The organism is Curtobacterium sp. MCBA15_007 (genome assembly GCF_001864905.1).
GTDB classification, from domain to species: Bacteria; Actinomycetota; Actinomycetes; order Actinomycetales; family Microbacteriaceae; genus Curtobacterium; species Curtobacterium poinsettiae.
Map to the genome: position 1 here is coordinate 1 of NZ_MJGM01000024.1, position 45,289 is coordinate 45,289.

At 70.6% G+C, this 45,289-nt stretch carries 35 protein-coding genes and 1 pseudogene; 22 read left to right on the top strand and 14 right to left on the bottom strand.

Going from position 1 to position 45,289, the window contains the following annotated elements; all coding sequences use genetic code 11:
• The first annotated feature begins 312 nt into the window (after positions 1-312).
• Positions 313-6,639, top strand: a complete 6,327-nt coding sequence (locus tag BIU95_RS11610) for an RHS repeat-associated core domain-containing protein (protein ID WP_071251732.1) — start codon at positions 313-315, stop codon at positions 6,637-6,639.
• A gap of 4 nt (positions 6,640-6,643) precedes the next feature.
• Positions 6,644-7,108, top strand: coding sequence for a DUF4265 domain-containing protein (locus tag BIU95_RS11615; protein ID WP_175470763.1), 465 nt, complete (start codon positions 6,644-6,646; stop codon positions 7,106-7,108).
• Positions 7,109-7,179: 71 nt separating this feature from the next.
• Here BIU95_RS11615 and BIU95_RS11620 read toward each other — a convergent pair whose 3' ends face one another.
• The 3 genes from BIU95_RS11620 to BIU95_RS11630 are packed head-to-tail and all read right to left on the bottom strand — an operon-like array spanning position 7,180 to position 8,957.
• Positions 7,180-8,001: an aldo/keto reductase gene (locus tag BIU95_RS11620; protein WP_071251734.1), complete on the bottom strand. Its 822-nt coding sequence runs from the start codon at positions 7,999-8,001 to the stop codon at positions 7,180-7,182.
• Between the two features lie 35 nt (positions 8,002-8,036).
• On the bottom strand, positions 8,037-8,435 hold the full coding sequence (locus tag BIU95_RS11625; protein WP_056073315.1) for a hypothetical protein: 399 nt from the start codon (positions 8,433-8,435) through the stop codon (positions 8,037-8,039).
• A gap of 3 nt (positions 8,436-8,438) precedes the next feature.
• The gene (locus tag BIU95_RS11630) at positions 8,439-8,957 is read right to left on the bottom strand and encodes a hypothetical protein (protein WP_071251735.1); all 519 of its coding nucleotides are present in this window, start codon (positions 8,955-8,957) and stop codon (positions 8,439-8,441) included.
• 139 nt (positions 8,958-9,096) lie between these two features.
• Here BIU95_RS11630 and BIU95_RS11635 point away from each other — a divergent pair, with 139 nt between their 5' ends.
• Positions 9,097-9,363, top strand: coding sequence for a DUF1264 domain-containing protein (locus tag BIU95_RS11635; protein ID WP_082509816.1), 267 nt, complete (start codon positions 9,097-9,099; stop codon positions 9,361-9,363).
• A 123-nt stretch (positions 9,364-9,486) separates the two neighbouring features.
• Here the strand turns inward: BIU95_RS11635 and BIU95_RS11640 are convergent, their stop codons facing one another.
• Positions 9,487-9,948 (bottom strand): DUF4383 domain-containing protein, encoded by a 462-nt coding sequence (locus BIU95_RS11640; RefSeq protein ID WP_017887611.1) that lies wholly within the window; start codon positions 9,946-9,948, stop codon positions 9,487-9,489.
• A gap of 232 nt (positions 9,949-10,180) precedes the next feature.
• Here BIU95_RS11640 and BIU95_RS11645 point away from each other — a divergent pair, with 232 nt between their 5' ends.
• Together BIU95_RS11645 and BIU95_RS11650 are read left to right on the top strand one after the other, a co-directional pair.
• A complete protein-coding gene (locus tag BIU95_RS11645; protein ID WP_017887610.1) occupies positions 10,181-10,795 on the top strand; it encodes a GNAT family N-acetyltransferase in 615 nt (204 codons plus the stop codon).
• A gap of 85 nt (positions 10,796-10,880) precedes the next feature.
• Positions 10,881-11,237, top strand: a complete 357-nt coding sequence (locus BIU95_RS11650; protein WP_031260007.1) for a VOC family protein — start codon at positions 10,881-10,883, stop codon at positions 11,235-11,237.
• Positions 11,238-11,322: 85 nt separating this feature from the next.
• On the opposite strand, the gene BIU95_RS11655 is transcribed toward BIU95_RS11650, so the two are convergent.
• Entirely contained in the window at positions 11,323-12,345 is a 1,023-nt protein-coding gene (locus tag BIU95_RS11655; RefSeq protein ID WP_071251736.1) for a LacI family DNA-binding transcriptional regulator, read from the bottom strand.
• A 213-nt stretch (positions 12,346-12,558) separates the two neighbouring features.
• Here BIU95_RS11655 and BIU95_RS11660 point away from each other — a divergent pair, with 213 nt between their 5' ends.
• From BIU95_RS11660 to BIU95_RS11675, 4 genes are all read left to right on the top strand, one after another.
• Positions 12,559-14,592: a beta-galactosidase gene (locus tag BIU95_RS11660; protein WP_083389351.1), complete on the top strand. Its 2,034-nt coding sequence runs from the start codon at positions 12,559-12,561 to the stop codon at positions 14,590-14,592.
• On the top strand, positions 14,589-15,503 hold the full coding sequence (locus BIU95_RS11665; protein ID WP_017887606.1) for a carbohydrate ABC transporter permease: 915 nt from the start codon (positions 14,589-14,591) through the stop codon (positions 15,501-15,503). Before BIU95_RS11660 ends, BIU95_RS11665 begins: the two co-directional genes overlap by 4 nt.
• The gene (locus tag BIU95_RS11670; protein ID WP_254783349.1) at positions 15,500-16,450 is read left to right on the top strand and encodes a carbohydrate ABC transporter permease; all 951 of its coding nucleotides are present in this window, start codon (positions 15,500-15,502) and stop codon (positions 16,448-16,450) included. The genes BIU95_RS11665 and BIU95_RS11670 overlap by 4 nt, the downstream gene beginning before the upstream one ends.
• 61 nt (positions 16,451-16,511) lie before the next feature.
• Positions 16,512-17,849, top strand: a complete 1,338-nt coding sequence (locus BIU95_RS11675; RefSeq protein WP_017887604.1) for an ABC transporter substrate-binding protein — start codon at positions 16,512-16,514, stop codon at positions 17,847-17,849.
• A 127-nt stretch (positions 17,850-17,976) separates the two neighbouring features.
• Here the strand turns inward: BIU95_RS11675 and BIU95_RS11680 are convergent, their stop codons facing one another.
• From BIU95_RS11680 to aztB, 4 genes are read right to left on the bottom strand one after another with little or no spacing between them, the layout of a single operon-like run.
• Positions 17,977-19,155, bottom strand: a complete 1,179-nt coding sequence (locus tag BIU95_RS11680; protein WP_071251786.1) for a hypothetical protein — start codon at positions 19,153-19,155, stop codon at positions 17,977-17,979.
• A 26-nt stretch (positions 19,156-19,181) separates the two neighbouring features.
• Positions 19,182-20,084: a metal ABC transporter substrate-binding protein gene (locus BIU95_RS11685; protein WP_254783350.1), complete on the bottom strand. Its 903-nt coding sequence runs from the start codon at positions 20,082-20,084 to the stop codon at positions 19,182-19,184.
• Complete coding sequence (locus BIU95_RS11690; RefSeq protein ID WP_071251737.1) at positions 20,081-21,283, bottom strand: hypothetical protein; 1,203 nt, start codon at positions 21,281-21,283, stop codon at positions 20,081-20,083. The genes BIU95_RS11685 and BIU95_RS11690 overlap by 4 nt, the downstream gene beginning before the upstream one ends.
• A complete protein-coding gene (gene aztB, locus BIU95_RS11695; RefSeq protein WP_071251738.1) occupies positions 21,280-22,173 on the bottom strand; it encodes a zinc ABC transporter permease AztB in 894 nt (297 codons plus the stop codon). Before aztB ends, BIU95_RS11690 begins: the two co-directional genes overlap by 4 nt.
• 50 nt (positions 22,174-22,223) lie before the next feature.
• Here aztB and BIU95_RS11700 point away from each other — a divergent pair, with 50 nt between their 5' ends.
• Together BIU95_RS11700 and BIU95_RS11705 are read left to right on the top strand one after the other, a co-directional pair.
• The gene (locus BIU95_RS11700; RefSeq protein WP_254783351.1) at positions 22,224-22,868 is read left to right on the top strand and encodes an ATP-binding cassette domain-containing protein; all 645 of its coding nucleotides are present in this window, start codon (positions 22,224-22,226) and stop codon (positions 22,866-22,868) included.
• A 204-nt stretch (positions 22,869-23,072) separates the two neighbouring features.
• Positions 23,073-24,254 carry a Fic family protein gene (locus BIU95_RS11705; protein ID WP_254783352.1) on the top strand — a complete coding sequence of 394 codons (1,182 nt, stop codon included), beginning with the start codon at positions 23,073-23,075 and terminating at the stop codon, positions 24,252-24,254.
• 108 nt (positions 24,255-24,362) lie between these two features.
• On the opposite strand, the gene BIU95_RS11710 is transcribed toward BIU95_RS11705, so the two are convergent.
• From BIU95_RS11710 to BIU95_RS11720, 3 genes are read right to left on the bottom strand one after another with little or no spacing between them, the layout of a single operon-like run.
• The gene (locus BIU95_RS11710) at positions 24,363-25,100 is read right to left on the bottom strand and encodes a copper homeostasis protein CutC (RefSeq protein WP_071251740.1); all 738 of its coding nucleotides are present in this window, start codon (positions 25,098-25,100) and stop codon (positions 24,363-24,365) included.
• On the bottom strand, positions 25,097-26,653 hold the full coding sequence (locus BIU95_RS11715; RefSeq protein ID WP_071251741.1) for a M81 family metallopeptidase: 1,557 nt from the start codon (positions 26,651-26,653) through the stop codon (positions 25,097-25,099). Before BIU95_RS11715 ends, BIU95_RS11710 begins: the two co-directional genes overlap by 4 nt.
• The gene (locus BIU95_RS11720; protein WP_017887594.1) at positions 26,646-27,830 is read right to left on the bottom strand and encodes an ROK family protein; all 1,185 of its coding nucleotides are present in this window, start codon (positions 27,828-27,830) and stop codon (positions 26,646-26,648) included. The genes BIU95_RS11715 and BIU95_RS11720 overlap by 8 nt, the downstream gene beginning before the upstream one ends.
• Before the next feature lie 248 nt (positions 27,831-28,078).
• On the opposite strand from BIU95_RS11720, the gene BIU95_RS11725 reads away from it, so the two are divergent.
• The 5 genes from BIU95_RS11725 to BIU95_RS11745 all read left to right on the top strand — a co-directional run bounded on the left by BIU95_RS11725 (position 28,079) and on the right by BIU95_RS11745 (position 34,480).
• On the top strand, positions 28,079-29,872 hold the full coding sequence (locus tag BIU95_RS11725) for a peptide ABC transporter substrate-binding protein (RefSeq protein WP_017887593.1): 1,794 nt from the start codon (positions 28,079-28,081) through the stop codon (positions 29,870-29,872).
• A 96-nt stretch (positions 29,873-29,968) separates the two neighbouring features.
• Entirely contained in the window at positions 29,969-30,928 is a 960-nt protein-coding gene (locus BIU95_RS11730) for an ABC transporter permease (RefSeq protein WP_017887592.1), read from the top strand.
• Positions 30,925-31,818: an ABC transporter permease gene (locus BIU95_RS11735; RefSeq protein WP_017887591.1), complete on the top strand. Its 894-nt coding sequence runs from the start codon at positions 30,925-30,927 to the stop codon at positions 31,816-31,818. Before BIU95_RS11730 ends, BIU95_RS11735 begins: the two co-directional genes overlap by 4 nt.
• A complete protein-coding gene (locus BIU95_RS11740; RefSeq protein WP_017887590.1) occupies positions 31,818-33,560 on the top strand; it encodes an ABC transporter ATP-binding protein in 1,743 nt (580 codons plus the stop codon). Before BIU95_RS11735 ends, BIU95_RS11740 begins: the two co-directional genes overlap by 1 nt.
• Positions 33,557-34,480 (top strand): ROK family protein, encoded by a 924-nt coding sequence (locus BIU95_RS11745; protein ID WP_071251742.1) that lies wholly within the window; start codon positions 33,557-33,559, stop codon positions 34,478-34,480. Before BIU95_RS11740 ends, BIU95_RS11745 begins: the two co-directional genes overlap by 4 nt.
• Before the next feature lie 15 nt (positions 34,481-34,495).
• Here the strand turns inward: BIU95_RS11745 and BIU95_RS18720 are convergent, their stop codons facing one another.
• On the bottom strand, positions 34,496-35,230 hold the full coding sequence (locus BIU95_RS18720) for a hypothetical protein (RefSeq protein ID WP_071251743.1): 735 nt from the start codon (positions 35,228-35,230) through the stop codon (positions 34,496-34,498).
• A 122-nt stretch (positions 35,231-35,352) separates the two neighbouring features.
• Here BIU95_RS18720 and BIU95_RS11755 point away from each other — a divergent pair, with 122 nt between their 5' ends.
• The 5 genes from BIU95_RS11755 (at position 35,353) to BIU95_RS18290 (ending at position 44,121) form a co-directional block, all read left to right on the top strand.
• Entirely contained in the window at positions 35,353-36,648 is a 1,296-nt protein-coding gene (locus tag BIU95_RS11755; protein ID WP_175470764.1) for a HupE/UreJ family protein, read from the top strand.
• A gap of 138 nt (positions 36,649-36,786) precedes the next feature.
• Positions 36,787-38,922, top strand: coding sequence for an Ig-like domain repeat protein (locus BIU95_RS11760; RefSeq protein WP_071251744.1), 2,136 nt, complete (start codon positions 36,787-36,789; stop codon positions 38,920-38,922).
• Positions 38,923-39,263: 341 nt separating this feature from the next.
• Complete coding sequence (locus tag BIU95_RS11765) at positions 39,264-40,511, top strand: ice-binding family protein (protein WP_056073284.1); 1,248 nt, start codon at positions 39,264-39,266, stop codon at positions 40,509-40,511.
• A gap of 302 nt (positions 40,512-40,813) precedes the next feature.
• On the top strand, positions 40,814-43,615 hold the full coding sequence (locus BIU95_RS18285) for a hypothetical protein (protein WP_071251745.1): 2,802 nt from the start codon (positions 40,814-40,816) through the stop codon (positions 43,613-43,615).
• A 2-nt stretch (positions 43,616-43,617) separates the two neighbouring features.
• The gene (locus BIU95_RS18290) at positions 43,618-44,121 is read left to right on the top strand and encodes a GNAT family N-acetyltransferase (RefSeq protein ID WP_017887583.1); all 504 of its coding nucleotides are present in this window, start codon (positions 43,618-43,620) and stop codon (positions 44,119-44,121) included.
• 13 nt (positions 44,122-44,134) lie between these two features.
• Here BIU95_RS18290 and BIU95_RS11780 read toward each other — a convergent pair whose 3' ends face one another.
• Entirely contained in the window at positions 44,135-44,872 is a 738-nt protein-coding gene (locus BIU95_RS11780; RefSeq protein WP_017887582.1) for a GAF and ANTAR domain-containing protein, read from the bottom strand.
• Between the two features lie 166 nt (positions 44,873-45,038).
• Between BIU95_RS11780 and BIU95_RS11785 the strand changes: the two are divergent.
• Positions 45,039-45,289 (top strand): annotated as a pseudogene (locus tag BIU95_RS11785) (acyl-CoA desaturase); the annotation flags it as partial.

Here is a 45,289-nt window from a genome sequence, read left to right on the forward strand (position 1 = left end):
GCGAGACCCCGAACCCGGCGGAGACCCCCGAACACGGCACAGCGCACAGCCACGAGGCGGAGTTCGCCCGGACCGGCGGGCATGGCCGGGAGGGTGATAGTCCTCACAGCTGCCGAGGCGCGAGGCCCGGATCTCCGCGGATCGAGCCCGGGTCACCCGCGTTCGGGGGGCACCTGTCTATGTGTTCCTGATCGATACGATCCGGAAGCCATGTGAGCCGGGGTGCTCGGTGGTCGATCATCATCGAGCAGGGGGACAGGTGCGCAGAGCATCCGCTTTCATCGTCGCGACCACGTTGCAGGAGCGTGACGCGTGAGCCGGCATCGCGCACGTCGGCGAACGAAGCAGCAGGCGATCCTCCGAACCGGAGTCGCAACCGTCGCTGCCGGAGCGCTCATCGTCACCGCGCTGGTGTTCATCCGCACGGGTGAACTGCCGGTCGTCGCAGACCTCGGTAAGCCGGTCACCGGCCACTCGGCTCCGAAGGTCGAAGCAGAAGCGAAGTCCGCGTCGTGGAACTCGCAGACGACGAAGACCAGGCATCTGCCGAAGCGCACCTGGAACCTCGAACTCGATCGCTCCGGAGCGGACGATGACGCCTCCTCCGCTGCCGTGGGAGCAACCTCCGCGCGACGTGCCGGGGCGTGGACTGCCGTCGGTGACACGTCGATCTCCGTCGCGTCCGCGACCTCGAGCGGCGCCTCGTCGAAGGGTGCGATCCGCGATGTCACGGTAGCGGTTCGTTCGCAAGCCGCTGCGAAGAAGCAGCACCTGCAGGGGGTCGTGCTGACCCTGCGCCGATCGGACGGTTCCTCGAAGCGGGCACCCGTCGCTGTGCGCATCCCCAAGAAGCTGCTGGCCCAGCAGTTCGGAGCGGACTACGCAGCACGCACCCGCTGGGTGCAGATCGACGGCAAGCGGAAGTACTCGCAGACCACAGCGACACCGGTCGCGACCAAGACGACCGCCTCGGCCATCACACTGACGCCCTTCGTCTCGTCGCGGATGATGACGCTCGCTGCGACGACGGCGGCGACGTCATCGTCGGGGACAGGGTCGTTCTCGGCATCGTCGCTGAAGGAGTCGGGCAAGTGGGACGTCTCCGCGCAGACCGGTGACTTCTCGTGGGAGTACCCGATCACGGTTCCTCCCGCTCCGGGGGGACCGTCGCCGTCGCTCGCGCTCACCTACGACTCCCAGTCCATCGACGGTGAGACCGGATCGACGAACAACCAGCCTTCGGCCATCGGCGACGGCTGGGAGCTCGGCGGCGGTGGATTCATCGAACGGCAGTACGTCTCTTGCTCGCTCGACGACGGTGCGAGCGGCCCGGTCAAGACCTCCGGTGACGAGTGTTGGAAGGCCGACAACGCCACCCTCTCGCTCGGCGGACACAGCGCGCAGCTCGTGCGCGACTCCGCGAGTGGGGTCTGGAAGATGTCGTCCGACGACGGCTCACGGATCGAACACCTCGTCGGCACTGCAGCCGGGTGCTCGGCGAACGGGACGCACGACGCCGATTGCTGGCGGGTGACCACCACCGACGGAACGCAGTACTACTTCGGCAAGAACCAGCTCCCCGGCTGGGCGAGCGGAAAGCCCACGACGAACTCGACCTGGACCGTTCCGGTGTTCGGCAACGACGCGGGCGAACCCTGCCACGCCTCGACGTTCGCGGCCTCGTCCTGCATGCAGGGGTGGCGCTGGAACCTCGACTACGTCGTCGACGTGCACGGCAACGCTGAGGCGCTGTACTACGACGCCGAGACGAACAGCTACGCGAAGAACGGTGCCACGACGACGTCGTACACGCGCGGTGGTCAGCTGGACCACATCGACTACGGCCTGACACCGTCCACCGTCTACGCGGCCAGTGCGGCCGTGGGCAGAGTCGCCTTCGGCTACGACGCGTACGGGCGATGCAGTGACACCACCCACGCCAACTGCACGAAGGAGGACCTCTCCGCAGCCGCGACCAAGCCCGCGAAACCCGCTTCGTACCCTGACGTCCCCTGGGACCAGTTCTGCACGTCCGCGTGCACCGCGAACAAGGCGCCGACCTTCTGGACGGACGGCATGCTCAACACCATCACGGCGTCGGTGAAGTCGGGTTCGAGCTACGCGGCCGTCGACAAGTGGACCCTCTCGCACTCGTTCCCCGCGCCCGGCGACGGCACGACGGCTGCCCTCTGGATGACGCAGGTGCAGCACACGGGCTACCAGGGCAGCGCATCCGCTTCGACCCCTCCGGTGAAGTTCAACGGTGTGCGTATGCAGAACCGTGTCTGGGCGGTCGACGGGCTCGCACCCCTCGACAAGCTCCGGATCTCGTCCATCACTGCCGAGACGGGCGCGGTCACCTCGGTGAACTACTCGGCACAGGACTGCACGGCGGCAGAAGCCGACGCCATCGAGAAGGGCGCCGCGACGAACTCCCGGCGGTGCTACCCGCAGTGGTGGTCGCCGGACATCACGCCGCCACAGGAGCCGAAACTCGACCTCTTCCACAAGTACGTCGTCATGAGCGTCGTCGACGACCCGAGGACCGGCGGCGGCGCGGATCGGCCGGTCGAGACGTCCTACGTCTACACGGGCACCCCGGCGTGGCGGTACAACTCGTCGCCGACCGTGCCCGTGAAGAAGCGGACGTGGTCGCTCTACGCCGGCTACGACACCGTCGAGGTCCACACCGGCAGCGCTTCCGATCCCGCTGCTCAGGGCGACACGGAGTACACGTTCTACCGAGGGCTCGACGGCGATCGCGCCGGGACCTCCGGAGGGCAGAAGTCCGTCGACGTCAGCGGAGCTCCGGGGGTCACCGACTCCGCATGGCTCGCAGGCCAGACCCGTCGCACGGTGGTGCGCAACGGTGTCGGTGGCGCGGTCGTGTCGGACACGGAGTCCACGCCGTGGGTCGGGGATGTCGAGGCAGACGACGGATCGGACACCGCGCGCATGGTGCGTGACGGCTCGGAACGGATGTCCGAACCGCTCGCGAACGGCGGCACCCGCACGAGGACGACGGTGACGACGTCGAACGATGACGGCAACCCGACGCAGGTGGCAGTGTCTTCGTCGGACGCCGGATCGACCTGCACCACGACGTCGTACGTGCCGAACAACACCTCGGCTTGGATCATCGGGCTGCCGCTCGAGCAGAAGAGCGTCGGCACAGCATGCGGCGGTGGCGTTCCCGCTCCGAGAGATGTCGTCTCGGACCAACGCACCAGCTACGACGGCGCGGCCATCGGGGCGACCCCCACCAAGGGTGATCCGACCCAGGTCCAGCAGGTGACGGGTTTCTCGGGGAGCGATCCCGTTTGGACGACGACGGCGACGAAGAGCTACGACGCGATCGGCCGTGAGCTCTCCAGCAAGGACGCGCTCGGGCGTGCGACGACGACGTCCTACTCGCCGTCGACGGGTGGCCCGGTGACGTCGACCACGAGCGTGAACCCGAAGGGGTGGAAATCCACGGCGGTCACCGACCCCGGGCGCGGGTCAGTGACGTCCTTCACCGACTTCGACGGCAGCGTCACGACGGCGGACTACGACGCGCTCGGGCGGCGTGCCAAGGTGTGGCTCCCGGGTCACGCCAAGGCGGACAACCCCGCCGCGCCGAACTACGCCTTCGCGTACACGGAGACGCCGACCGCTCCGCTCGCGGTGGCGACCACGACGCTGAACTCCACGGGGACGACGACCGGCTACGTCCTCTCTGACGGGCTCGGCCGGCAGGTCCAGAGCCAGGACCCGTCCGGTGCAGGCGGCAGCATCGTGACCGACGTCGGGTACGACGACCAAGGCCGGTCGGTGAGCCAGAACAACGCCTACTGGGCGAGCGGCACCACGCCGTCGGCCACCCTGTTCGTACCGGTCAGTCAGCAGCAGGTCCAGTCGAGCGAGGACACGTCGTACGACGCGGTCGGACGTCCCACCGCGGTCATCGCGAGGAGCTACGCCAAGGAGCGGTTCCGTGCGACGACGCGGTACCTCGGTGCCGACGAGGTCGATGTCGTGCCGCCCTCCGGAGGCACCCCTTCGAGCACGTTCTCCAACTCGATCGGGCAGAAGACCGTCCTCCGGCAGTACCTCGGAGGTGTCATCGGCGCATCGGCTCCGCACCAGGACACGACCTACGGGTACGACGCCCGCGGTGACCTCACGTCGATGATCGACCCCGCGGGGAACAAGTGGTCGTGGACGTACGACGTGACCGGCAAGGCGGTGGCCAAGACCGATCCTGATGCCGGGACGACCACCTCCGTCTTCGACGCCGTCGGCAACGAGACCAGCACGACGGACGCCCGAGGAGTGACACTCGCCACGAGCTACGACGAGCTCAACCGCGCGACAGCGCTCCGGACCGGCTCATCCACGGGACCGCTGGTGTCGTCGTGGTCCTTCGACACGGTCAAGGTGGGCCAGCTCAGTTCCGCGACACGCTACGTCGGTTCGACTGCGAGCACCCCCGGCATCGCCTACACGACCTCCGTCACGGGGTACGACGGCGGCAACCGGCCGACCGGGCAGACCCTCTCCATCCCGGACGGCGCTCCGGCGTTCGCGGGGACGAGCTACACCACGAAGACCGCGTACACCGCGGACGGGAGCGTCGGCTCGTACACGACGCCTGCCATCGGAGGCCTCGCCGCCGAACGCCTGTCCTACACCTACAACGCGCTCGGTGAGGTCTCGAGCCTGAGCGGTATCAAGAGCTACGCGGGACTCACCTACGACGCGCTGAACCGTCTGACCCAGACGACCCGGGACGGCACCGTGCCGAACACCTCGTCGTACACGCGCGATCCGCTGACCGGTGACGTCATCGGCATCCAAGACCAGACCGGGACCGGCTCCTCGACCGTGACCCAGGCGAAGCGGACCTACACGCGGAACGACGTCGGTGCGGTCACGTCCGCTTCGACCGTCGGTGCCGCCGGGGCCGAGACGCAGTGCTACAAGTACGACTCGCTCCTCGAGTTGACCAGTGCATGGACGCCGAGTGGTTCGGACTGTGCAGCGTCGCCGACGGCGCAGGCCCTCGGCGGTCCGTCCCCGTACTGGGTCGACTACTCCTACGACAAGGCGACCGGCAACCGCACCAGTGCGACAACCCACGGGGTCGGTGGCACGGCCGATGAAGTCGACACGTACCACTACGGCGCTCCGGGGAGCGCGAGGCCGCACGCCGTGCAGTCGGTGGACAAGCAGGTCGGGGGTGAGACGACGTCGGAAGGGTTCGAGTACGACGCCGCGGGCGACACGACCGCTCGCGGGACCGCTGCCCTCGAGTACGACGCGACCGCGAAGGTGACGAGTATCTCCGACGGGGCGCAGTCGCAGTCGACCGTGTACGACGCCTCGGGCAGCCAGCTGCTGCAGGTCGACCCGAAGGACGGCGCGACGCTCTTCCTGGGCGACATCGAACTGCATCAGGCGAACGGGTCGAGCACCACGACCGCAACGCGCACGTACTCCATCGCGGGAACAGCGGTTGCCGAGCGCGACGCGACCGCTCTGACCAACACGGTGTACGCACTTGACACCGACGTGGACGGCACCGTCGACCTCGAGACGAACGTGCTGACCGGCGAAGTGACCCGTCGGTGGTTCACACCGTTCGGTGAGCAGCGAGGAGGTGCGAGCAGCTGGACGTCGAACCACGGCTTCCTCAATCAGTCGGCATCGAGTTTCACGGACCTGACCCACCTCGGTGCCCGTGCGTACGACCCGTCCCTCGGGAGGTTCCTGTCCGTCGACTCGGTCCTGAACCCGGACCAACCGCAGCAGAACAACGGGTACAGCTACAGCGGCAACAATCCGGTCTCGAACCCCGATGTCAGCGGCATGTGCCCGGCGTGGCTCTGCGCGCTCACGAAGGCGATCAACAAGATCGTGAAGGCCGTGCGAACGATCGTCTCGGCGATCAACAACTGGCTGCGTCCGTCGACACGGCCGGCGCCGGTGCACGCTGCGTCGTACGGGCCCTGGTCCGGCCACTACGCCACCGCCGCGTCGTCACGTGCTCCGACCTGCACGTGGGGTGCGACGTGTGGCATCGGGATCTCGCCACCCCCGCCGAAGAAGTCCAATGCGACGACACCCGAGAAGTGGGTGATCTTCGGGTCTGCAGCCGCCCTCGGAGTGGTGTTCCTCGCTTGCTTGCTCATCACCGAGGGACTGTGCGGGTTCGCCGCTCCTGAGTTCGGTGCAGCTGAAGCCGGCGTCCTGGCGGGCGATGTCGCTGCGGCGAGCACCGTCGAAGGAGGCGCGGCTGCCGGTGCCGGAGCAGCGGAGGCCGGCGCTGCAGAAGCCGGGGAAGGGTGGGTGCTGCCGAAGGTCGGCTCCAGCGGCGGTCCCACGGCGGGCAAGGTCTTCCCGAAGTCGGTGAAGCAAGCCGCGAAGGCGGAGAACCCCGATTCGACCTGTGTCTTCTGTCGCATGAAGACCGACAAACCGCAGATCGACCACGCGCAGCCGCGGGCCAAGGGTGGGAACGCCACGCTCGACAACGCTCAGCTGTCCTGTGGGTTCTGCAACGCCTCCAAGGGAGCGCGTGAATGGCCCGTCAACGCACCTCCTGGATACAGTGGGGCGTGGCCGCCGCCGTGGCGGTACACGGGAGGCTCTCATTAGCGAAGTGATCGACCCGAACGAATGGGTGTTGCATCCGAAGAGTGCGTGGAGCGAGCGCGCCGACTTCGTCGCGAACGTCACGATCGGTGACGAGACCGATGAGCTCAAGTACGAGCAACTCGCGTTCGAGCAACTCGGCGGTGACAGGTACCGGTTGTGCTCCGTGCCGTTCTTCGCCTACGGGCTGCACTTGGGTGATGAGGTGGAACTCGAGCGTCGACCCGTAGTCGGACTGACCCCCAGCCGGGTCGTCACACGGAGCGACTACTGGGTCCTCCGCGCGTTCGTCGAGCCGGGCGAGTCCGCTCAGCGGCTGGAGCGACTTCTGCGGGAACATGACGCGGCGGTGGAGGTCCGCGGTCGTCTCGTCGCGTTCGCAGTCCGCCTGTCGAGCCTCGAGGCGGTGCGCCGACAGTTGGACGAGATCGAGCAAGCTCCGGACTTCTCCTACGAAACCGGTTGGAACTGAAGCCCGCCGTCTGACGGACCGGAGGCGCGGTGCCAGCCGGCACCGCGCCTCCCGTCCGGGGTGGGGCCGCGTCAGCTCGCGGTGTCCTCGAGCGCGTCGAGCTCGGCCACGTCCTCGGCGGCCAGCACGAAGTCGACGTCGGCGTTCTCGGCGATGCGCGACGGGGTCGTGGACTTCGGGAGCGGCAGGACGTCCTTCTCGAGCAGGTAGCGGATGGCGACCTGGGCGACGGTCTTGTCGTACTTCGCCGCGATCTCGGCGATCTGCTCGTTCTCGAGCAGGCCGCCGGTGGCGAGCGGCGAGTAGCCCTCGGTCAGGATGTCGTGCTCGCGGTCGAAGGCGGTCGTCTCGTCCTGGGTGTTGCCGATGAACCAGCGGATCTGGTTGGCGTGCGGGACGACGTCCGTGCGGCCGAGCAGGTCCTCGAGGTCGGCGACGGCGAAGTTCGAGACACCGATGCTCTTGGTGCGGCCGGCGTCGTAGAGCTCCTCGAAGACCTTCCAGACCTCGACGTTGCCGTCGCGGTGGTCGGAGCCCATGTCGCTCCAGGGCCACGGCGCGTGGATCAGGTACAGGTCGACGTGTCCGAGGTCGAGGTTGTTGCTCGACTCCTCGAAGGCGTCGCGGGCGTCCGAGGCCGTCTTGATCTCGGCCGGCAGCTTCGTGGTGATGAAGAGTTCGTCGCGGGGGATGCCGCTGTCGCGGACGGCCTCGCCGACGCTCGCCTCGTTGCCGTACGCCAGGGCGGTGTCGATGTGGCGGTAGCCGAGCTCGAGGGCGGTCTTCGTGGCGTCGTACGCGTCGGTGCCGGACGGGATCTGCCACGTGCCGAAGCCGATCTTCGGGATGTGCAGACCGTTGGACAGGGTGAACGTGTCGATGAGTGCGGGCATGCAGCGGACAGTACGCCGGTCGGGTTCAGCCACGGTCACGGTGCGGAACGCGGGTGTCCTCGGGCTTGCGCGCACTCGGGGAGGAAGTGCCGGTACTCCTCCTTGCGGGCAGCGGTGCTCACTGCGCCGTCGAAGTCGGTCTCCGGAACAACCCCGACCGCGACGTCCCCGTGGCCAATCCCATCGCAGACGGCGACGATGACGCCGTCCGCTCCGTCGGCCTGAGACAGTGTCGCTGGGCGATGGAGCACCTGTGGAGACAGGTCGTACCAGACGAACGCGTCACCGTCCGGGACGAGGGCACCGGCTTCGGTGACCGTCATCCCGACCGTGACGTCCGCGTGGGCCGGGTGACCTGCTGTGGAACATCCCGCCAGCAGCAAGGCGGCGACGGCAATGCTGGTCACTCTGATGCTCAGGCGCAGGGCGAACATCGGTCAGCGGTACCGGATGATGTCGCACGTCACGCGTGCACTGCCCGGGTTGAAGGCGTACAACCAGCCGGAACGACCGGTGACGTAGTCCTTCCCAGCGCCGGTCATGTGCTTCTCGATCTTGTACTTGTAGCGGTTCCCGACCGGGTAGGCGACGAGCATCCTTCCCTTGGGGACACGCTGCCTGCTGCAGGTCACCGAGACGCTCTGTGTGCGGGAAGCGCTGAAGTTGAGCTTGCCCGCGGCCCACTTCCTCGTCGCACCGAACTCCAGACCGATCGTTCGTGTTGCTGCGCGGCCCTTCGTGAGGCCGCAGTTCATCGAGGACGTGCGGGACCCGCAGGATGCGAGGATCTGCGAACCGGTGTGGTGGGACTTCTTCGACTTGTTGACCACCTTGTTGTAGTACCCCCACGCGGCTCGAGGCTCGCGCGGTTGCGTCGCTTCGGCTGCGGTGCCGCTGGCGAGCAACAGAGAGATGGTGGCGGCAGCTACGAGGGCGCTCTTGACGGAGGTCTTCATGAACGTCGAGCCTGGCGGAGAACCAATGAAATATGTAGAACATCAAACTTCGATGCGAAGTCGTTACCTGGCCTCCGACGCCAGCAAGGGCGTTCCGGGTTGCATGGCGCGCACCTCGAACGGACGGAAGGACGCCCGCATGCCCCTGAGCCCCACCGTGCACGACCGGAAGACCGGTGTCACCCCACACGGAGAGCCCGGCGGCTTCGAGCTCGCCCTGCTCGACCGCGGTGCCGCCGTGCTGCAGACCTCGGCACCGCTGCGGGGCTTCGACGTCTACGTGGTCGGGTTCCACTGCGTGAAGGGCGAGCCCGACGTGCAGATGGAGGCGCACCACTTCTGCAAGGTGGTGAACGCCGAGATGCTGCAGTGCGTGCTCTTCGACGCGGACGACGGGCGCTCCTGACGGCAGCCGACGCTTGAATAGGCATACCTTTCAAGCCCCCGGCAGGTCGGTTGCGGACCACACGACGGACGGGAGGCCCGTGGCAGTGTCGCCACGGGCCTCCCGTCCGGTGTGTGCTGCGGTTCAGCGCGCGGTGCGCGTGCCGATCCGCGGCAGGACGAAACCGAGCACGATCATCGCGACGGCGAGGAAGGCGTGCAGCACGTTGTCTGCGCTGTTCAGCGGCACGAAGTTCGCGCCACCGGCCATGCCCGCGGTGAAGAGCCCGTAGACGAAGAGCACCGCGTAGACGATGCCGCCGGCGACGAGGTACAGGCGCGCCGAGGCTGCACGGCGGGCGGCGAGCAGCCCGACGATGCCGAAGAGCAGGTGCACGATGTTGTGCAGGACGGACACCTGGAACAGGCCCAGGAGCAGGGCCATGGAGCCGTGGCCGGCCACGGACATCGAGCCCATGTCCATGGTGAGTCCGGGGATGAACCCGGCGATGCCGACGATCAGGAAGACGACACCGAAGACGAACGCGCCCCGCTGGGTCCACGTCGAGCCGGAGCCGGTGCGTGCGGTTGCTGCGCTGCTGGTCATGATCAGCCCTCTTTTCTGTACGCGCCGCAGTGTGCGGCACACATGACATTCGGAGCGCTTCTACGGTCGGTTTGCAGGTCAGGGGTGCGAAAGGCTGCGATAGCCGATTCACGCACCGGCAGCGCCCGCGATCTGCCCTCCATCCTCTCGGGAAGTGCCCGGTGCGCGTGCAGGAAGGCGCGCCAAGATGAAGTCGGCCAAGTGGCCAAGTCGTTCGACCCGAGGAGTCACCATGGAGACCGTCGTCCGAGCAGCAGGACCCGCCGAACTCGAGGCGGCCGCAGCCGTCCTGGCCGAGGCCTTCGCCGACGACCCGGTGCTCGCCGAGTTCCGGCCGCCCCGATCCGGCGAGGACCGTCCCGCCGTGCTGGCCCGCCTCTTCGCGGCCCTCATCCGCTCGGTGCCGACGACCGGTCGTCGGGTGGACGTCGCCACGATCGGTGACCGCGTGGTCGGCGCCGCGTTCTGGCAGGCGCCCGGTCGGCACACCGGCGGCTTCGGCGCCTTCGTTCGACAGGTGCCCGAGTTTCTCCGGACGCTCGGGATCCGCGGTGCGCTCCGCGCCGTGACGCACCTGCGCCGCATGGAGCGCGCCCGCCCGATGACCCCGCACTGGTACCTCACCGAGATCGGGGTGTCGGCCGCCGCGCGGGGTCGTGGCGTCGGTGGCCTGCTGCTCGGGCACGCACTCGAACGCGCCGACCGGTCGTCCCGGGGCGCCTACCTGGAGTCGTCCACCCCGGTGAACCGCCGGCTGTACCGACGGCACGGGTTCGCCGACGGCGCGCCGATCGCGGGGTTCCGCGCGGCGACCCCGATCAGCATGTGGCGTCCGGCCGCCGGCTGACCCGACGCCGGGGGACACCGACCCTGTACCGGCGTGCACGAGCCCTGCCTACCGTCCACGGCACACCACGACGAGAGGAAACACCATGGCAAGTGGAGTCGCAGCAGTCTGGGTCCCGGTCAGCGACATGGAGCGCGCCGTCGCGTTCTACCGCGACACGCTCGGTCTCACCGTCAAGGACCAGTCCGACGACTGGAGCGAGATCGACGCCGGTGGTCTGATGATCGGCCTGAACGGACGCGAGTCCGCCAGCCAGGCGAGCGACGGCGGCGCCGTCGTGTCGTTCCAGCCGGACGGCAGCATCGAGGACGAGGTCGCCTCGCTCAAGGAGCGCGGCGCGGACATCCAGGGCGAGATCAGCGAGCACCCGTGGGGCAAGATCATCCCCTTCAAGGACAGCGAAGGCAACGACCTGCAGCTCTACTCGCCGCCGCAGGGCTGACCCAGCCGGGTGCGGAACGCACCCGAGGACGGACGGGAGGCCCGTGGCGACGCCGCCACGGGCCTCCCGTCCGCTTCGTGGCCGACTACGCGGACCCGCGCCAGACGACCTCCGTCGGCAACAGCAGACCGCGTGGGCCGTCGTCGGTGCCGCCGATCTGCTCGAGGACCTGGTGTGCCGCCTGCTCGCCGAGCAGGCGCGCTGGCTGCCGCACCGTCGACAGCTGCGGGTCGCACCGCAGCGCCCAGGCGCTGTCGTCGAACCCGACCACACCGACGTCCGACGGCACGCTCCGGCCGCTGCGCTGCAGGACGTCCATCGCACCGGCGGCGACGGCGTCGGACGCAGCGAACACCCCGTCGATGTCCGGGGCTCGCTCGAGCAGCTCGCGCATGCCCTCGGCGCCGGCGGTGTAGCTGAACAGGGGGTTCCGGGCGACGAGGTCGGGGTCGAAGCGCTCGCCGAGTGCCGCGGTGAACCCCGCCAGGCGGTCCTGGCCGGAGTCGCGGTCGAGCCCGGACGCGAGCATCCCGATCCGGCGTCGACCGGTGTCGACAAGGCGCCGGGTGATCTGCTCGGCTGCGGCGCGGTTGTCGATGCCGATGTACGAGATGTTCGCGGCGTCGGACGGGTGCCCGACGAAGCACGCGGGCATGCCGATCTCCTCGATCGCGCCGGTGATCGGGTCGCCGTCGCGGGCGGACAGCACGATGGCGCCGTCGACGAACCCGCCGCGCAGGTACTCGACCACGCGCTCGCTGTCGCGGGCGGAGTCGACCATGATCGTGACGAGCTGCTGGTCGGCGTCGGACAGCACGGCGTTCGTGCCGATCAGGATGTTGCCGATGTTGGGGTCGTCGAGCACCACGACCGAGGGTTCGTGGACGATGAGCGCGATCGCCCCGGAACGCCGGGTGACCAGGCTGCGGGCGGCGGCGCTGCGCACGTAGCCGACGCGTCGGACGGCGTCCTGCACGGCCTCGCGCGCCTTCGGTGACACGTACGGCTCGTCGTTGAGCACCCGTGAGACGGTGCCGCGCGACATCCCCGCTTCGTCGGCGACGTCCTGGATCGTGGCGCGCTGACGAGCGGATCGGACCTCGGACATGGGGCAACCATATCCGGCGCTGAGGAGCCCTCGGAACGCCTCGCAGTTGACAGGGTGCAGCCGCTGGTGTTTGATCTGGGAGCGCTCCCAGAAACCTCCGGCCCTGATCCCCGGTGCGGCCTGGGAGCGCTCCCAGAACACTGGGTGGCCTTCGCCGTCGAAGGGGTCGCACGCGACCGAGGCGGCGGGTCGCCCCGATCAGCGAGGATCCCCGTGACGACCACCACCCTGCCGACGACCGCCACCGGCGCGCTCGGCCTCGGCTCGACGGGCCTCGCGTTCGGGTGCGACTACAACCCCGAGCAGTGGGACCCCGAGGTGTGGGTCGAGGACGTCCGGCTCATGCGCGAGGCCGGCGTGAACCTCGTCGCGATCAACGTCTTCGGCTGGTCGCACGTCGAACCCCGGCAGGGTGAGTACGACTTCGCCGCGCTCGACACCGTCATCGAACTGCTGCACGGCGCGGGCATCGGGGTCGACCTGGGCACCGGCACCGCCTCGACGCCGCCGTGGCTCACCACCCGCCACCCCGAGGTCCTGCCCGTCGTCGCCGACGGCACGACCCGCTGGCCCGGTGGCCGCCAGGCGTTCTGCCCGAGCTCCCCGGTCTACCGTGAGCACGCCCTCGCCCTGGTCCGCGCCACCGCCGAGCGCTACGGCGACCACCCCGCCGTGCGGCTCTGGCACGTGTCGAACGAGCTCGGCTGCCACAACGCGCACTGCTACTGCGACGTCTCCGCCCAGGCGTTCCGCGGCTGGCTGCAGGCTCGGTACGGCACGGTCGACGCGCTGAACGCAGCCTGGGGCACCTCGTTCTGGAGCCAGCGCTACTCGGCGTGGGAGCAGGTGCTGCCGCCCCGCGCGACGCTGTCGTTCACGAACCCGGCACAGACCATCGACTTCGACCGGTTCTCGTCCGACGAGCTCCTCGGCCACCACCGCGCCGAGGCCGCCGTCCTGCGCGAGCTGAGCGACAAGCCCGTCACGACGAACTTCATGGTCGCCGCGCACATCACGGCGCTCGACTACTGGTCGTGGGCCGGCGACATGGACGTCATCGCGAACGACCACTACCTGGACCACCGCCTGCCCCGGCCGCACGTCGAGCTCGCCTTCGCCGCCGACACCACCCGTGGCCTGGCCGGCGGCGCCCCGTGGCTGCTCATGGAGCACTCGACCGGTGCCGTGAACTGGCAGCCGCACAACGTCGCGAAGGCCCCGGGGGAGATGCTCCGGAACACCGCGGCGCACATCGCCCGCGGTGCCGACGGGGTCTGCTTCTTCCAGTGGCGCGCGTCCGTGCAGGGCAGCGAGAAGTTCCACTCGGCGCTGCTGCCGCACGCCGGCACCGAGTCGACGACGTGGCACGACGTGGTCGCGCTCGGCGCCCTGGTCGAGCGGCTCGGCGAACTGCGGGGGTCGCGCGTGGTCGCCGACGTGGCGCTCGTCTTCAGCTGGGAGAACCAGTGGGCCGCCGACCTGGAGGCCCACCCCAGCACCGCGCTCCGCTACCTGGAGCAGGTCCACGCGTTCCACGCCGCGCTGTGGGACCTCGGCGTGACCGTCGACGTCGTCGCCCCCGGAGCACCCCTCGACGGGTACGCGCTCGTCGTCGTCCCCGAGCTGTACCTGGTGCGCGACGAGCACGCGGCCGTCATCGCCGACCACGTCGCCGCTGGCGGGCACGCCGTCGTCAGCTGCTTCAGCGGCATCGTCGACGAGCGCGACCGGGTCCGCACCGGCGGCTACCCGGGCGCCTTCCGCGACCTGCTCGGCGTGCGGGTGGACGAGTTCCTGCCGCTCGCCGCCGACGCCACGATCGCGCTGTCCGACGGCACGACCGGCAGCGTCTGGTCCGAGCCGGTCGAGCTGCGCGGCGCGACGAGCGTCGTCGACTACGCCGAGGGCTCCCTCGCCGGGCGCCCCGCCGTGACCCGTAACGAGCACGGCGCCGGCACCGCCTGGTACACGTCCACGGTCCTCGACGCCGCAGCGCTGGGCGGGTTCGTCCACCGCGTGCTCGACGAGGCCGGGGTGCACGCCGACCCCGCCGTCCGCCCAGGGCTCGAGGTCGTCCGTCGCCGCGACGACACCCACGAGTGGGTGTTCCTGCTGAACCACTCCGACCGCACCGTCGAGCACCACGAGGCCGGCCACGAACTCGTCGCCGACCGCCCCGTCACCGGCACCACCGCCATCGCCCCAGGCGGGACCCAGATCATCCGCACCGACAGGAACCGCTCATGACCACCACCGCACAGTCGCCCAGCGCGACCCGACGACGCCGGGGCGGCGGGTTCCGCTACCGCCGCGCGATCGCGATCTTCGTCCTGCCGTTCGCCGTCCTGTTCACGGCGTTCTACCTGGTCCCCATCCTCTACGCCGTGTGGGAGTCGCTGCAGAAGATCGAGCGGCAGGGCACGTTCGGCGCCCCGACGCAGGTCTTCGGCGGCCTGAGCCAGTACGCCCTGGTGTTCCAGGACGGCGAGTTCTGGAGCTCGGTGCTCCGCGTGCTGCTGTTCGGTGTTGTGCAGGTGCCGGTGATGCTCGGGCTCGCGCTCCTGTTCGCCCTGCTGCTCGACTCCCCGCTGCTGCGCGGCAAGCGGTTCTTCCGCCTGGCGTTCTTCGCGCCGTACGCGGTGCCCGGCGTCATCGCCGCGATCATGTGGGGCTACCTCTACGCCCCCGACCTGTCGCCGTTCTCCGCGGTGACCTCGCGGGTCGACCTGCTCGGCGGCAGCACCGTGCTGTGGGCGGTCGCCAACGTCGTGACCTGGGTCTACGTCGGCTACAACATGCTCATCATCTACTCGTCGCTCCTCGCGATCCCCGCCGAGGTGTACGAGGCGGCGAAGCTCGACGGTGCGTCCCAGCTCCGGATCGCCCTGTCGATCAAGATCCCGCTCGTCGTGCCGGCGATCGTCCTCACCGCGGTGTTCTCCGTCATCGGCACCCTGCAGCTGCTGACCGAGCCGACCGTCTTCCGGCAGTTCACCTCGACCATCTCGTCGACGTTCACGCCGAACATGCTCGTCTACTCGACGTCCTCGGTGCCGAACTTCAACCTCGCCGCGGCGTTCTCGGTCGTCCTCGCCGTCGCCACGTTCGTCCTGTCGATCGGGTTCCTCCGACTGACCCAGCGGAAGGCCGCCCAGTGACCGTCAACGCCTCGTCCCCAGGTGACCTCGTCCGCGACGTCGGCCGACCGCTCGAGCCGAACCGGGCCTCCCGTCCGCGCCAGCGCGGAGCGCGCGGTCCCCGTGAGAGCGTCATCTCGCGCAGCGCCGCGATGATCGTGATGGGGGTCTTCACCCTCTACTTCCTGCTGCCGATCTTCTGGCTGCTGGTCTCGTCCACCAAGACCGCCGCGAACTTCAACTCGACGTTCTCGCTGTGGTTCAGCGCCACCTCGGTGCAGGACTTCTTCGGCAACCTCGTCGAGCTGTTCACGCGGCAGGACGGCATCTACCTGCGCTGGCTGCTGAACAGCATCGCCTACGCCGGGGTCGCCGGGCTGCTCGGCACCGTGCTCTCCGCGATGTGCGGGTACGCCCTGGCGAAGTACCGGTTCCGTGGCCGCGAGGTCCTGTTCAACGTGTTCCTCGGCGGCGTGCTCGTGCCGGCGACCGCGCTGGCCCTGCCGCTGTTCCTCATCTTCAGCCAGGTCGACCTGACCGACACGTTCTGGTCGGTGTTCCTGCCGAGCATCGTCAGCCCGTTCGGCGTCTACCTGTCACGGTTGTTCGCGGCGTCGAGCGTGCCCGACGAGATCATCGAGGCCGCCCGCATCGACGGTTCCGGCGAGGTCCGCACGTTCTTCACCGTGGCCGTGCGGCTCATGTCGCCCGCGCTCGTGACGATCTTCCTGTTCCAGTTCGTCGCCGTCTGGAACAACTTCTTCCTGCCGCTCGTGATGCTCCGCGACTCGTCGCTGTTCCCCGTCACCCTCGGCCTCTACACGTGGAACTCGAGCGTGAACCAGTACCCGGACCTGCGCACCCTCGTGCTCATCGGGTCGTTCGTCTCGATCATCCCGCTGCTCGTCGCCTTCCTGAGCCTGCAGCGCTTCTGGCGCTCCGGCCTGGGCTCCGGCGGCCTGAAGTAGCCCCCGACCCGCACCCCTTCCCGCACCAGCTCTCCCCACACCACATCCGAACGGAAACAGCATGAAGACAACGAAGTTCCTCAGCGTCGCCGCGATCGCCGTGGCCGCCACCGTGGCCCTCGCCGGCTGCAGCACCGGCGGCAGCAGCAACGGCGGCGGGTCCGGCACCGCGGCCGCCAGCTGCAAGCCCTCGGGCGGCAAGGTCACCCTCGACTTCACGACCTGGGTGCCGAACATGGACAAGGTCGTCGCGATCTGGAACAAGGCCAACCCGGACATCCAGGTCAAGGTCTCGATCGTCGCGAACGGCAACAGCGGCACCTACCAGAACTTCTTCAACCAGCTGAAGGCCAAGCAGGCGCCGGACATCGGGCAGGTCGAGTACGACACCCTGCCGGCGTTCCGCGTGCAGGGCGGCCTGGAGGACATCGGCGCGTGCTCCGGCATCAGCGACGCGAAGAAGGACTTCTCCGACGGCCTGTGGAACCAGGTCACCTTCGGCGAGGGGAAGTCGGTCTACGCCGTGCCGCAGGACTCCGGTCCGATGGCCCTGTACTACCGCAAGGACCTGTTCGAGAAGGCCGGCCTCGACGCCCCGAAGACGTGGGAGGAGTACGCCGAGGACGCCGTGAAGATCAAGAAGCTCGGCGGCAACATCACCAACTTCGCCAAGGGCGACGTCAACCAGTTCGCCGGGCTCGTCTCGCAGGCCGGAGGCCAGTGGTTCGAGAACTCGGGCCAGGACTGGAAGGTCAACCTGGACGACGCCGCGTCGAAGAAGGTCGCCGACTACTGGCAGGACCTGATCGACAAGAAGCTCGTGAACACCCTGCCGAGCTTCACCGACCAGTGGAACAACGCCTACGACAGCGGCAAGGACTGGACCTGGGTCTCCGCGGTCTGGGGTGCGAACACCATCTCGAGCGGTGCCCCGTCGACCTCGGGCAAGTGGGCCGTCGCCCCGATGCCGCAGTGGAAGTCCGGCGAGACCAAGTCGGCCGCCTGGGGCGGTTCGTCGAACGTCGTCTTCGCGGGCAGCAAGCACCCGGCCGAGGCATCGAAGTTCCTGGTCTGGCTGAACACCTCGACCGAGGCGCTCTCCGCACTGAACAAGGAGGCCAACCTGTACCCGGCCTCGACCACCGGCGCCGAGCTGCCGGCCCTGACCCAGGGGCTCGACTTCTACGGTGGCCAGAAGATCTACGAGGAGTTCGCCACCGCTGCGAAGGACATCCAGCCCTTCACCTGGGGTCCGACGATGACGCAGACCTACTCGGACGTCTCCGACGGCTTCGGGCAGGCCGCGTCCGGCTCGGGCACGCTGAGCGAGGCGCTCGAGTCCGGGCAGTCCAAGACCATCGCGGCACTCAAGGCGCAGTCGATCCCGGTCAAGGGCTGACACAAGGCGGCTGACGTCGCGCGGTCCACGCGCTGACGGCGGACAGGAGGCCCGTGGCGGGATCGCCACGGGCCTCCTGTTGCGTCTCGGGGTCGTGTTCCGGACCCCGTCGCTCGTTCGCTCGTCGCTACGCGACCGCGATCTCGTTGGGCACGCCCGGCAGCTCGTCGCTCGAGGCGATCACCTTGCCGGTGGTCAGGTCGACCGCGTGGATCCTCTGCTCGGCGGGGTCGGTGACGTAGGCGACGTCACCGGCGACCTTCAGGGCGGGGTGGGCGTCCTGCCACTCGGCCGGGCCGTCCCACGCGTCGATCACCGGGTACGACTCGAGCGGCTCGCCGGTCGTCTCGTCGAAGGTGTGCAGGGCACCGTCGTCGCCGAGCACGACCGCCTCGTCGCCGGGGCCGCGGGCCAGGTCGCGGAAGGTGAAGCCGACGCCGTCGGGCATGTCCGCGACGGTGTACTTCCCCGAGGCCGCGTCGATCAGGGCGATCTGGTCGAGCAGGTAGCCCTCGCTGTCGGGGTCGTCGTTGTAGTCGCCGACGGCGACGGACGAGTCCTCGGTGGTGAACAGGTTGCCGGTGCGGCCGTACTCGGTCGGGGCGTCGATCTTCTCGAACGTGCCGTCGTCGTAGACCAGGGCGCCGTCGGTGCAGCCGAACACCGCGACCTCACCCTTGACGGCACCCTCACCGTGGACGTCGGGGCACTGCTCGGACCGGGCGATCTCCTCGCCGTCGGCGTCCAGGGCGCGCACGCCGGAGCGGCTCTCCTCGGTGCCGATGGTGGTCAGGAGCGTGCCGTCCTCGAGCTCGATCGCGACGCCGTGGTGGGCGGCCTCGGACTTCGTCGTCTCGACCTCGGGCAGGTCGGCGCCGTCGAGCTCGGTGTGGTCGAACGTCGTCACGTCCCCGGTGCCGTCGGCGAACAGGGCGGTGCGGTCGCCGTGGACGACCGCGTGGCCGCCGGTGTCGGCGGGGAACACCGCGTCGGTCAGGGCCGGCTCGGCCTGGGTGTCGAGGACCCGGAAGCCCTCGGGCACGGTGACGAGCACGTGGCGTCCGTCACCGGCCGGGTTGACCCGGGTGAAGCCGTCGATCGGGTCGTCGGCCACCACCTGCAGGTCCTGGTCGAGGACGAGCAGTCCTCCGTCGTAGGTCAGGGTGATGCGGGTCCCGTCGGCCTTCGGGGTGTCCGTGGTGTCGGACCCGGCGTCGGTGTCCGTGGCGCACCCGGTCAGGGCCAGGGCGGCCGCACCGAGCAGGGCGGCGGGCCACACGGCCCGGAGCGTCTTCGTGTTCGTCATGTCGCTCACTGTATTGATTCTCATTCTCATTTACCAGTCGACAGGCCGTCGACGATGGCCTCGGTGTTCGAGCGCATCATGCCGAGGTAGGTGGAGGCGTCGCCGTCCTCGGTGAGGGACTCCGTCGCGAGCGGGCGGATCTCGACGTGCAGGTCGACCTCTTCCGCGAGCACCTCGGCCAGCCGTGCGGGTTGCGAGGCGTCGGCGAAGATCGTCCGGACGCCCGCTTCGTCGATGGCGTCGGCCAGGTCGCGCAGGTCGGCGGCGCTCGGGGAGGCCAGGGTCGTCCCGCTCGGGATCACCGCCCCGACGACCCGGAAGCCGTAGTGGTCGGCCAGGTACCCGAACACGTGGTGGTTCGTGACGAGCGCCCGGCGTTCCTCGGGCACGGTGCGGAACGCGGTCGTCATCGTGTCGTCCAGGTCGCGGAGCTCGTCCAGGTAGGCGTCCGTGCCGGCCGGTTCGATCCCGGCGTCGCGGAGGTCCTGGTCGAGGGCCTCGACGACGTCGACCATCCGGGCCGGGTCGGTCCAGAAGTGCGGGTCGGGGCCGCTGTCGTCCTCGGTGGTCCACTCGAGCGGGTCGAACGCGTCCCCGGCGGTGGAGACCGGCACGCCGTCCTCGGCCGCCGCCCTGACGTGCCGGGCGACCCCTTCTTCGAGCCCGAGCCCGTTCTCGACCACCAGGTCGGCGCTCCGGAGCCGTGCGGCCTGCTGCGCGGAGACCTCGAACGAGTGCGGGTCGGCGCCCGGCGGCATGAGGACCATGACGTCGGCCCGGTCCCCGACCACTTCGCTGACGACGTCGCCGAGGATGTTCGTCGTCACCGCGACGAGGGGGCGGTCGGAGCCGACGGTGGTGCACCCCGTGGCGACGAGGGCGAGCGCTGCGGCGACGAGGCCCGCGGTCAGGGCCCTGGTGCGCGTCACAGTCCGGCCTCGGCGAAGGCGACTGGGGCGACGGGGAGCTCGATCGTGCGGGCGACCCGGGCCCCGTCTGCGAAGTCGATCTCGTGCACGGTGCCGTCCGCGGGGTCGGCCAGGTAGGCGCGCTGGGCATCGAGCTGCAGCAGCGGGGCGTCGTCGTCGGGGCTGGCGTCGACCAGTGCCTTCGTCGTGGCGACCTTCCCCGTCGAGGCGGTCACGACCACCACCCGGCCGGAGTCGTCGACGCCGACCACGTGCTCGTCCTCGTCGTCCACCGCGACCACGGCGCGCAGGGGCCGCTCGGTCGGCACGAGGCGCCAGGAACCCTGTCGCGCGTCGAGCAGCCAGAACCCGGTGGTGCCCGCCAGCCCGGCGACGGTGGGTCGGCCGGCACGTGCGGCGAAGGCCGTCGGCCGCTCGGCACCGTCGGGCAGGTCGACGAACGACGTCTCGCCGGCGTCGTCCACCACGACCGCCCCGTCGGCACAGCCCACGACTGCGCCGGCGCGGGTGACGATCCCGCCGGCGGGGTCGGTGCAGGCCTGGGTGTCGGTGTCGGTGGCGTTCGTCGCCTCGCCGTCGGCGTCGAGCACGCGGACCCGGTCGCCGTCGGCCGCCACGAGATGCTCGCCCATCGGCAGCAGGACGCGCGCGTCGATCCGTGCGGTCTCGTCGACCTCGCCCTGTCCCAGTGCCTCGCGGTCGAGCACGACCGCCTCGGCTCGGTCCGGCCAGGTGATCGTCGTCATGGTCTCGGACGAGTGCACCGCGACCCGGCCGCCGCCGTCGATCGTGCCCACCACCCGCGGCTCGGCGGCGTAGTAGTGCGTGTGGTCGCCGTGGTCGACGGTCCAGGACCCGCCGTCGACGATCGTCGTGCGGTCGGCGTCGCTCGTCACGAGGAAACGGCCGTCGGTCGCCGAGTGCTCCGGTGCGTCCACGGTGTCGAGCTCGGTGGTCTCCTCGGTGAGCAGGTCGTGCAGCGCGGTCGCGCCGGATGCCGACACGGCCAGGAGGCGCACCTGGGGTTCCTGGGACTCGCTCGCGCCCGCCACGTAGCCGTGGGGACGGGCGGTGCCGGTCGAGCCATCGGCCGACGGGGCGCCCGTGGAACAGGCGGTGACGGTGAGGGCCAGGCCGGTGGCGAGGCCGATGGTGGACAGGATGCGCGCGGGGGCGCGGTTGGTGGTCGAGTGCTTCATGCTCCCTCTCGAGACGGTACGGCGGATCGTGGTGCTGCCGGCGCGGCCGCGCGCGCCGGTGTCGGGATCGGGGTGCGCCGCAGGACGACGGCGGCCAGGGCGCGCGAGACCACGACGCCGCCGACGGCGACCGCGGCGATGCTCGCGCCGGCGGCGGTGCCGGCGTGCCAGGAGACGAGGAGTCCGACGAGCACGGCGGCCGCACCGATGCCGGCGCCGAGGAGCATCGTCGAGGCCACGTGCCGGGTCCACGCGCGGGCAGCGGCGGCGGGCGCGAGCAGCAGGCCCACGACGAGCAGGGTGCCGACCGCCCGGTACGAGGCGACGACCGCCAGGGTGACGAGCCCGATGAGCACGACCTCGGCCAGGCGCGGGTGCAGGCCGAGCGTCGTGGCCTTGCGGGTGTCGAACGCCAGCGCGGTGAACGGCCGGTGGAACGCCACGGCGACGGCCAGGGCGACGGCCGCGGCGATCGCGAGGCCGCCGACGTCCGCCCGGGTGACGGCGAGGACGTCCCCGAACAGGATCGCGGTGACGTCGGTGGCGAACGACCGCGACGACGACACGATGATCACGCCGAGTGCGAGCATCCCGACGAAGAGCAGGCCGATCGAGGTGTCGTACGACAGTCGGGCGCGACGACGCAGCGCTCCGACACCGAGCACCATGACGCCCGCGCTCACCGCGGCGCCGAGCACCGGCGGGACCCCGGTCAGGGTGGCGATCGCGACGCCGGGCAGCATGCCGTGCGAGAGCGCCTCGCCCAGGAACGCCATGCCGCGCACCAGCACCCACGTGCCGACGACGGCGCACAGGACCGCCGCCAGGGAGCCGCCGACCAGGGCGCGCACCATGAAGTCGACGGAGAACGGATCGGTCAGCCAGGTCACGGTCCGAGACGCTACATGAAAACGAGTATCGATACTGATAGCGTGCTCAGGTGCCTGCGACCGAGCCGACCGACCCCGCCGATCCCCGATCTGCCGTCCACCTGGACCGGGTGACGGCCGTCCTCGGCGACCGGACCGTCCTCGACGGTGTGGACGCGGTCTTCCCCGCCGGGGTCGTCACCGCGCTCACCGGGCCGAACGGATCCGGCAAGTCGACGCTGCTCGACGTGGTCGCGGACGTCGTGCGGCCGACCGCCGGGCGGGTGACGGGCCTCCCGTCCGACGGTGTCGCCTACGTGACCCAGTCCGTGCCGCCGACCACGCTCCCGCTCACCGTCCGCGCGGCCGTCACGATGGGGCGGTGGCGGCACCGCGCGTGGTGGCGGCCGCTCGGACGCGCTGACCGAGCGGTCGTCGACGCGCAGCTCGAGCGGATGGCGATCACGGACCTTGCCGACCGGCCGGTCGAGGAGCTCTCCGGCGGGCAGCGGCAGCGGACGCTCGTCGCGCTCGGGCTGGCGCAGCGGGCGGGGGTGCTGCTGGTCGACGAACCGACCGCCGGGGTCGATGCTGAGTCGGCGGCGCTCGTGGTGGCGGCGCTCGCCGACGAGGCCGCAGCCGGTGTCGTGGTCGTGCACGCGGCCCACGACCCGGCGGTGATCGCCGCAGCCGACCGCATCGTCGCGCTGACCTGACCCTGCCCGTGGGGGCGATTCCGCAAAACACCGGTGTTCGCCTGTCGAACCGCTGTCTGCGCGTGTTCAGCGCGCGAACACCGGTGTCTTGCGGACGCCGGAGCAGGTGACGGTGTCGATCTCAGAATACGGGCACCAGATTTTCTGAGATGATGGCTTATGTCAGAAAATCTGACGGACCGAGTCTGGTTTCAGGGAGTGATCGTGACCACGTGGCCCGCGCTGCAGTACGAGGAACTCGACTGGGAGCGCCGCGACGCCGACTACGGTCCGCGGGCGGCTCGACGCGGCACGGTTCGGGAATCGTACGCTGCAGCGGTTCCGCCCGCGATCGCGGGACTCCCGATCGAGCTGAGCGACGACGTGGCGACCCTCGTTGACGAAGCCTCGACCGCGCTCGTGCGGTTCGACAGTGAACTCGGTGGTGAGGTGGCTTCGTTCGCCTCGCTCCTGCTGCGCTCGGAAGCAGCAGCATCGTCGCAGATCGAGCACCTCACGGCGAGCGCTCGGCAGGTGTTCGCCGCTGAGATCGGTGCCCCCGGCAAGCGCAACGCCACCGCGATCGTCTCGAACACGCGCGCGATGCGGACCGCGATCGAACTGTCCGATCAATTGACTTCCGACACCGTGCTCGCGATGCACGAGGTCCTGCTCGAACACGACCCCCATCACGATGCTGGAGCGTTCCGGCGTGAACCCGTGTGGATCGGCACCGACGGTCGCAGCCCGGTCGGAGCCGACTTCGTCGCCCCGGCATGGGAACGGGTTCCGGGACTGGTCGACGACGTCATGGCCTTCGCGCGGCGACTGGACCTGCCCCGGCTGGCGCAGGTCGCCGTGGCCCACGCGCAGTTCGAGACCATCCACCCGTTCACCGACGGCAACGGTCGCACCGGGCGTGCACTGTTGCAGGCCATGCTGCGGTCGAACGAGTTGACGCGCAACGTGACGGTCCCGGTCTCGGCAGGCCTCCTGATCGACACTGCGGGCTACGTCGATGCGCTGACGGCGTACCGCCGTGGCGACGTCGAGCCGATCATCCGGCGGGTGGCCGAAGCCGCGTTCGCCGCGATCGGGAACGCGACGGAGCTCGTCGAGGACATCCGACGGATCCGGAGGAGCTGGCAGGACCGGATCGAGGCTCGACGAGACTCCGGCGTCTGGGACGCGCTCGACGTGGTCGCACGGCAGCCCGTGTTGAACGCGACGGTGCTCGCCGCCGAGATGGGTGTCGTGACGAGGAACGTGTACCCGCACCTCCAGAAGCTCGTCGACGCCGGCATCCTGCTGTCGAAGAACGAGTACCGGCACGGCGTCCTGTACCGCAACGACGAAGTGCTCTCGGCGCTCGACGCGTTCGCCGCGCGGTCCGGTCGCCGGGGGTGACGCGGGCTCAGGCGGTCAGGGGCCGCTGAACACCGGTGTTCGTCGTTCGAACCGCGGTCTGCGGGTGTGCAACCGGCGAACACCGGTGTCTTGCGGGCCCAGAACGGGTCAGGCGTCGAGCGCGCGCCGTGCGGCGGTGACGACTTCGGCGTCGGTGACGAAGTGCGCGGAACCGTCGTCGCCGGCGCCCATCGGCACCCCGGCGTGCGTGCTGCCGGCGGCTGGGCGCTTGGCCGACAGGTGCACCGCGGCGGCTCCGGTGGCGAGCAGCGCACGGACGTCGGCGGGGGTGACGCCGGCGCCGGCCATCACCTGCACGGGCCCGGCTGCCACGACCATGCGCGCGATCGTCTCGGCACCGGCGACCGCGGTGGGGGCGGCGCCCGAGGTCAGGACGCGGGTGAACCCGAGCGCGGCGAGCGATCCGGCGGCGGCAACGGGGTCGATCGCGTGGTCGATCGCCCGGTGCAGGGTGATCTCGGCGGTGGTGCTGACCGAGCGGGCGGCGTCCACGAAGCGGCGGAGGGCGTCCTCGTCCAGGGTCCGGTCGGGGCGCAGGGCTCCGACCACGACGCCGGCGGCCCCGGAGCGCAGGACCGTGCGGACCTCGCGCACCATGAGCTCGACCTCGTCGGGGGAGTGCACGAACCCGCCCGGGCGGCAGCGGACCAGCGCGTGCGCCGGGATCCCGGTCTCGTGGGTCGTCTCGACCAGGGCCTGGGACGGGGTGAGCCCGCCGAGCTCGAGACCGACGCAGAGTTCGACGCGGTCGGCGCCGCCGTCCCGCGCGGTGATCGCGCCGGCCGGTGAGGTGACGGCGATCTCGAGTGCGGCGGTGGTGCTCATGCAGGGGCTCCGAGCGGTTCGTTGGAGGCGGGGACGATGCGGGCGCGGAGGTCCGGTGCCGTCGGGAACACTCGATCGTAGGGGAACATCGGGCGCTCGATCCTGTGGTGCCCGAGGCGCAGCAGGTCCTGGTCGACGCCGCCCGGGGTGAGCGCGAGCATCCAGTCGGCGGACATGTCGAACAGCTCCGGCTCGAGGTACCCGATCTTCACGATGACGACGTCCGCCTGCCGCGGCGCCAGGTCGAGGTCGGTGAAGTCGTGCTCGTGGTGGTACGGCTTCCGCAGCTTCGTCAGGATCGCGAACACGCTGCCGACCTGCAGCACGACCTCGGTCTCGGCGTCCCGGTCGCCCTGCTTGATCGCGTGCACCCGACCGGTCATCGTGATCGGACCCGCGTGCACGTGGTCGACCGTCGCACCGGCGGTCACGGTGATCGTCGCACCGACGCCGGCTTCCACCGCGGCGGCGACGGCGGCCGCGCCGGGCACGCTCGCGTAGATGACGGTGGGGCCCGACGGGTCCTGGAACTCCGGACGGGCGAGCACCTGCGTCAGCCCCCACGTCATGTCCCCGGAGCCGCCCGCCGTGGGGTTGTCGCCCGAGTCCGAGACGAAGTACGGCTTCGCGGCGCCAGGGGCGAGCGCGGCGTCGAGGCACTCCTCGAACGTGCCGGTGGGTGCGACGAAGACGAAGTCCTCGCGGGCATCCCAGAACGCCGCTGCGAGCCGCTCGGCGCCGGCGGCGACGGCTGCCTCGTCCCACCCGGTGACGACGGTCACGGCCTGGTCGCGGGGCTGGTCGGCCCAGGCGTACCCGACCCAGATCGCGGCGTCGAGCACCCCCTCGGTCTGCTCGACGAGCGGGACCTGCGCGTACAGGGACTTCGCCGGCTCGAGCCGGGTCGAGGTCTGCTCGCCGGGCAGCAGGACGGGGATCGGGATCCAGGCCTTCACGGGGCGCTGCGCACCGACGGGCCGTTCGGTCAGCACGTCGACGAGGTTCCGGACGGCGCGCTCCTTCGTCTCGAGGGTGTCCTCGTGCGGGGCCATCCGGTAGCAGGTGACGAGGTCGACCTGGTGGGCGAGCTCGCGCGTGACGTTGCCGTGCAGGTCCATCGACGCGGACACGATGACGTCGGGGCCGACGACCTGGCGGATGCGACCGAGCAGGTCCGTCTCGGCGTCGTCGAGCCCCTCGACCACCATCGCGCCGTGGATGTCGTACCAGAGGCCGTCGACCGGCCCCATCGCACCCAGCCGCTCGACGATCTCGTCGGCCAGCGCGTCGTACGACGCCCGGTCGACGATCCCGCCGGGCAGTGCGTGCCCGATGAGCGCACCGCGGAAGTCCGCACGGTCGGCCATGGTCGCCAGGAACGGGTAGCGGGTGACGGCCTCGTCGCCGCGGTCCGGGTGGAACGCGGGGGCGTGGGTCCGGGTCGGGGTGAACGTCGAGGTCTCGATGGCCAGGCCGGCGATGGCGATGACCGGGCGACCGGCGCTGGCGGGGGAGGCGGGGACGGCGGGGGTGACGGGACCGGTCTCAGACACGGACGCTCCTGTTCCTGGTGGTGGACTGGGGGATGGGCGCGGAGAGCTCCTCGAGCGAGGCGGCGAGGCCCCGCTGCAGGGCGAACTGCCCGGCGCCGACGAGGCCGGCGTCGGCGCCGAGCGACACCGGCTCGATCGCCAGGTGCTGGGTCATCAGCGGGTGGCAGCTCTCGTAGAGCTGGCTCCGCACGGCGGCGATGAAGGGGTCGAGGGTCGACAGGATGCCGCCGAGGTAGACGGCGTCCGGGTTGAAGAAGTTCACGTTGGCGGCGAGCACCTCGCCCAGGTACTTGCCCGCCATCCGCACGGCGCGGGTCGCCTCGGGGTGCGCGTCCGAGGCGAGCCGCACGACGTCGGCGGTCGAGGCGACGTCGACCCCGGCGTTCGACAGGATGCGGACCAGGGCGGCGCCGGACGCCACCGTCTCGAGGCACCCGGTGTTGCCGCACGAGCACGGGGTGTCCCCGGCGGCGTCGATCCGCACGTGCGTGATGTCCCCGGCCGCGCCGGTCGACCCGCGGTAGAGCCGGCCGTCGATGACGATGCCCGCGCCGATCGCCGAGCCCGCCTTGATCGTGATGGTCTGGCGTCGAGCCGGGTCCTGCACGGTCTGCTCGCCCGCCGCCATGCAGTTCGCGTCGTTGTCGACGATCGCCGGCAGCCCGAACCGCTCGCTCAGCCAGGCGGCCACGGGGAACCCGTTCCACCCCGGCATCCGGCTCGGCAGGTCGACGACGCCGGCGACGACGTCGACGGGCCCGGGCAGGCTGAGCCCGACGCCCCGCAGCCCTTCGCGACCACGGTCGTCGGCGAGCCGCTCGAGCAACGCGGCCAGCCGCTGGAGCCCGGCGGTCGGACCGTCGGAGAGCGCGAACGGGACGTTCGCGACCGACTCGAGCGCGCCTCCCGGCAGCACCACGCCGATGCGCGCGTGCCCGCCGCCGACGTCCGCGGCGACCGCGTACTCGTCGACGCCGCCGATGCGGAGCACCTTGCGGGGGCGGCCGCCGGTGGAGACGTCGGTGCCCTCCTCGGCGAGGATCCCGTGTTCCAGGAGTTGGCCGACGACGTGCGAGACGGTCGACGGGGCGGCCCCGAGCACCTTCGCGATCTCGGTCCGGCTGGCGGCCTGCCCCGAAGCGACGAGCTCGAGGACGCGGGCGCTGAGATCGGCCACGACTTTCTCCAATCCGGACGGAACACCGGCGGCTGCCGGCGGAACGGGAACACGACACGGGTGGATGCCCGGTTCTTCGGCGAGCCTACGGGGCGGATCGAGCGGTCCACCCTTTCCACCGTTCCGCAGTAACGCAGTTTTTACATCGAGATGTTTGTTTTTCCAATGGCTTTGGTCCTTGACTGTCCTCGTGCCGCTCGGCACCTCGTGCTCCACTCCCCGAAGTCCCTCGCACAAGGAGACACCGCATGTCCAAGCCCCGTCGCTGGGCGCTCCTCACCGGAGCTGCGATCGCCGTGAGCGCGCTGCTCGCCGGCTGTTCCGGAGGCGGCAACGCCTCGCCGGGATCGACCGACGAGATCGACTACGCGCTCCCCGCCAACTTCACGCCGAACTGGATCCTGCCGATCGGCACCGCCGCGCACCTCAACACGAACAACGGCTCCATCGCCCAGTCGCTGTACGAACCGCTCGTCGCGTACGACGGCTCCACCGGCAAGATCGCGTGGAACAAGGCCGGCTCCGTCGCCACCGACGCGAAGTTCGCCGACGACGGCAAGAGCGTCACGATGACGCTCGGCGACCGGCACTGGTCCGACGGCGAGGCGATCACGAGCCGCGACGTCGAGTTCTGGTTCAACCTGATCAAGGCCAACAAGGCGCAGTGGGGCGGGTACTCCAAGGGCAAGGCGCCGGACAACTGGACCTCGTTCAAGGCCGTCGACGACACGCACTTCACCATCACGTTCGACAAGGCGTACAACTCGGACTGGATGCTCGCCAACCAGCTGAGCAACATCATCCCGCTGCCGCAGCACGCCTGGGACAAGACCAGCGCGAGCGCGAAGGTCACCGACGCCGACGAGACCCCCGCCGGCGCGAAGCAGGTCTGGAAGTACCTGAACACCGCCGCCGGCAAGATCAGCGACTACGCCAGCGACCCCCTGTGGAAGACGATCTCGGGCCCCTACGGCGTCAAGACCTTCACCACGGCCGGCAACGTCACCCTCGTCGCCAACAAGAAGTACGACGGCGGTCAGAAGCCCGCCATCACCACGGTCAACCTGCTCCCCTTCACCACGGCCGACGCCGAGGTGAACGCGGTCCGCTCGGGCGAGGTCGACTACGGCTACATCAACGCCACCGACATGGACCAGGAGTCCTCCTTCACGGCGAAGGGCTACTCCGTGGAGCCCTGGACCGGCTGGGCCATCACGTACATGCCGTACAACTTCAACAACCCGACCATGGGCGCCGTCTTCAAGCAGCTGTACGCCCGGCAGGCCGTCCAGATGTCGATCGACCAGAAGTCGCTGTCGAAGGTCGTCTTCAACGGCACCGCGACCTCGACCTACGGTCCCGTCCCGCAGGCGCAGGAGTCCGACTACGTCTCCGACGTGCAGAAGTCGAACCCGTACCCGTTCAGCACCTCGAAGGCCAAGGACCTGCTCACCAGCCACGGCTGGGAGGAGCAGGGCGGCACGATGGTCTGCACCGACCCGGGCACCTCGGCCAGCCAGTGCGGCGAGGGTGTCAAGCAAGGCACGAAGTTCTCGATGCAGGTGCTGTCGCAGTCCGGTTCGACCGTGACCGACAACATGATGAGCGCGATCCAGTCCTCGCTCGCGAAGACCGGCATCGACTTCACCATCAAGACCGCGCCGGTGTCGAGCGTGCTGTCGCAGACCCCCACCTGCACCTCGGACGAGGCCAGCTGCGACTGGGACCTGTCGTTCTTCGGCACCGCGGGCAGCTGGTACTTCCCGGCCTACCCGACCGGTGAGTCGCTCTTCCAGACCGGCGGTTCGGCGAACTTCGGCAGCTACTCGAACAAGCAGGTCGACGACCTGATCGACGCGACCACCACCTCGACCGACGCCACCGCCGTGCAGGACTACAGCGCCGCGGTCGCGAAGGACCTGCCGGTGATCTGGCTGCCGAGCCCCGACTACCAGATCTCGGTCGTCAAGAAGGGCCTGTCCGGGTTCGACCAGGACTCGCTCGCCAACTTCCACCCGGCCCAGTGGAAGTGGACCAAGTAGGTCGCTGACGCGACCACGGCCAGGAGGCGCGGTGCGGGCACGACCCGCACCGCGCCTCCGCCCCGGCTCACGCAAGAACCGACCATCGGAACCCGCATGACCACAGCTCTCTACCTCACCAGGCGCGTCCTGCAGGCGCTCGCGGTGATCCTCATCGTCACCGTCGTGGTGTTCTGCCTGTTGCACGCGCTGCCCGGCGGCCCCGCCCGCGGCGTGCTCGGCGTCTCCGCGACGCCCACGCAGATCGCCCAGTTCAACCAAGCGCAGGGGCTCGACCAGCCGCTGCCCGTCCAGTACCTGCGGTTCCTCGGTCGTCTGCTCACCGGCGACCTCGGCACCTCGTACACGCTCAACGAGCCGGTCTCGCAGCTCATCGCCGAGCGCCTGCCGAAGACCCTCGTGCTCACCGGCATCTCCGCGGTGCTCGGACTCGTCGTCGCGATCCCGGTCGGCATGCTCCAGGCGGCCCGCCGCAACGGTGCGGTCGACTACGCCGCCACCGCCCTGGCGTTCGTCTTCTACTCGACGCCGGCGTTCTTCCTCGGCCTCGTCCTGATCATCGTGTTCAGCCAGCAGCTGCCGTGGCTGCCGTCCCAGGCACCGAGCGGCAACACCCTGGCCGAGGTGTTCCAGGACCCGGCCGGACTCGTGCTGCCCGTGGTGACCGGAGCCCTGGCGATGATCGCGGTGTTCAGTCGGTACATGCGCGCCTCGACGCTCGAGAACCTGCAGGAGGACTACGTCCGCACCGCCCGTGCCGGCGGCGCCTCGACCGCGACGATCCTGCGGCGGCACGTCTTCCGCAACTCGCTCACCCCGGTCGTGGCGATGCTCGGGTACTACCTGCCGGTGCTGTTCGGCGGCGCCCTGGTGACCGAGCAGCTGTTCAACTACCCCGGCATGGGGCTGCTGTTCTGGAACGCCGCGCAGTCCTCCGACTACCCGACGCTGCTCGGCTGCGTGCTCGTCATCTCCATCGCGACCGTCATCGGCACCCTGCTCGCCGACGTCGCGCAGTCCCTGATCGATCCCCGAGTGAAGGCGAGCCGCGCATGACCGCCGTCCAGATGGCCCCCGAAGCCCCGGGCGCCCCCGTCACCGTCGCGGCCACCGGGTTCCGGCTCGCCGCCCGCCGGTTCCGGAGCAACACCCTCGCCGTGATCGGCCTCGCCCTGATCGTCGTCATCGTGCTGTTCTGCTTCGTCGGCCCGTTCCTGTACCCGACCGACCAGACGCACACGATGCTCGAGCAGGCCAACCAGGGCCCGAGCGCCGCGCACTGGCTCGGCACCGACGCCGTCGGCCACGACGTCCTCGGCCGCCTGATGTACGGCGGCAAGGTCTCCCTGATGGTCGGCATCGCCGCCGGGGTCCTGGCCACCGTCGTCGGCACCCTGTGGGGCTCCGTCGCCGGGTACGTCGGCGGCTGGGTCGACGCCCTGATGATGCGCGTCGTCGACGCCGGCATCGCGATCCCGGCGCTGTTCATCCTGCTCGTCATCTCGGCGATCACGAACCCCGGCGTCGGCGGCCTCATCGTCATCCTCGGTCTGGTGTCGTGGCTCGTGCCGTCCCGCCTGATCCGCGCCGAGACCCTGACGCTCAAGAACCGCGACTACGTCCTGACCCTGCGCGCGATCGGCGGCTCGCACGCCCGCGCGATCGGCAAGCACCTGCTGCCGAACTCGGTGTCGACGATCGTCGTCGCGGCGACGTTCCAGGTCGCCGACGCGATCCTGCTGGTCGCCTACGTCTCGTACCTCGGGCTCGGCGTGCAGCCGCCCGCGACGGACTGGGGCGGCATGCTCTCGGCGGGACTCACCGCCGCGTACTCCGGACACTGGTGGCTCATCGTGCCGCCGGGTCTGGCCGTGATCCTGGTCGTCTGCGCGTTCAACGCGGTGGGCGACGGACTGCGGGACGCCTTCGACGTGCGGGGCCGCTGATGACCAACGAACCGATCCTGCGGACGACCGACCTCGGCGTCTCCTTCAGCACCGAGTCCGGCACCGTCGACGCCGTGCGGGGGGTGTCCCTGTCGGTCGCCCCCGGCGAGACCCTCGCCCTGGTCGGCGAGTCCGGCTCCGGCAAGTCGACGGTCGCCCTCGCGGCGATGGGCTTGCTCTCCGGGAACGCGACGGCATCGGGCAGCGCCGTCGTCGCCGGGCACGAGGTCGTCGGGGCAGCCGAGCCCGAACTCCGGGCACTGCGCGGCTCGACGGTGTCGATGGTCTTCCAGGAGCCCGCGACCGCCCTCGACCCGCTCACCCGCGTCGGCGCCCAGATCGCCGAGGTGATCCGGAACCACCGTGACGTCTCCGCGTCCGCCGCCGCGGCCGAGGCCGTCGACCTGCTCCGCCGCGTCGGCATCCCCGACCCCGAGTCGCGCACCCGGTCGTTCCCGTTCCAGCTGTCCGGTGGGCAGCGCCAGCGCGTGGTCATCGCGATGGCGATCGCGAACGCACCGAAGCTGCTCATCGCGGACGAGCCGACCACCGCGCTCGACGTGACCGTCCAGGCCGAGATCCTCGAGCTCCTGCGCGCGCTCGCCGTCGAGACCGGCACCGGCGTGCTGCTGGTCACGCACAACATGGGCGTCGTGGCGGACTTCGCCGACCGGGTCGCGGTCATGCTCCAGGGCGAGATCGTCGAGACCGGCGGGGTCGAGGACGTCCTGCTCCGCCCGGAGCACGAGTACACCAAGCGGCTCCTCGCCGCGGTGCCGCGGCTCGAGACACCGGCGTCGGCATCCGACGCCGCCGAGTCGGCGAGACGCCTCCAGATCCGGGGGCGTGACGCGGAGACGCCGGCGTCTTCCGAGCTGGGTGCGTCGGGTGCGGCGGACGGGAGGCCCGGTGCGGCCCCGGTGGTCGACCTGCGGGACGTCTCGGTGACGTTCGGGCGCGGGGCGCGCGCCGTCCACGCGCTCGCCGGCATCGACATCACGGTGCACGCCGGTGAGACCGTCGGTCTGGTCGGCGAGTCCGGTTCGGGCAAGTCGACCGCGGCCCGGGTGGCGCTCGGTCTGATCAAGCCGACGTCCGGCACGGTGTCGCTGTTCGGGCAGGACCTGCGGACGGCCAAGGGGCGCGACCGCCGTGCCCTCCGGTCCGGCATCGGCGTGGTGCTGCAGGACCCGGTGGCGTCCCTCGACGCCCGGATGTCCGTGGCCGAGTGCATCGCGGAGCCCCTGGCCGTGCACCGTCGCGGGATGTCCTCGGCCGACCGGCGTCGCCGCATCGACGAGGTGCTCGACGCCGTCCGGCTGCCGCGGACCCTGGCATCCCGGGCCCCGCGTGAGCTCTCCGGTGGGCAGCGCCAGCGGGTCTCGCTCGCCCGGGCGCTGGTGCTCGAGCCGCGGCTGCTCGTCGCCGACGAACCGACCTCGGCGCTCGACGTCAGCGTGCAGGAGACCGTGCTCGAGGTGCTCGGCGAGCTGCAGGACGACCTCGGGTTCGCGTGCCTGTTCGTCTCGCACGACCTGGCCGTCGTGCAGCACTTCGCCGAGCGTGTCGTGGTGATGCGCCAGGGCGTCGTCGAGGAGCAGGGCACCACCGGCACCACGCTCCTGCACCCCACCACCGACTACACCCGACGCCTGCTCGCCGCGGTGCCGGTGCCCGACCCCGTGCTGCAACGACAGCGCCGGGCCGCGCGCCTCGCCTCGCTCGCGGCGGTGACCGCGTGAGCCGGGTCCTGGCCGGGGTCGACATCGGCGGGACGAACACCAAGGTCGTCCTGACCACGCACGACCTCGAGGTCATCGACCGGGTCGACCTGCCGACGCCCGCCCACGCGGGCGGGGCAGCGATCGTGACGGCCGCCCTCGGGGCGGTGACGGGTCTGCTCGAGACGCACCGGGCCTCCCTTGCGGGTGTCGGGGTGGGCGCGGCCGGTGTCGTCGACCGGGCCACGGGGACCGTGCTGGTCACCGGCAACTCGTTCACCGGCTGGGCCGGGTACGGCGTGACGCGGGCCGTCACCGACGCGCTCGGCGTGCCCGCGACCCTGGACAACGACGTGAACGCGTTCCTGCTCGGCGAGATCGCGACCGGCGCGGTGGTGGGGGAGTCCGACGTGCTCGGCATGACCCTCGGCACCGGGGTCGGCGGCGCCCTCGTGCTCGACGGACGGCTCTTCGCCGGCCCGCGCGGCGCCGCCGGCGAGATCGGCCACGTCCCCGGGTTCGGCGACGCCCGCTGCACCTGCGGGCAGACCGGGCACCTGGAGACCATCGCGGGCGCCCGCGGCATCGCCGACCGCTACGCCGAGCGCTCCGGGCGCACGCTCTCGGCACGGGACGTCGCCGTCGCAGCGCGCGGCGGCGACGCCGACGCGGCCGCCGTCTTCGCCACCGCGGGATGGGGTCTCGCCCGTGCCGCGCTGCTGACCGCGGGGATCCTCGACGTCACCACCGTCCTGATCGGCGGCGGCATCGCACGGTCGTGGGACCTGCTCCAGCCCGCCATCTCGGCGGCGATCGACGCGGAACCGCCCGTCAGCGGAGCGACGATCCGGCTCGCACAGTCGACGCTCGGGGCTGATGCCGTGGCCCTCGGGGCAGCGGCGCAGGTGCGGGCCCGGGTGCTGGAGCCGGAGACCGCGTAGCGGGGGAAGGCCGGGTCAGGGCACCCAGACGACGATGCCGCGCAGGTCGTGCAGCACCGCGGCGAGGCCGGCGCGCAGTCCGCGAGCGGCACGGTCCTCGGTGAAGGTGCCGGGGTCGTAGTGGCTCGACGGACCGAGGCCCTCGCCACGGAACCCGCCGCCCGTCCAGTCCGCCGCCGTGACGTTCGACGTCGGCTCCGCGATCTCGGCACCGACGACCAGGAACTGCTGGTGGAGCGCGGTCGGTGAGACGGCCGCGAGCGGGTCGACCATGTGGTTGCCGACGGTGATGACGAGGTCGGGCTCGGCGTCGACGGCGCGCAGGACCGCGGCGATCCGGTCGTCGGCGTCCTTCGCCGAGACCGGGGTGACGGTGACGTCCTCGTCCGACGCCCACGAGTCGACGGCGTCGAGCAGGGTCCGGGTCGGGGCGTCCGCGGCGTCCCCCGCGTCGGAGAGCAGCACGACGTCGTAGCCCGCGGGAGCGTGCACGCCGGACCACGAACCCGGCTCGGGGTGGATGGTGGCCTCGGGTGCCGGGGGCTGGTCCGGATCGGAGAACCCGGTGCCCAGGAGGCCGGCGGACGCGTGCGCCGAGGCGTTCGCCGTCGGGCCGGGGCCGGTGCCGGTGCCGGTGCCGCCGGTGGTGCCGTCCGACGCCCGGGAGCAGCCGGCCAGCAGGGTGGCGCCGGCCGCGGCGAGGGCGACGGCGGTCAACAGGGAGGTCGTCCGGGTGGCTGGGCGGATCACGGCACCATGCAAGCACGCCCGACGGCCGCTCCGGGCCGGTCGGGGGACCTGTCCAACACCCGTCCCGTTGCTGGTCACCGGTTGTTCACCTTCCGGTCGTCTGTGAGCCGGATCGTCTGCGCGTGCCCTCCGGAACCACCGCCGCGCTCCTGCGCGCCCGCCCCGTCCACTCGTCTTCCCCGACCGCGCTGACTGCGCTGGCCGCACGGGTCGCCGCCGCGCTCGTGCTGCTCGGGGTGGTCGTGATCAGCGTGCTCGGGGGAGCCGCACCGGCGTCGGCGCACGGCTTCAGCTCGGTCGTGTACGCCGACGTGACGTCCACGAAGCCGACGGTCGTGCGGGCGGAGCTCGGGCTCGAGTACGACCTGATGCTCGTCTCGGTGGCCACGAGCGAGCACGACGACGCGCTGCACGAGCAAGGGCAGCGCGCCTGGGACGACGGGGACTTCCCGGGGATGGTGACGGCCGCCGAGGCGCACACCGACGCGATCGGGGAGTACGTGTTCGACCGGTTCACGGTGACCGGAGCCGGTGGGCGGGCCTGCACGGGCACCCTCGACCCCACGGTCACGGTCGACCTGCGGGACGAGGTGCCGTACGCCCACGTCACCGCCGACTTCACCTGCCCGGAGGCGTCCGAGACGCAGTCGGGACACGTGGTGTCGTCGACGCTGTTCCCCGACGACGAGTCCTTCGTCCGCGACACCAAGACGATCGTCACGTACGACGTCGACGACCGCGCGGGATCGGCCACCCTCGACGCCTCGCAGCGCACGTTCTCCACCGAACAGTCGGCGGGGGAGCGCTTCTGGGAGTTCTTCCGCCTGGGCGCCGAACACCTGCTGACCGGCATCGACCACATCCTGTTCCTCGTCGCGCTCATCGCCGGGTCGCGTCGCCTGCGCGAGGTCGTCTACACGGCGTCCGCGTTCACGATCGCGCACTCGATCACGTTCATCCTCGCCGCGCTCGGTGTGGTCAGCCCACCCGCGATCGTCGTCGAGCCGCTCATCGCCCTGTCGATCGCCGCGGTCGCCGGCTGGTACCTGTGGCGGCTCTGGCGACGCCGGTCGCGGGCCGACGAACTGGTGGTCGGCGAACACGGACACTTCTCGCTCGACCGCGCCGGCTGGACCCGGCTGGCCGTCGTCTTCGCCTTCGGACTCATCCACGGGCTCGGGTTCGCCGGTGCCCTGGGCATCCACGAGGCGTTCTCGTGGCAGCTGCTCGTCTCGCTCCTCGTCTTCAACGTCGGCATCGAGGCCGTGCAGCTCGCGATCATCGTCATCGTGTTCCCGCCGCTCTCGCTGCTGCGGCGGAAGGCGCACCGGGTGTCGCTCTGGGTGACGGGCGCGGTGACCGCCGGGGTCTTCGTGATGGGGATGATCTGGTTCGTCGAACGGCTGGCCGCGGGCTGACCGGGCCCGTCGTCCCGGGGGCGTTCGACGTCCGTTCCTGAACAACGATGAACCGTCACTCAGCGTTTACCAAGACGTTTTGCAGGGCGTGCAGAGTCTTCCGTGCTGCACCATCCCACGTCTGAGAAACGGACCCACATGAGTCTCCTGTCCGGCGCCACTACCCGGCGCAGAACCACCACCCTCCGCGTCTGCGGAGCCGTCCTCGGGGCCGCGCTCATCGCCGGTGCCTCGATGGTCGGCACGAACGCCGCCACCGCGGCGACGAACACCCCCACCACCAACATCTCCACCGGTGGCCCGATCCACATCCTGCTCGGCGTCGGCGCGACCGAGAGCCAGCGCATCGCCTCGTGGTACTTCCCCACGAACGTCGCGCAGTCCGTCGAGATCCAGAAGACCGCGTCCATGACGGACGGGGTCTTCACCGACGCCAAGAAGACGATCGACGCCTCGGAGGCCGTGAACACCGCCGCCGACACGAGCGCGACCGACTCGAACACCAAGGGCATCGCGGGCATCGCCGCCCAGTCGGGCTACATCAACGCCCACGCGGCGATCTCGGACCTCGAGCCGAACACCTCGTACACGTACCACGTCGGTGCGGCGGACGGCTCGGCCTGGTCCGCGTCGTACACCTTCACCACGAAGAGCTTCTCCGGCGACTTCGACTTCCTGTTCTTCGGTGACCCGCAGATCGGTTCGTCCGGCTTCACCGACGACGACGGCGCCGGCTGGGCGGACACGCTCGAGTACGCCACGTCGACCGAGCCGGACGCCGAGCTCCTGGTCTCCGGTGGCGACCAGGTCGAGCACGCCAACAACGAGTACGAGTGGGGCGCGTTCGCGGACAGCAGCGACGTGCTGAAGCGCTACCCGTGGGCCTCGACCATCGGCAACCACGACGTCGGCGGCAAGGCCTACGAGCAGCACAACCAGGTGCCGAACTCCCTCAAGGTGCCGGACTTCTACCCGGGCGGCAACACGACCGCGAACTCGGGTGGCGACTACTGGTACATGTACAAGGGCGTCCTGTTCATCGACATCAACTCGAACGCCTACGCGGCCGGTTCGGACGCTGCCCACGTGAACTACGTGCGCGACGTCATCAACCGCTACGGCGACGACGCGAAGTGGACCACGCTGGTCTACCACCACTCGATCTACTCGCCGGCCGACCACGCGAACGACCGTGACAACCAGCAGCGCCGGTTCGACTTCACGCGTTCGTTCTCGGACATGGGCGTCGACCTCGTCCTGCAGGGCCACGACCACTCCTACTCGCGCAGCTACGCGATCAAGAACGGCAAGAAGGCCAACGTCAACGAGCAGCCCGCTGCTCCCGAGGTCTTCTCCGGCCCCGGCGGTGTCATCTACATGACGGCGAACTCGGCCTCCGGCTCGAAGTACTACGACCTCACCACCCCGGACGCCACCCAGGGCGGCTACGGCGCGGACCCGCTCGACCCCACCGGTCAGCGTCACTTCGCCAACTCGGTCGAGAACCAGGAACACGTCCGCACCTTCGTGAAGGTCTCGGTCACCGACGACAAGCTCGCCGTCGAGAACATCCGCGCCAGCGACTGCACCACCCGCAACTCGGCGGTGCAGCACGGCAAGGTCGACAGCTGCGGCGTGACCCTCCAGCCGACGGCCACCGCCGACCCGGCCGCGATCGGTTCGACGGTCGACAGGTTCGACCTGCACGCCACGCTGCCGACGACGACCACCACGCTCTCCGCGTCGGCCGCCGAGCAGACCTACCGCACCGCGAAGCCGGCCACGGTCACCGCGACCATCGCCGGTGGCATCGGCACCCAGCAGGGCACGGTGACGTTCAAGGACGGCAGCAAGGTCCTCGGCACCGCCCCGGTCAAGGACGGCGCGGCCAGCATGACGCTGCCGAGCACGCTCGCCATCGGGAAGCACTCGGTGACGGCCTCGTTCGTCAACGCGGACCCGGTCTACTCGGGAACGAACTCGAAGACCGCGAAGGCCATGACGGTCTCCGTCGAGAAGGCCCCGTCGCGCACCGCCGTCAAGTACAGCGGTGGCAAGGCGACCGTCCAGGTGAAGGCCACCGGCTTCAGCGTCGACGGCACCGCACGGATCTACCAGGGCTCGAAGCGCCTCGCCACCGTCACGGTGCAGGACGGCGTGGTCACGTCGAAGCTCCCGCTGAAGAAGGGCGCGCACAACCTGCACGCCGTCTTCGCCGGGACCTCGGAGCTCACCACGAGCACCAGCCCGACCATCACGGTCGTCGTCAAGTAACACCCGGCACCAGCGAGGGCCCCGCGATCTCGATCGCGGGGCCCTTCGCCGTGTGGCACGGGGGGTGGGCGACCTGCCCAACCCGAGGACAGGCGCCGCACCGGCTGACGGGAGACCCGAACTCCCTACCCGGCCGCCGCTGGTGCGAGCGACCGGTCAACCTGTGGTGATCATGCGCTCGCGTCCCCCGATCCGGCTGGGATCCGGGCCGATTGTCAGGCTTCGACCGGATGTGCAGACATTCCTAGGTCCTGGCTGTGGAGAAGCGCATACTTCGAGTCTCCGAGAATGCGCGCTCGTCGCCGACGTCACCCCGCCTCTCCCAGCAGGAAGAGACGGCCATGCACGCTCTCCACCGCCGACGGGGCTCCCTCCTCGTCGTCTCGGCCGCGGCCGTCGCAGCGTTGATCACCCTCGGCACCGGCGGCGGAGCATCAGCCGCCACGGTCATCGACGGTCCCGTCAACCTCGGCACAGCATCGACCTACGGCGTCCTCGGCGCCAGTGCGGTCACGAACACCGGCCCCTCCGTGGTCAACGGCGACCTCGGCCTGTCGCCGGGCACGTCGATCACCGGCTTCGGCGGTGCACCGAACGGCGTCGTCAACGGCACCACGCACCAGACCGACGCCGCAGCCGCACAGGCCCAGCGCGACACCACCACCGCCTACAACGTCGCCGCGTCGCTCTCCCCGACCCAGACCGGTCTGACCGAGCTGAACGGTCTCTCGCTCTCGCCGGGTGTGTACTCCGGTGGCGCGCTCGCCCTGGCGAACAACGGCGCACTGACCCTGGCCGGCAGCGCGGACTCCGTGTGGGTGTTCCAGGCCGCGTCGACCCTGACCATCGGGTCCGCCAGCCGGATCACGATCACCGGTGGCGCCAGCTCGTGCAACGTCTTCTGGCAGGTCGGCAGCTCGGCCACCGTCGGCACCGGCGCGCAGTTCCAGGGCACCGTCCTGGCACAGCGGTCCGTGACCGCCACCACCGGCGCGACCGTGCAGGGCCGACTGCTGGCCCGCACCGGCGCGGTGACCCTCGACACCAACACGATCACCGCCTCGAACGGTTGCCCCGCCCCGGGCACCCCGTCCGAGTCGCCGACCATCACCTCGGGCACCCCGTCCGACGGCACCGTGGACGTGCCCTACTCGTCCACCGTCACCGCGACCGGCACCCCGAACCCGACCTTCACCGCCACGGGCCTGCCCGACGGCCTGACGATCAACAGCACCACGGGCGTCATCTCGGGTACCCCGACCACCCCGGGTACCTCGACCGTGACGATCACCGCGTCCAACGGGACCAGCCCGGACGACACCCAGACGGTCACCATCACGGTCCGTGCCCCGGCACCGGTGCCCACCGCGACACCCAGCCCGACCGCTCCGGCCGTGGTGCCCACCGACACCCCGACCGGCCCCGCGGGCGCCGGCGGTGGCGGCGGAACCGACCAGCCAACCGGTCAGCTCGCCTTCACCGGATCGGACCCGACCATCCCGCTGAGCATCGCCGCAGCCCTGCTCGCCGCTGGCGCCACGCTCATGGTCCTGCTGCGTCGTCGCCGCCGCACCGTCGGCCGCATCTGATCCACCCGCACCACCGACGGCCCCGCGACCCTGGTCGCGGGGCCGTCTGCGTGCCGTCACCGGACTCGCGAACGGTCCACGTGCCCGACCGCGCGGGGGCATGCCGACCGACGGCGTCGTCGACGACGTGCCACGGGCCTCCCGGCTCGTCGAGGACGACCCGGTCGTCGCATCCGTGAGGACCCTCAGGTACTGAGCCGTCACGTCATCCTCCAGGACGATCCGGTGCCAACAGCTGTCTCCCTACTGTTGGCGACGGAGCGTGCGGTGGCGCATGCCCGTCGCACCAGGGGAGATCCGACGTGAACCGTTCGCCGAGACGCCGTTCCACCATCGCGCTGCAGATCGCGTGTTCGACACTCATCGCCGGGGCGCTCGCCGTCTCCGGCACGATCGCGGCACTGCCCGCGACCGCAGCACCGGGCGACGGGCCCACCGCCGCGACGGGGACGACCACGATCACGACCCCGGGCACGCCCGTCGCGCAGGGCGAGGACTGGACCGTGACGCCCACCGACGGCGGGTACACCGTCGTCCTGACCCTCGCCGAGCCCCTGCCGATCCGCGCAGCGGCACCGGTCCTGCTGGTCGACGGCACGGACATCGGCGTGGCGCAGACGAGCCTCGACCAGCGGCAGCTGACGGTCACCACGACCGACCCCACGGTCGCCGACGCCCGCAGCGTCGAACTCGGATGGTCGGGTGCGACCGACCTGCAGGGCAACCGCCAGTCGGCGACCGCACCGCAGACGGTGGCGCCGCGCGAGGCCCCGGCACCCCTGACCGACGACCCCGCTGCAGCGGGCCAGTACGCGGTCACCCGGGCCGACTACGACCTGGGCAACGAGGCCGAGACGATCAAGGGCTTCGGCCGCAAGGGCGAGATGCGTGCCGCGGTCTTCGTCCCGGAGGACGCCCCGGGCAAGCGCCCCGTCGTCGTGTTCCTGCACGGCCGCCACGAGGCCTGCGTCGGCGGCACCGAGAACCCCAGGGCGTGGCCGTGCGGGAAGGGCCAGACGGACATCCCGAGCTACCTCGGCTACAACGCCGCGGCGACCGCGCTCGCCAGCCACGGCAACGTCGTCGTGTCGATCTCCGCGAACGCGATCAACGCCCTCGACGGCAGCTACTCGGACGACGGCGGAGCGGTGGCCCGCGGCCAGCTCGTCCTCGACCACCTCAGCCTGCTCCAGCGCGCCGACGCCGGGCAGGAACCCCGCCTGTCACCGCTGCTGACCGGCAAGCTCGACCTGCAGCACGTCGGGCTGATGGGGCACTCGCGCGGCGGTGACGGCGTGGTCCGAGCGGCCCTGCTCAACATGCAGCGCACCAGCCCCTTCGGCATCCGTGCCGTCCTGCCCCTGGCGCCGACCGACTTCGGGCGCATGACCCTGCCGGACACGAACACGGCGGTGGTGCTGCCGTACTGCGACGGTGACGTGTCCGACCTGCAGGGCCAGCACTTCTACGACGACTCCCGCACGGCCTTCGGGGACGACGTGCTGCGCTCCTCGGTCCTGGTGATGGGCGCGAACCACAACTTCTTCAACACGACGTGGACCCCGGGCAAGTACGCGAAGGCGTCGTCGGACGACTGGTACGACGAGTCCGACGCGGTCTGCGGCGCGAAGGCGAAGCACACCACCCGACTGTCGTCCGACCAGCAGTACGCCGTCGGCACGAGCCTGATCAGCGGGTTCTTCCGCCTGACGCTCGACGGTGAGCAGCAGTTCCTGCCGATGTTCGACGGCACCGACCGGCAGCCCGCCGCCCTGGGCGCGGCGGACATCCGGGTGACGGCCTCGCAGCCCGGCGCGAGCCGACGTGACCTGGCCCTGTTCGACACGACGAACCCGGCGGTCACCACCACCGGTGCCCTGACGGCGAAGACCTGCGCGAGCACCGACAACCTGCCCGCGAAGCAGACGCTGCCGGCGTGCGTCTCGATCACTTCGAACGCCCCGGACTACACGCCCGCGTTCCTGGCCTCCTCGGTGCCGGCGACCCCGGCCCTGCACGTCACGCCCACCAAGGCGGCGACCGGCGGACAGGTGCACGTCCCGGTGGCCCCGACGGCCGGTGACTTCACCGGGTTCCAGGCGCTGTCGCTCCGGCTCACCCCGGACGACACGGCGACGACGAACGCCGACGTCTCGATCAGCCTCCGCGACGCCACCGGTGCCGTGGCGACCCGACGCGTGTCGGACACCAGCCGTGCCGGTCAGCTGCTCCCCGGTACCCGGACAGCGCCGCGCAAGACGATCCTGCAGCAGGCACGCATCCCGCTCGACGCGTTCACCGGCATCGACCTGGCGTCGGTGCGCGAGGTGACGATCGACGTCCCGCAGAAGAACAGCGGGATGCTGCTGAGCGACCTCTCGCTCCTGCCCGCAGCGACCCTCGGTACCCCGGTGGTCACGAACCGTCCCACCGCCCGCATCGCCGACCGCTTCGTCGACGAGGGGCGCACCCGCACGGTCGTCCGGGCAGCGGTCGTGCTCTCGCGGCCGGCCGAACAGGCGACGACGGTCTCCTTCGACCTCGACCAGGCGTCGGACAACCGCATCCGTCCGGCGATGCAGGCCGTCACGTTCCAGCCGGGCGAGGTCTGCCGCGCGGTCGCCGTGTCGGTGAACGGCGACCGCACCCCGTCGTTCTCGCGGACGGCGGACTACCCGATGACGCTCAGCAACACCCAGGGCGGCTCGGTGATCGGCGACTCGATCGGCACCATGCGCATCCGCGAGGACGACGGCGTGCGCGCCGTGAACGGACGCGTGACCGCATCCGCTCCGGCGGTCGGTACCCCGGGCGACGCGTGTGCCGAGGCCCAGGCGACGAGCACCCCGATCGCGGTGACGCCGGCGAGCAGCCGGAAGGGTGCCAAGGTCGCGATCTCGGCGACGGGCTTCCGCGCCGGCGAGTCGGTCACCGTCAGCATCGACGGCGGCCGGGCCACCCGCACGACGGCCAACGCAGCCGGCAAGGTCCGCCTGAAGGTCACGAAGACCGTGGCGGCGCTGGCACCGGGCACGCACGTGGTGCACGCCCGTGGCTACGGCTCGGACCAGCGGGCTCGGGGCACCTTCACGACGACGAAGTAGCCGTGCACGGTCCGGCACCGGTCATCGCGCGCGCCACCACGGCTGACGCGCGCGAGATCGGTGCGTTCCAGGCGCGCTGCTGGGAGCAGACGTACCGCGGGGTGGTGCCGGACGCCTTCCTCGACGGAACGGCTGGTGCCGACCGCGCCGCGCGCTGGGCGGAGCGGATCCGGACACGCACCCGCGGGGTGCTCACCGCGCGGGCCGACGACGGGACCCTGCTCGGCGTCGCGAGCACCGAGCGCCGAGCGGACCCGGCCGGCGGGCTCCCCGAGCTCCAACTCGTCACCCTGTACGTCGACCGGGGTGCGCACGGCACCGGTGTCGCCGCCCTGCTCCTCGACGCGGCCATCGGCGACGAGGACGCACACCTGCTCGTCTTCGCGGCGAACACCCGTGCGCGCCGGTTCTACGCCAAGCACGGCTTCGTGCCGGAGGGTCCGCGACTGACCGACCCCGGGACGGGGCTCGACGAGGAACGGTGGGTCCGGAGGCGGCCCGTGTGAACCCTCAGGGCGCTCAGGACGCTCCGGCGGCCACGAGGTCGGCGAGCGGGACGTCGTCGCGTGCCACGTCGGCGGCGACCTGGCTCAGGGACCGCTGGGTGGCACGTGCGTAGCGACGGATCATGCCGAACGCCTGCTCGACGTCGACCCCGGCCGCACGTGCGAGGTACCCCTTGGCCTGCTCGATGGCGACCCGGCTGTCGAGGGCACGCTGGAGCTGCTCCGCGGTGAGGGTCGCGTGCTCGAGGGTCCGTTGCTGCAACAGGCTGATCGTCGCGACGTCGGCGAGGGCCTGGGCGGCTCGGGCATCGGCTCCGTTCAGCGCCCCTTCCGTCTCGCGGAACAGGTTCAGCGACCCGACGGTGGTGTCCCGCAGCCGGAGCGGGATGGCGTGGACGCCCGCGTAGCCACGCGCCCGCGACGCCTCGGCGAACCGCGGCCAGTGCTGCCGCAGGTCGTCGGCGTTCTCCGACGTCACCAACCGGCCGGTGGTCACGGCGGTGATGCAGGGCCCCTCGCCGGCGTTGAGCTGGAGCAGGCCGATGAAGCTGCTGCGCTCGCTCGTCGAGGCGACGACCCGCAGCTCGTCGTGCTTGTCGAGCAGGTGGATGGCGCCCGCGGCGGCGTCGAACAGCTCGACGGCCCGGTCGACCAGCGTCTGCAGCACGTCGACCACGTCGTAGTCCGCCACCAGAGAGTCGGTGAGGGTCACGAACGTCTCGACCAGTCGTGCTTCGCGTACCTCGGTCATGTGGGGAACGGTCCTTCCGTCGAGCAGGCGGGACAACCGTAGTCGAGCGGCGGACACGCGGACCTGTGGCTTGCACCCGGGAGCGTGACGGCTCTAGCGTTGGACCAGCAGCCCCAGACCCCGGCCGCCGGAACGTTCCTCCATTCCGATGACGACCAGGGAACCCATGACCACGCAGCACGCCGGTACCAGCCCGCAGCGGGAGACCAGCTCGAAACCCCTCTCCAGCGGCTTCCGGAAGACCGGTTCCCCGGCCGGACCACGGACCGGTGGCACCTCGTCGTACTCCGCGCTGCTGGCACAGGTGAAGGAAGCCGGGCTGCTCCGTCGCCGTCGGGGCTTCTACTGGGCGCTGTTCACCGCACTCGTCGTCGCCACGGCCGCGTGCTGGGTCGTCTTCGCGTTCCTGGGTGACTC

Excerpts from the sequence above, each read along its gene's own strand:
- BIU95_RS11620 (WP_071251734.1), bottom strand. The coding sequence starts at position 8,001 with ATGCCCGCACTCATCGACACGTTCACCCTGTCCAACGGTCTGCACATC.
- BIU95_RS11740 (WP_017887590.1), top strand. The coding sequence starts at position 31,818 with ATGACCAACGAACCGATCCTGCGGACGACCGACCTCGGCGTCTCCTTC.
- BIU95_RS11710 (WP_071251740.1), bottom strand. The coding sequence starts at position 25,100 with ATGAGCACCACCGCCGCACTCGAGATCGCCGTCACCTCACCGGCCGGC.
- BIU95_RS11625 (WP_056073315.1), bottom strand. The coding sequence starts at position 8,435 with ATGTTCGCCCTGCGCCTGAGCATCAGAGTGACCAGCATTGCCGTCGCC.
- BIU95_RS11780 (WP_017887582.1), bottom strand. The coding sequence starts at position 44,872 with ATGACCGAGGTACGCGAAGCACGACTGGTCGAGACGTTCGTGACCCTC.
- BIU95_RS11765 (WP_056073284.1), top strand. The coding sequence starts at position 39,264 with ATGCACGCTCTCCACCGCCGACGGGGCTCCCTCCTCGTCGTCTCGGCC.
- BIU95_RS11680 (WP_071251786.1), bottom strand. The coding sequence starts at position 19,155 with ATGACGAACACGAAGACGCTCCGGGCCGTGTGGCCCGCCGCCCTGCTC.
- BIU95_RS11735 (WP_017887591.1), top strand. The coding sequence starts at position 30,925 with ATGACCGCCGTCCAGATGGCCCCCGAAGCCCCGGGCGCCCCCGTCACC.
- BIU95_RS11630 (WP_071251735.1), bottom strand. The coding sequence starts at position 8,957 with ATGAAGACCTCCGTCAAGAGCGCCCTCGTAGCTGCCGCCACCATCTCT.
- BIU95_RS11760 (WP_071251744.1), top strand. The coding sequence starts at position 36,787 with ATGAGTCTCCTGTCCGGCGCCACTACCCGGCGCAGAACCACCACCCTC.
- BIU95_RS11730 (WP_017887592.1), top strand. The coding sequence starts at position 29,969 with ATGACCACAGCTCTCTACCTCACCAGGCGCGTCCTGCAGGCGCTCGCG.
- BIU95_RS11635 (WP_082509816.1), top strand. The coding sequence starts at position 9,097 with ATGCCCCTGAGCCCCACCGTGCACGACCGGAAGACCGGTGTCACCCCA.
- BIU95_RS11645 (WP_017887610.1), top strand. The coding sequence starts at position 10,181 with ATGGAGACCGTCGTCCGAGCAGCAGGACCCGCCGAACTCGAGGCGGCC.
- BIU95_RS11725 (WP_017887593.1), top strand. The coding sequence starts at position 28,079 with ATGTCCAAGCCCCGTCGCTGGGCGCTCCTCACCGGAGCTGCGATCGCC.
- BIU95_RS11650 (WP_031260007.1), top strand. The coding sequence starts at position 10,881 with ATGGCAAGTGGAGTCGCAGCAGTCTGGGTCCCGGTCAGCGACATGGAG.
- BIU95_RS11640 (WP_017887611.1), bottom strand. The coding sequence starts at position 9,948 with ATGACCAGCAGCGCAGCAACCGCACGCACCGGCTCCGGCTCGACGTGG.
- BIU95_RS11655 (WP_071251736.1), bottom strand. The coding sequence starts at position 12,345 with ATGTCCGAGGTCCGATCCGCTCGTCAGCGCGCCACGATCCAGGACGTC.
- BIU95_RS11690 (WP_071251737.1), bottom strand. The coding sequence starts at position 21,283 with ATGAAGCACTCGACCACCAACCGCGCCCCCGCGCGCATCCTGTCCACC.
- BIU95_RS11675 (WP_017887604.1), top strand. The coding sequence starts at position 16,512 with ATGAAGACAACGAAGTTCCTCAGCGTCGCCGCGATCGCCGTGGCCGCC.
- BIU95_RS11665 (WP_017887606.1), top strand. The coding sequence starts at position 14,589 with ATGACCACCACCGCACAGTCGCCCAGCGCGACCCGACGACGCCGGGGC.